Consider the following 42,151-nt stretch of genomic DNA (forward strand, 5'->3'; position numbering starts at 1 on the left):
GTCGTCGACCGGACCCTTGGCGATCCGGGCCGGCCGGATGGCGGTGGGGGAGCGGTCGCCCATATGCACTGACGTGCCCACGGGCGCGCAAAGAAATCCTGCGGCCGGTGCGCGACGTTTTGCCGTCGCCGGTGTCGAAGAGGTGGTGGCCGCGAGGCCGCGTGTCCTCGTGGCCCTCGATCACGAAGGAGCACTCGTCCCATGACCCAGACTCAGACCCCGCCGCGAACCGGCGTGACCGCCGAGACGAAGCCGGCGCCCCGCGGGGGCACAGAGGTCAAAGGCCCGATCCAGCAGAACCGGCTCGCCACCGAGGAGGGCAGGATCAGCGTCGCTGAAGGCGTGGTACAGAAGATCGCCGGCATCGCGTGCCGGGAAGTCAGCGGCGTGTACGCCATGGGTACCGGCGGCAGCCGCGCGTTCGGGGCGCTGCGGGAGCGAATCCCGGGCAGTGCCGGGCCCAACGTCGCTCAGGGCGTCGGCGTCGAGGTGGGGGAGACGCAGGCTGCGGTCGACCTGGACATCGTCGTCGAGTACGGGGTCGGCATCGCCGATCTCGGCCGTGGCGTCCAGCGTAACGTCAAGCAGTCCATCGAGCGGATGACCGGCCTGGAGGTCGTCGAGGTCAACATCAACGTCGACGACGTCCACCTGCCCGAGACCGACGAGGCGCGCGGCGAGTCGCGGGTGTCATGACGACCGCTCCCACTTCGCCGGTGGCCGTGGTGAACGGCGTCGACGTGTCGGCGGTGGCGGCTGCCGTGGAGGCCTGCCCCGCCGTGGCCGGCCTGCTCGTCGGCCCCCGCGGCGGCCCGGCGACCTATCTGCCCGGGCAGCAGGTCGGCGGGGTGCGAGTCAGGCCGCACACGGTGGAGATCGCGATCCGTGCCCGGTGGGGCGTGCCCGCCGCGGAGGTCGCCGAGCAGATTCGCCACGCGTTGCGGGCCCTCGCGCCGGGCCGGCGCGTCGACGTGGTCATCGCCGACCTGACCGACCCGCCGCCCGCCGGGCCGGCGGTCCGGAAGGCGACGCAGTGGAAGCAGTGAACGACGAATTGCAGCGCCAGGCGCGGCGACGGGCGTTCATCCGGGCCCACCATCCCGACCGTGGCGGCGACGCGGCGGTCTTCATCGCCGGCTTGGCGGCGTTCGACGGGCCCGCTGCGCCGCCAATATCCCGGCGGGTCCGGGTGATCGTCGTGCGCCACCGGCCGTTGCTGGTCCGGCTGCTGCGGATCCTGGCGCGGCGCCGCCGACCGACGCGGGTCCGCTAGCCGGCCCGCACCGTTTCCGCCCGCACTCTTTCGGCAAGGACGTGAGAGCAATGAACCGCATCGCCTTCGGTACCGCGATCGGCATGGCGCTGGGATTCGCGGTGGCCTTCGGCAGCGTCGGCCAGATGCTGATCGTCGCGCTGTTCACCGCGCTCGGCTACGGCGTCGCCAAGGTGGTCGCTGGCGACGTGGACCTGCGCAGCTACCGCATCACCCGGAGCGGCAAATGATGCCGGCCGGCGCGCAGCCCGGTGCGGTGGTGCCGTCGCCCGGGTCGATCAGCATTGCCGAGAAGGTGGTGGCGAAGCTCGCCTCGCTTGCGGCGCTGGAAATGCCCGACGCCGCAGCCACCGCCCAGCGCGCCCTCGGCCGGACGAGGCCCAGGGCATCGGCCCGCGTCGAGGGCGATGTCGCCGTCATAGACTTGGAGATCGGCGTGCGCTGGCCGGCGTCGGTGCCGCAGGTCACCGCCGCGGTTCGCCGTCATGTTCGGGAACGGCTGACATCTCTGACCGGCCTGACGATCGCCGAGGTTCGCATCGTCGTGACCGACCTGGCCACGGGGATCCCGCCGTCGCGGGTGCGCTAGCGGGCATGGGCAGGAGGCACGCTGTGAGACTGGTCAACCGGCTGCTCGCCCTGATCGTGAGCCTCGCGCTCGTCGCGGGCGCGGTGGTGGTCGTGGTCGACGTCGTCGCCGTCCTGACGGGCAATCGGCCCATCGCCGTGGATTGGCTCGCCGCGTACCGGTGGGCCGGCCACGTGACGTGGGCCAGCCGCGAGGTCCGGCTCATCTGCCTGCTGCTCGCCGTGGTCGGGCTAGTGCTCCTGGGCATGGAGCTCAAACTGCGCCGGCCCGCCAGGTTGACCATTGACAGCGACAACCCCGCCACCGACGCCGCGTACACCCGCCGCGGCGTCGGGCAGGCGGTCCGGGACGCGGTCACCGACGTTGCCGGCGTTGACGACGCTGCTGTCACCCTCCGGCGCCGACGCCTCCGCGTCCGCGCGAAGGCGGTCGCGCGCGAGCCGGCACCGGCGGCCGCGCTGCGCGACAGCGTCACGCAGGCCGCGCGGTCCCGCCTCGACGCTCTCGAGCTGCGCCGGTCCCCGAAGCTGACCGTGCGAATCTCCGCCAGGGCGCACTGATGCATGCCGACCGCGCCAACCGCGTCGCGCTGGCCATCCTCGGACTGGTCCTGCTCGGTCTGGGTGTGGCCGGACTCCTGCTCGGGGCGGGAGTCTTCGGTGGGCCTGCGGCGCACCGAACCCTGGTGGACAACGACGTCGTCCGCTTCGTCATCTCGCAACGCGACTGGCTATGGCCCGTGCTGGCGGTGCTCGCGGTCGTCGTCGCGCTCCTGGCGCTGCGCTGGCTGCTCGCCGTCCTGTTCTCCACCGGGCGGCTCGCCGGCATCCGCGTGGCCGGGGATCGCGCCGCCGGGCGTACCACCCTCGTCTCCGCCGCGCTGGTCGACGCCGTCTCCAGTGAGATCGAACAGTACCGCGGCGTGCGCTCCGCCCGCACCGGCGTGGAAGGCGACCCGGCCGATCCGCGGCTGGCCGTCACCGTCCGTGCCGACCGCGACGCAGACCTCGCGGCCCTGCACCACGACATCGAACACAACGCCCTCGCCCACGCCCGGCACGCCCTCGACGCGCCCGACCTGCCCATCCGGCTGAACCTCACCACCGCCCGACGCCGCGGCCCGCGAGTCACCTGACGGCCGCTCGACCCGATCCGCCCGACCACCCGGGCACGACGCCTGTGCGCTGTGAGTCGAGCATCAACGACGCTCCTTAGCTTGATCCTCAACCTGCAGCGAGTCCGACTCCAGTTTGGTTCGCCAAGACAATTTGGACATTTAGATCGATCCCTGGAGCCCGGCTCGATTAGCTGGACTTTCGTGTTCCAGGCAGCAGCAAGTCGCCCACAACGGGAGGCTTGTCCGGTTTGCCTTATACGAGCGGCACTCACGGATGTGTGGCTGCCGCGGGCTGCACAGCAGGAGTGGGCTCGCTGGGCCCTAGAACAACTGGGCACATCCGCCGCAGGCGTGCCTCGCCGGCGGTGAGCGTGGATAGCAGCGACATGCGCAGCGCCTGTTCATCGCGGACAGCGCGGGTGCGGGCAGGAGCCAGCAGCGCGCCTCAGCGTCCACTCCGACGGTCGGGCGACATCACGCAGCGCCACAGCTGCTCCGGTTGCCCTGCTCGCTCCGCGGCGGCGATGGGGAGCAGGTGCGCGCGACAGACCGTCGAGGTCTCTGTCCAAACCGGCCCACCGCAGCAGCGCCGCAGCGGCCCCCTGCTGCGCACGCTGATCCGGCCGGGTCGTCCTTGGTGCCTGCTGCCGGCCCTGCGGCAAGGCGGGGTGGGGGACCTCGCCATCTGGTAGTGCATGATCCGTGCCGTACGGGGCGTTTCAGGCGGCGGCCGCGGCCTGGATCATCTCAGAAGCGTTGAGGATCGAGGACCTGTCCTTGTGGCCTCGCTCGTAGTCGAGCACCGCGCGGACCTGGTCGTCGTCCGCGTCCCGCAAGCGGGAACGGATCTCCATAACGGTCATCGTGTCGTATCCCGGCCAAGGCTCTCTGCCTTGCAGGTTGCGGATGGTCTCCACGATCGGGGTGCGGTTGTGGGTCGCGCACTCATAGGCATTGACCGTGGCCAACTCCCCCTGGGAGAGTCGCGTCAGCGAGTCCCGGATCTGCTCGACGGAGAGGCTGTCGTAGTCGGGGATGATGGTCCGCGCCTCCAGCCGCGCCTCGTACGGCATGGCCCGGCTTCGAGCGAACCGCAGCACGTCGACGGCTGCGTCCCTGAGTTGGTACATGCTCTCACGCAGCTGCGGCAGCCGAAGCATCTGGACCGCGCCGATACTCTGGATCTGGTAGGCCAATTCGCCCTTGAACTCTCCGAAGATCACCGCCCCGGCTAGGCGATCCAGCGCCGTGAAGCACTCGGACAGCATGTCTTCGCTCTCTGCGCGCAGGTCGACGGCGAGTTTTGCGGTGACCTCGTCTCTGCAGGTCTGGGCAATCTGCTCCAACGCCCGATAGTTAGCGTCCAGCACGGCTGCGGCTGCGCACAGGTCGCGGGTGTTCTTCAACACTCGGTCTTCGACGTCCGGACCACGCAACAGCTGCAAGGGTACGGCCGACAAGGCGGCGACCTGCCCGCCGATCATCAGGGCTGCGTTGACGCCCAGGTGTTGCAGGCTGCGGCGAGCCCCGAGTTCACCGAGCCGATCGGACACCCGATACGCCCGCTCGCGGGAGCGTCGCCGCTGGGACTCCAGCCGCCGCCGATAGTCGCCCTCAGCGGTGACGGCGATGTTGGCGGCGAGGAGGGTGGTCACGGCGTACTCGGCCGCTCGCGTTTCCTGCAGGTACTGAATGATTTCTCTCGGGCAGTCGCCATAGCGCTTACTCCTTGGAATCGAAGAATCGCGGTGGGATCTGACGCAGATCGGTGCCGAGTTCGGCTACTCCCGCGTGTAGCGGGCCGGCAGACAACCATGTCGGCCGATTGTTCGTAGATGCTCGCGCTTTGTGCCGCGCCGCCGCGTCACCTCAGGTGGCCGGCGCTGCAGCAGCTGCGCGAGCAGCTTCTTGACGCTCCTCATTGCGGATGCAGTTCGGAACGCAGCGATGCGACACGGGCGCACATGCGCCGACACCGCCCGCCTCACACTTCGTGCCGGCAGCGCGACCGATCCACCGATGCCCCGCATCGTGGTGAAGTCCGGAGTTTGGCGTCCAACGGCAGCCGGACGCGAGGCTGCCCATACTGCGGGCCGCTCCCGCGGCTGCGGCGATGCGAACGCGCTGATCGACATGCCATCCCTCGTGAAATTCGCGACCTGCACCGTCCGAATCCGATGGCCCGCTACTGCCGTCAGAAGCCTATGCAGTCGGCTGAGCATCCTGCATCCGAATCGGGTACCACGGGGGAACGAAAGAACGGGTGACCACCGGGGCCAGTGCTCCGCGTCGACTTCACCTGGCCCGTCCTGTTCCGTGCCACCGCAATGCATACGCACCTTTCTGATGTCCGGTGTCGAGCCGGACGAGGGCGAGACGCCGGGTCACCGTCGGCGAGTTCGCAGGAGTCAAGGGCTGATCAGCGGCTGGACGTCAGTCGGTGGTCGTGTCGTAGGGCAGGCCGATCACCACGCTACGGCGAGCGACTAACTGCTCGGGCCGGGATTCCGGTTGCGGCCGTGACCGTCGTGCCCGCCTGGCGTGACCTTGCTACCGTGCAACGGACCCATCCGGCTCGACGGGAGGATCGATGCACCGGGAGCCGTCGCTGACCTTTCTCGGTGCGCTGCAGATCCTCGGCGGCCACGACCGGTCGCGGTTGGAGAAGCTCAACGCCATGCTCGGCGCGGGCACCGTACCCGCCGCCGCGCAAGGCACGCTCACCTGGTCCGGGCTCGCGGAGCCGCCGCGGGCCGCGGCCGCCGTGTGGGCGTGGGTCGACCCGAAGCGCGAGACCTTGCGGGTGCTGCGGGGGCTGGTGAACACGGCCGCCCGCAAGGTCGGCGATGCCCAGGGGTTCGAGCGGCAGCAGCTCATCGCCGCCGCGCACACCGCGCTCGTCGTGGGCACGTTCGCCGAGGCGCTGCAGGAGCGGGTGGCCGGGATTCCCTTCGCGAAGGCGGACGTTGCCGAGAAGGCGCTCAACGAGCTCACCGAGCGCCAGCCGGCGCTCACGCGGCTCTACCTCGCGGAGGTGCCGCTGCCCGGCGTGGGCCGGGGCTTCGAGCAGAACGTGCCCGACGTCCGCGGCTGGCTGTCCGAACTGGCGGCCCGCACCGACCGGTTCCTGTCCGGCCTCGACCGGTGGGATGCGTTCTCCAGGGTGACGATGGCCGGCCTGGCCGAGGCCGCGGTCGTGCGGTACCGGTCGCACTACGCACGGTTGGCCGCGAGCGTGCCCGAGTTCATGGTGTGGGCCGAGCTCGACGACGCCAGGGCCGAGGTGCGGGAGGTGCAGGCCGCGCTGGCCCGCGTCGAGGCGCTGCTGCGCCGCTCGCCCGCGGAGACGCTCCCCGATCTACGGGCGGCCGTGCATCGGGCCAACCGGGGCGCGCTGGCCGAGCCGATCGTGCGCCGCGGCACCGACGGGCTCGGCAACGACGCCGTGGTGTTCCCGGCCGTCGAGGAGATCTACGTCAACCCGCGGTACCGGATCGCCCGCCACGACTCGAGCGCGCGGCCCGGCGACGAGTCCTGGTGGGGCGAACACGCCGTGCGCGACGACCTGGACAGCCTGCTCAGCGCGCACCTGACCTCGGTCGAGGCCAGCCACGTGCCGATGCTGCTGCTCGGCCACCCCGGCGCCGGGAAGTCGCTGCTGACCCGGGTGCTCGCGGCCCGCCTGCCGGCCCGCGACTACACCGCCGTGCGGGTGCCGCTGCGGCACGTCGGGGCCAACCGGCCGGTCCACGAGCAGATCCAGCAGGCCCTGCACCAGGCCACCGACGGGCGGGTGGAATGGGGGCCGCTGCTGACCCAGAGCCAGCCGACGCTGCGGGTGATCCTGCTCGACGGGCTCGACGAGCTGCTGCAGGCCGCCGACGGGTACCTCGGCAACTACCTCGAGCTCGTCGCCGACTTCCAGCGCCGGGCGCTGGACCAGCGGGAGCCGGTCGCCGTCCTGGTCACCTCGCGCACCGTGGTGGCCGACCAGGTCGACGTCCCGCACGGCACCGTCATGGTGAAGCTGGAGGACTTCGCGCCCACCCAGATCGAGGCCTGGCTGGACGTGTGGCGGAGCACCAACGAGGCCGGGATCGCGGCCGGGACGGTCGGCGTGCTGGAGCCGCGGCGGGCCGTCGACCACCTGGAGTTCGCCAAGCAGCCGCTGCTGCTCATGCTGCTGGCCCTCTACTCGTCCGACCCGGCCGCGCCGCCGCTGCAGGCCGGGCTCGCGAGCGTCGAGCTGTACCGGCGGCTGCTGCGCCCGTTCGCCCGGCGCGAGGTCGGCAAGGCGCCGGAGCCGAAGGACGAGGCGGAGACCGTCCGCCAGATGGAGCAGCACCTGCGCCAGCTCGGTGTCGCGGCGCTGGGCATGTTCAACCGCGGCCGGCAGTACATCACGATGCAGGAGCTCGACGACGACCTGCGCCACCTGCGCGTGCACGAGGGCAACGGCGGCGAGCAGGTCGTCGGCTCGTTCTACTTCATCCACGTCGCCGAGGCTCAGCTCACCGGCGCCGGCGGCGCGGGCCGCTGCTACGAGTTCATGCACGCCACCTTCGGCGAGTACCTCGTCGCCGACATGCTCGTCGGCGCCCTGCGCGACCTCGCCCACGAGGCCTACGGCCGCCCGCGGGCGACCGGCGAGCTGCGCGACGACCGGCTGCACGCGCTGTTGTCGCACCGCCCCCTGGCCAGCAGCCGTCCAACCCTGACCTTCGCCGTGGACCTGATCGAGGAGCTCGCCGAGGAGGAGCGCCGGCACGTCGTCACGGCCCTCGACCGGCTCATCGGCGGCTTCCACCAGCGCGACCAGGAGACCCGCTACGCGGCGTACCGTCCGCTGGGCATCGACCACCTACGACAGCTGGCGGCGTACTCCGCCAACCTCGTGGCACTGCGCGTGTCGATCGCCCGCGGCCAGGCGGTGCCGCTGAGCACCCTGTGGCCGGACGGCGACCTGCTCAAGCGGTGGCGCTCGACCGTCTCCCTGTGGAGCTCGGGCCTGGACACCGAGGGATGGCACGCCATGCTCGCACTGCTCAGTCGTGGCGGCGTCGTCGGCGTCCGCCTCACAGCGGCCCATGACGCGCTGCCTGTCGACGTGCAGCACGCCCGACTGGCCTGCGAAATTGACCGCGACGCGATTCTGCGCGCCGGCATCGCCGCGCTCCACGGGGACTGGCTCGCCGCGCCGGGCGACTTGTGGGACGACGTCATGGCGTACTGGGCGATCGCCGAGCTGGTCAACGACGACGACAGATTGCCGGCCGAGCTGCCCCGTCCGTCGGACCCGTCCGACCGGCTGGGAGCGCCGACCGCGGCCATGCTGTGGCGGGTGCTGCGCCTGCGTGGCTCCCGGATGCAGGGCCGCGAGATCCGCGACCTCGTCGGCCACCTGCTGGACTCCCGGCCGGCGGTGATGATCGACCCGTACGCGCTGGCCGCGGCCGTCGCCGCGCACAGCCTGCTGCTCGAGCAGATCCCCCTGCTGCGCGACCCGGCGACCTACGACCGGGCCGCCTCGGCGCCGTTGATCCTGCGGCACGCCGAGGGGTACGAGCGCGACAAGCGGCTCCAGGCGCTGCATCACGCGATCATCCGGCATCGCCAGCCCAGCGGCGTCGTCGCGACCCAGCGGGAACAGCCGGACGAGGCGATGGCGCACGACGCCGTCGAGCAGTGGCTGCGCCGGGCCGGATCGACGGTCGGCACGGTCTGGTGAACGTCAATATCATGGGGTGATGCTTCGTCGGGGGAGTGCCGGGGGCCCGGTCATCAAGTCCCCCCTCGCGCTGCGGCGCGGTCCCGGCCACCCAGCACGGCTGGCGCAGCGCCTGGACCGTGGCCACCGGCGACCCCGGCGCACCCACCCGCCTCGGGGGCGGCCACCCAGCCGCCTCGGGGGCGGCCACCCAGCCGCGTCGGGGGCGGCCGGCCAGCCGCCGGCTGCGGCGAAGGCAGCGAGAGCGGCAGGCCGCGGCGGATCGATGTTGCGCTCGTGGCCCGGCTGGGGCTCAACGGCGGTCGCGGCCGGTCAGCTGGAGTTCGTAGCGGTCGGCCTCGCGGGCGATGGTCCGGACCAGGGCTTGGAACGCCTTCGCGGTCAGACCGGCGCGTGGGGTCCAGCCGTGTGCGACGAGCGCTCCGGACCCGTCGATGCGGTAGCCGACCAGCCGGCTGTGCCGGTTGCGGGACCAGACCATGCCATACGGTTCGTCGAGGCCCTGGACGACATTCCAGCCGACGATCGTCGCGGTCAGCAGGTAGCCGTCGTCGGTCTCGTGGACGCGGACGCGGTGTGAGCGGCCGTTGTCGAAGGCGACCCTGATGCGCGTGCCCTCGACGGAGAGGTCGTTGGCGGTGCACAGGCGGTGCCAGTCAGCGGCGGTGTCGGGCATCGTGCTCCAGCTCCGATCTGAACTCGGCGAGCCGGCGGTCGCGCTCCGGCAGGTGTTCCGCCTCCAACGCGTCGGCCTGGGCGGTGACCCGGCGGATCAGTGCACCTGCCCGCGCCGAGTCGTGGGCGGCCGCGGTCAGCAGTACGTCCTCCTCGACCGTGATGTCGTAGGTGGCCTCCGCGCGGACCGGGAACGCACCGAGGCGGACAGGCGCGGTCTCGGTCGACGCGGCCAGTTCGTCCCAGCGGCCGTTTCGGCCGATGAGCCCGACCGGGCTCACGCAGTGCACCAGCAGGTGGCCGGATTCCCAGCCGACCTGCAGGCTGAATGGCTGCTGCCGGCCCGATTCCAGCTTTGCGGTGCCGAGTAACAGGCCGCGGCGAGGCTGAACGGGCTCCCATTCGACCGCGAGCCCGCCCAGCCGGGGCCGGGCGAGCGCATCGAAGCGGTCGAGCAGCGCCTGGGCCTGCGACGCGTCGATCGGCCGGTCGGGGCCGGCGAGGTGCTCGGGGCGGACCGGAAATGCGGTGGCGAGCAGTTCGGCCGGCGGGGCCGGTATGCGGTCGTCGGCCAGCGCCTCCGCCGCGATGTCGATGTGGCTGTCGGCGTCGACCGCCCGGCCCAGGCCCTCGTGCATGAGCTGGGCGAAGTCGTTCAGGCGCCGCAGCACGCGCCGGGCCTGCAGGCGCTCCACGGTGTCGACCAGGTGTGGGTAGTACACCTGCAGCAGCTCGTCGTCGGTCGGTGGGGAGGTGAGGGCGGTGAGTCTCCGCTCGGTCGCCGAGCGGACCCGGTCGATGCGGCCGATGCGTTGTTCGATCGCCGACGGCGTCCAGGCCAGGCCGTAGTGGTACACGTCCGAGCAGAACGTGTGGAGGTCCTCGCCCTCTTGCAGCAGGTCGGTGCAGATGAGTACCAGCGGGTAGCCGGGCAGGCGGAACTGCTGCACGAGGGTGCGGTTGACCTGGCCGGCCATGCCGCCGACCGGGCGCTGGGCGCGAAAGAGCAGGGTGGCCAGGGCCGATGCCTCAACGAGCGGCCGCTGCCGGATCTCGGGCAGGTTGGTGTCCAGGATGAGATCGTGGTGGTCGGCCACGGCGGTGAGCTCGGCGAGGCTCGACCAGCTGTCGCCGCCGTCGTCCAGCCGGCGCTGGAGCTCGTCGAGGAATGCCGTGGCGATGCCGGCGCCGGGCTCGATCGCCGCGGCGCCGCGCAGCCCGGGTAGGTGGTCCGTGATCGTGCAGTACAGGTCGATGAAACTGTGGCCGAGGCGGGCCGCGGCGGAGAGCAGCTGGGCCCGGATGTACCCGTCGCGGAACGTCTGGGCGGGGTCGTTGCCGGCGGGTGGGGCCGGCCAGAGGGCCTCCCGTAGCGCCTTGCGGCGGCGCAGCTCGGTGAAGAAGGTCTCGGTCTCCAGCAGTTCCGGGTCGGCGCTGCCGGTGGCCGGCTTGCCGCGCTGGCCGCGGTACAGGTCGTTCCAGATAGCCGCGGCGAGGGGCCGGTGCGGGCCCTCGGCGTGGGCGAGAAGCTCCAGCGCGGCGGCCTGCATCGCGTCGAAGCGGGCGCCGCGGGTTGGCTGCTTGGCCGACTCGCTGAGGTAGCGGCGGGACAGCTCGCGCAGCTCGACGGCAAGGTCCTCGCCGGAGGCGCCGAGCACCTCGGTGAGAGCGGCCCGCACGCCGTTGCGCGGCGCGTCGAGAACGGCCATGACGTGGTTGTCGTCGAAGAACGTGCCGAGCGGACCGCCGCGATTGCGGAATCGTTCCTGGATGGTCGCCCCGCTGACCAGGCCGTCGGGGCCGCCGCCGCGAAAGAACCAGGCGAAGAACGTGTCGGTGCCCCCGGCGTCCTCGTCGGCGCTGGCCGGGGCGGCCCGGGTCGCGTCGGCACGCTGGTCGGCGAGGAAGCGGGCGCGGGCCTCGTCGAGTACGTCGCGGTGACGGGGCGCCAGACGGTGCTCGAGGCGGTCGAAGAGCCAGCGGTTGTACTCGTCGTTGAGTCGCTGCTGCAGCTCCCCGACAGAGGCGACCCGACGGACGAAGACGAGGCCTTTGCGCCCGTTGTGCCATGCCGTCCGGAGCCGGGCGACGAGCGCGTCCATCTTCGGGTGCGGCAGGTCGGTGCCGAAGGTGTCGCGGTGGTCGCGCGCGAGGGCGTCGAGCATCGGCACGTCGACGCCGCTGCGCTCGTCCTCGCGGTCGGTCTGGTCGGCCCCGTCGAAGTTCACCGGCTCCGCGGCCGGGTCATCCGGATCGAGGTGCACTTTGCTGGTCTGCTGGAACGACTCGAACGATGCGAGCATGCCCACCTGGAAGCGGGTGCCGAACCGCTCATGGCCGAGCAGTTCGGCGACCTTCTTCTGCACCAGGGCCACGGTGAGTCGTTCGCGGTCGTCGGTGATCCGGATCGGCTCGTCGTGCTCGCGCAGGCCGCCTTGGCGCCACTCCCGGCGGTACAGATTCTTCGTCATCGGCCGGCCGTGAACCGACAGGGCGGTCGAGCGGCGGATGAGGAACTCGCCAACGGCGGCACGGCGGCGCTGCTCGTCCGCGGCGGCGTCGAGCAGCACGCGGAACGGCTCACCGAGGCCGAAGACGTCGAGCTGATGCCATAGCTGGCTGTAGTCGTCGTCGACCGGCGTGGCCGAGATGAGCAGCACCTTGCCGGCCCGCGGTCCGTACTTCGGGCGCAGCTGCCCCTCGATGTCGTCGCGGGCCCGGCCGAGCACAGTGGCAAGCACCTGGTTGCGCGACGAGGCGTGCCGGCCGTAGCCATGCTTGAGGTTGTGTGCCTCGTCGATGATGACGAGATCGAAGCGGGGCAGCACGGTGTTGATCGCCTGTGCGAACCGGTCCTTTACCGTTTCCGCGGGCGCTCGCAGGTCGACGAGGTCGTCGGCGAGCCAGGGGATGTGTCGTCGCAGGCGGTCGCGGAACGTGCGCCGCTGTTGCGGGTCGGACTTCAGGGGGAGCCTGAAGCTCGGCAGCCGCACGAAGAAGTCGCGGTCGGCGTCCAGGGCCGTTTCGTGCAGCAGGTCGATCAGTCCGTTGCAGTGCACTGCGGGCCGGGTCGGCACGCCGGGCGGCATCCGCACCCGCAGGTCGTCGAAGACGACGTTCTTCTCGGTGAAGACCAGCCGCTCGCGCTGCCATTTGCGTTGGATGTTCTCCCGCGGGGCGACGACGAGCACCCGCAGGTCGGGGCGGAAGTGCCGCAGCAGCGCGACCACGCCCAGCGCCACGTAGGTCTTGCCCATCCCGACCTCGTCGGCCAGATAGGCGAAGCCGTGCCGCTGCATGATGTTGTGCAGGGCAACGGCGCCGTCCAGTTGGTCGTCGGCCAGCTTCCGGTTGATCAGAGCGCCGTTGAAGTTCAGCAGCCGGGCCGCGGTCGCCACGTTGATCATGCTGGCTGCTCCGCGCTCTCGTGCAGGAAGTGGGCCTCGTACCAGTTCAGGAACCCGTCCATGTCCGGACCGTTGCTGTCGACGATGCCGCGGCGCAGGGCGTCCTGGACGGTCAGAGCCGTCTCCAGCCGGGTTGTGCCGGCAGGGTCACCGGCCCAGAAGTCCGGCCAGTCCCGGCGGATCCGGTCGGCGACCTGCCGGGCGCACAGCACCATGAGGTATCGGTCCACCGGATCACCGGCCTCGTCCCGGGCCACTCGCTCGACAAGCACCGGCAGCGAGTCGTACTTCGCGCCGAACATGCGGTATCGCGCCTCTTCGTCCCGGCCTTCGCTCAGCGCCTCAGTGACGGAGCGGGCCAGGGCGGCGAAGCCGTGGAACACACCGGCGAACCGGTCGAAGATCGTGTCAGCGCCCCCCGGCTCGGCCGGAACAGGCGCATCCGTGTGGTCGATCAGGGCCCTGCCGTGTTCGGCGATGACCGCGTCCCGTTGCTCCGGGCTCAGCAGCGACCAGTACCGCAGAATCTCCGCCGCCGTCAGGTCGACCAGTACCGACGGGCGATGGGCCATGCCGGTCTCCAGCACCAGGACGATTCCGCACCGTGGTCCGTCGTGAACCGTCAGCATGCTGGACTGGCGCAGCCGGGCAGCGAGCGCGTCGGTGGCCTCCGCCGGCAGCGGCGTCCAAGTTTCCGGTGGCAGGTCGCGCACCTCGAATACCGGCAGCCCGCCCTCTTCGGCCCGCAGGATCGGGCTCGGACCGTCACCGCCCCACAGCACCTCGGCACGATGCTCGGCCCAGTCGTAGCGCACCGCGAGCGGGATCAGGTCGTAGCCGCCGTCCTCGTCCTCGCCGGCCGCCCGCGCGAACACCGGACGTTCGGTGACCTCCTCGAGCCAGAACCGCCGGCGTCGCCGACCGGCCGGCCCATCGACAAGCACGCCCGACTCGACGTTGCCGGCCGCCTGATGAGCGGGCCGGGTCAGGTTGAACGAGCCGACGAAGACGAACTCGCGGTCCGGGCCGAAGAAGCGGTAGGTCTTGGCGTGTACGGTGCGCTGTCGTGCCTTCGGGTCACCGCCGGCGGTGACGGCGCCGGGCAGCCGGCCCCAGGTACCGCCATGTTGCCGTACCCAGTCGAACAGTTGCTCCGGGCAGACGGCGGTATCACGGTCCTCCGGCAGGAGGATCCGCCAGCGGTTCGGTTGAAACCGGCTCAGCAGCTGTTCGAGCGGGGCCGGAGCGTCGAGGTATGGCGAGATGATCTCCAGGTCCAGCCCGTGCAGGTCAGCGCCGGCCGCGTCCTCGAAGAGCTGGGGCAGGCTCCGCCCGCCCACCCGGCCGTTGGCCAGGAAACGCCGCCGCGACTCGCGGGGTAGCGCGGCCAGGAAGTCGCGGATTTCGTCCAGCGGAGTGTGTGGCTTGAAGTGCTCCGCCAGCGCACTGACATGGCCGAGCAGGCCCATCAGGCCGTCGCGCAGCGCGGCCGGTTCCTCGGCCCGGAGGCACTCGACGTGCACGCATTCGACGTTGTGCCACCAGCCGGCCTGGGTCAGGTTCGCCGAGCCGGTGACCACGACCAGCTCGCGCCGCCCCTGCGCATCCTCGATCAGCACGAGCACGAGCTTCGGGTGGAAGAAGCCGGTGGAGGGAAGGACCGGGATCCGCCGGACGTCCAGCACGGCCGGTCCGCGGTCACCTTCGACGAGCGCGCGCGGGTCGTAGTAGACGGCGACCTTGCCCGACAACGGGCGGAGTGCGTCTTCGAGCTGCAATCGGCGGATGTGCGAGTTGTGGTGCAGCGTGCGGTCGAACAGGACGGGCAGCACCTCCTGTTCGAAGAAGCCCGGCTCGAACCGGAACGTGCAGAAGACCGCGGCGACGACTCGCCGCCCATCCACCGCGGCCTGCACCGCGTCCGTCAGCACCCGGTGCGGGATCGCGTCGCTCACTCGGCACCTCCGTGTACGGCGGCCAGCACCGATCGCACTGACGGGATGAAGTACGGATAGACCCAGCGCTCGGCGACCGTGTCGGCGCCGAACAGATCGGACGGCTCCTGCCGGAACCGGACCCGGACCCGCCGCTGGGCGGTGATCTCCACCCACGGCATGGCGCCACCCCGTTCTCGCATCACCTCGGTGTTGCGCGTGACCAGGGCCGCGATCAGCGCCGGGTAGTCGCCTTCCAGCAGCGTGCGCGTCACCTCGCGCCAGCTCGCCGGAAGGGCGCCGGCCGCGGCGCGCCGGACGGTGCCGAGCCGTTCGCCCCACTGCTCGCGCAGGTCGTCAACCACCGCGTCCACCGCGACTTCGTCGCGGGTCAGCAGGTAGTCGAACAACATCGTGGCCGGCGCCAGCACCGACTCGCAGGCGGCGATGTCGTGCAGGTGGGCGGTGATATCCGCCGACCCGGTCCGTTCGGCCGCCGCGGCGAGTTCGTCGACGAACGGCAGGGACAGCCCTGGCCAGTCGGCGGCGTAGGGCTCCAACAGGGCGGCGAAGCGTCGCTGCCGCCCGTGAGTGGGGTCGTTCGTGCCGCCGTGCACGAGGTGTTCCTCGTAGAACCTCGTCTCCGCCACGCTCGGCGGTGTGGCGAAGACCGCCGCCACCGCGGCCAATCGCGGGTTGGGACGCAGGTCGAACGACACTCCCCGGTCGTCGCCCAGCTTTGCGACGAGCTCGCTCGCGTCGCGGCCCCATGCCGGTGCCAGGCGCGGGATGTAGGTGGCATCCACGAATGCGGCCGTCCGCGGGGTCAGCCGAGCCGGCAGTCCCGCCTCGAGGAGGCCGGACGCGCGGGCCGGCGACGAGTAGTTGCCGTACACGCCGTTGGACTTCTGGTTGCCGAGGATCTGCTCGGAGGGCTGCGCCGACAGGTGCACGCTCGGGGCGCCGGCCCGCGACGCGACGCGCAACAGGCCGAAGAAGCCGCGGTGACCGTGCACGACGTGCCGGGCGTAGGCAGCCATCTGCTCCCACACGAGGAAGGCGTCCTCGAGCGATGCCGCCCTGCCCGACTCGACGGCGCGCCCGGCCAGTCGGAGACCCACCAGCAGGGTGACGAATCCGGCCAGCGACGAGGTGACGGTCGTCAGGTTGCCGATCAGCGGACGACCGGCTGCCGACCACACCGCCTGGGCGCCAAGGGCGTCCCGGGACCCCTTTACTCGTGCGCGCGGATCGAGGTCGGTCAGGAAATAGGACAACGATCCTCCACGGCGGTACGAGGCTCACAGTCTCGTTGATCCGTGACCGGTATTGGGTGACCGAACGCACTATGTCGACTCAGTCGTCCGGCTGGCAGATAGTCCTACTGCGATCCGGCGTGGTCGGCTGCGGAGGCGAGGCCCACGCGGGCGGCGATCGCCGCCACCGGCAGGTCCGTTGGTTCGAGCAGGGGGCGGTCGGCGGTCGGCGCCGGGCCGGCCCCAAGACGTTCCGCCACCCGCAGGTCGGCGACCTGGTGCTCGCCCACCAGGCGTGGCACCTGGACGACTCGGCGACCCGGCTCAGCCTCTTCCAGCCCGAGCCTGACTCGGTCGACAAGGTGGCGCTGCTGGCCCACAGTCTGGCGAGGTGGATGAGGTCACGTTCCGCTGAACGACCAGCCGGCCTCCGTGCCCTGCCGGTCGTGGCCCTTCATGGGCAGCGTCACGTTGAGGGACGTGCCGCGGCCGGCCGGGCTGGTCAGCGTCAGCGTGCCACCGAGTGCCTCGACGCGGTCGCGCACGCCGGCCAGGCCGGAGCTCGGATACAGGTCCGCGCCGCCGGCGCCGTCGTCGTGGACGGTCACGCTGAGGACCTCGCACTGCACCGATTCGTCGGCCGCCGATCGGCCGGCGACGATGTCGAGCTCCACGTCGATCGCGGAGGTGTCGGGGTGTGCGGCGGAGCTGGCGAGCCCCTCGGAGACCACGTGGTAGGCGGCGACCTCGACGCAACCCGGCAGCTGACGATCCGGCCGGCCGCGGACCGCCACCGGGACCGGGCAGCGGCGGGCGAGTGCCTTGATCGCCGACACCAGCCCGCCCTGGGAGAGGATCGCGGGATGGATGCCGCGGACGATCCGCTGGAGTTCTTCGAAGGCGCCGGACAGCCCCGCGGCGGTGTCCATCAGCCGGGACCGCAGCTCGCCGGCCTCCTGGGGGACCAGCGCCTCGGCGGCGCGCAACTCGAGCCCGAGCGAGACGAGCCGCTGCTGCACGCGGTCATGGAGCTCGCGTTCGATGCCGCGGCGGGCCTCATCCTCGGCGAAGACGAGCCGGGCCCGGGACGCGGTGAGCTGCGTGCGGCTCTCCGTGTTGGCGATCGCGGTGGCGACGAGCTTGGTGAACTGGGCGAGCTCGTGCTCGATGCCGGGTGGCAGTGGTCCGGCGCTCCACAGGGCGACGAGGACGCCCCAGACCAGGCCGTCGACGATGATCGGCGCGGCGGCGGAGGCATGGATGCCCTCGGCGCGGGCGAGGTCGGTGAGCGGTCCGCTTCTGCCCTCGTACGAATCCATGCGGGCCGGGCGGGAGTCGCGCAGCACGAGCCCCACGACGCCGCCGGAGGAGCCGAACCGCCTGCCGAGCATCGGCTCGGCTCCCGTCCTGCTGTACTCGGCGACGACGGACACCGTGCTCGGACCCTCCCGGCGCATCACCCGGGCGGCGTCCGATGCGAACAGCTCGGCCGTCTCGGCGGCGACCGCGGCGGCGAGCTCGGCGGGGGCGACGCCGTGGGCCACGAGCTCCGTCACCCGCCGCAGCGCCGCCTGTTGCGCGAGGAGCGCATGCAGCTCGGCCCGGCTCGCCTGCAGCGTGCCGGCGGCCCGCAACACCGTCGCCAGGCCGGGCACCACCCCGTCCCGCAGGCGCTGCATGACCCGGTCCGGCAGGTCGGCGGGCACGACGAGCGCGCCGGGACGCAGCGGCAGCTGGATCCGGCCGTCGCGGGGCGGTACCGCGTCGAGCACGATCTCCGCGTGCGGCAGCTGCATGGCGTGCGCGATCCGGTCCGAGGCCGCCGGAAGTACCGCTCGCACGTCATCGGCGTCGAGGATCAGCCGGGTCAGCTGGGCGACCGCGTCGCTCTCCCGGCGCCGTTCGACGGTCTCGAGCGCCCGCCTGCGGGCCAGTTGCGCCACCGAGCTGGCGACCCCGGCGGTTATGAGGAACACCGAGAGCCCGAGCCAGTCCCGCCAGTCCTCCGCGTCGAAGCTCCAGACCGGTGGGGTGTGGAAGAAGTCGAACGCGAACGCGCTGACGATCGACGTCCCCACGCCCAGCCACAGGCCCCACACAATGGAGACGACGAGGACGCCGGGCAGGTAGACGACGGCCAGGGCACCCATGGGAGCGGCCCGCCCGAGTGGGTACACGAGCAGGGTCTCCACGACGATGAACCCGGCGGCGACCGCGATCCCCATGGCGGGTGACGGCGGACTGAGTCGTACCAGCCGCGATGCAAGGCGTCCGTGCATCAATCGGTCCCCTTGTCGAACACGTCTTCCGCCCGTGGCGGGGCAGGCAGAGCCCGCGGCCGGGCAGAACCCGCGGCCGGGCAGAGCCCGCGGCTGTGCAGGCAGAGCCGGTCGGGCAGAGGCAACGAGTCTGATGCTAGGGCGGCGGGCACCGGACGCCGGACTCGTGGCGCTCCGGGCGCCGCGGACCACCCCGGGATTCACCCGGGACCGAAGAGGCCATCAGCGAACCGCGCCCGTGACGAGATCGATGTTCCAGTACCGCTGCAACGACAGGAACAGCGCGATGACCGGCAGCACGGAGAGCAGCGTGCCGGTGATGACCAGCGAGTAGAGGGAGGCCTCGGCCGCGCCGTGCCGCAGCAGGCTGTAGAGGCCGACTGTGAGCGGGAACTTCGTGTCGTCGGCGACCATGACGAACGGCAACAGGAAATTGTTCCAGATCGCGATGAACTGCAGCAGGAACACGGTGATCAGGCCGGGCGCCATGAGCCGCAGGCCGACGGACCAGAAGAGCCGTGACTCGCCGGCCCCGTCGATCCGCCCGGCCTCCAGCAATGCGTCGTCGACCGCGGCGGCGGCGTAGATGCGGCACAGGTAGATGCCGTACGGGTTGAACAGCTGCGGCAGGATCACGCCGGCGTAGCTGTCGGTCAGCCCCACGTGGGACAGCAACAGGTACTGCGGGATCGCCAGCACGATCTGCGGCAGCAGGACGCCGGCCAGGATGACGTTGAACAGCGCGCGCCGGCCCGCGAACTCGTACTTGGCCAGCGCGTACCCGGTCGCGGCGGAGATCGCCGAGGCCAGGACCCCGCCGACGCAGGCATACAGGAAGCTGTTGCCCATCCAGCGCCAGAAGATCCCGCCGTGGTACGCCGAGAGCTCGCGGACGTTGCGCACCAGCCCGCCGTCGAGGCTCGGCAGGTACGTCGCCGTGGCGAACAGCTGCGCCGGGGACTTGGTGGCGGCGATGAGGATCCACAGCGCCGGCACGATGCAGTACACGGCGCCGAGGACCAGGGCGGCGGTCGGCAGCAGGGCCACGCTGCGCCGCCCGGGGCGCTGCGGCGGGAGGCCGGGGCGGGTGCGCGGCGGGGCGGGCGCCACGGTCGTGGCGCTCACCGGTCGCCCCCGGCGATGCGGGCCTGCACCACGCGCGCGGCGGCGAACGACACGAGCAGCGCCACCACGGCGAGGACCACGGAGGTGGCCGCGGCCGAGTAGATGTCGGAGTTGACGAACGCGTCGGTGTACACCTTCATGAGCGGCACCCAGGTGGAGGAGATGGCGTTGGACAGCGGCTTGAGGGTGTTGGGCTCGTTGAACAGCTGCGCCGAGGCGAGCACGGTGAACAGGGTGCACATGGTGATCGCCGGCAGCACGAGCGGCACCTTGATGCGCAGCGCGATCTGCAGCTCGGAGCTGCCGTCGACGCGGGCCGCCTCGTAGATCTCCGGCGGCAGGGCGCGCAGCGCGGTGTAGATGACCACCATGTTGAAGCCGGCCGCGCCCCACACCGCAATGTTCGCCACCGACGCGTAGACGGCGGCGGGGCCGAAGTAGTCGACGTGGTCGCCGCCGATGGGGCTGGTCGCGGGCAGGTACATGAAGCCCCACAGCAGGGTCGCGATCACGCCGGGCACCGCGTACGGCAGGAAGATCAGCAGCCGGGCGACCCGGGTGAAGCGGGCCCGGGCGGTGTCCAGCAGCAGGGCGAACAGCAGCGCCAGCCCGATGGTGACCGGGATGGTGACCGCGCCGACCGCGAGCATCCGTAGGACGCTCGACCACAGCTCGCGGTCGGCGAGCACCTGGCGGTAGTTGTCCAGGCCGACCCAGACCACCTCGGAGCCGGCGCCGAGCAGTCCCCCGGACACCTTGCGCCGCTGCAGGCTCAGCAGCACGGCGTAGGCGCCCGGGGCCACGATGAACAGCGCGAACAGCAGCGTGGCCGGCAGCACCAGGAAGTACGGCAGGGCGCTGCGCCGCCGCCGGCGCGTCGGTGGTGTGGTCATCATCCGACCTTGAAGCCGAGCTTCTTCATGTCGGCCGTGGTGCTGTCCTGGATGGTGTCGAGCGCGGCGCCGAAGGAGGTGCCGTTCTGCAGCGCCGCGCCGAACGCGTCGGTGTAGCCGCGGAAGGTGACGGTGACGTTCGGGCCCCAGATCGAGAAGCTGCGCGCCGACGGGGCGACGGACTTGACGACCGTGTAGAAGTCCGGCTGGTTGGGCAGGAACGCCGGCGGCTTCTGCAGGATCGGCAGCGACCGCCCCGACGTCGAGGCGGGGTACACGTTGATGTTCTCCACCTGGGCGGCCACGGCCGTGTCGTCGGCGTTGAGCCAGGACACGAACTGGGCGGCCTGGGCCGGGTGGGCGGAGTCGGCCGTGACCGTCACCGCCGAGCCGCCCCAGATGCCGGTGGTCTTGTCGCCGGCGGTCCAGGCCGGCAGCGGCGCCGCCGCCCACTTGCCCTTGGTCCCGGGCGCGATACCGCCGAGCTGGGCGGGGGCCCAGGCGCCGGAGATCCAGGTGGCGATGCTGCCGTCGTTCATCTGCTTGTTCCACTGCGGCGAGAACGACGGGTTCTTCAGCACGGTGCCGTTGCCGACCAGGCCCTCCCAGTAGCCGGCGACCTTCTTCGACGCCTGGCCGTTGATGTCGACCTTCCACGTCGTGCCGTCGGCCGTCCACCAGTCGGCGCCGGCCTGCTGGACCAGGCCGGTGAACCAGCCGGGGTCGGCGGCGTCGAAGTTGGTCATCGACACGTTCGGGGCCTTCTGGTGCAGCGTCGAGGCCTCCTGGGCGTACTGCTCCCAGGTCGCCGGCACCGCCAGCCCGTACTGCTGGAAGATGTCGGCGCGGTAGAAGAGCATCAGCGGCGCGACGTCCTGCGGGATGCCGTACACCTTGCCCTCGAACGTCGTCGCGCGCAGGGTCGCCGCGTCGAAGTTGGTCACCGCCTGTTTGGTGTACCCGGTGATGTCCCGCACCACGCCGTTGGAGACGAGCGCGGGCAGCGACTGGTACTCGACCTTGGCGATGTCCGGGCCGTTCCTGGCCTGGTGCGCGGTGATCATCTTGGCGACGAGCTGGTCGCCGCCGGCCGGGTTGGAGACGGTGACGTGGATGTCGGGGTGGGCGTCGTTCCACAGCGCGACGACCTTGTCCATGTTGGGGTCCCAGTCCCAGAAGGTCAGCTCGACCTTCCCGCCGGCGCTGCCGGAGGGGCCGGGGGTGTCCTTGTCGCCGGAGCAGCCGGCCGCCAGGGCGAGCGCGGCGGCGAGCACGCCGGCCAGCACCGGCTTTCGGAAGGGAGTGTTCATGGCGGTTCCTCACTCGGGGGGTGTGTGCGAGCGGAGATCCCAGACTTTTCCTTCGACTTAAGGTAAGTCGTGAGACGGGTGCGGTCAATCGGGTGGTGGCGGATCAGGCCGGCAGTGGCCGGTCCGCGCCGACCAGGCCGAGCCCGCGCAGCTCGGCCCAGAACGCGGCCGGGATCGGGTGCGCGGCCGCGGCGAGGTTCTGTTCGAGCTCCCCGGCCGACTTGGGGCCGAGGAGCACGGAGGCGGCCGCGGGGTGTGCCGCGGCGAACTGGAGGGCGGCGGCGATCAACGGCACCCCGTGGCGGTGGCCCACCGCCTCGATGCGGGCCACCCGGTCGATGACCTCCGGCGGCGGTGGCCGGTACAGGAAGTGCGCCCCCGGCACCGCGCCGGTGGCCAGGATGCCGCCGTTGAGCACGGCGCCGAGCACGACCCGCACGCCCCGCTCGGCGCACGCGGCGAACAGTTCGTCGGCCTCGTACTGCTGCAGCAGCGTGTAGCGGTTGGCCAGCAGGATGACGTCCATGTCGGTCTCGCGCACGAACCGGTGCAGCATCGGCGCCTGGTTCATGCCCGCGCCGACGGCGCCGACCGCCCCGCTCGCCCGCAGCTCGGCCAGCACCGGCCAGGCCTCGTCGATCGCGGCGGCCCAGTGGTCGTCGGGGTCGTGCAGGTACACCATGTCGATCCGGTCCCTGCCCAGCCGCCGCAGGCTCTCGTCGAACTGGCGCAGGATCGCGTCCCGGCCGAAGTCGAAGACCGTGGTGCTCCCGTCGACCACGGTGCGCCCGACCTTCGTGGACACGGTCAGGTCGTCGCGGCCGGCGAGGAAGGCGCCCAGGCGCTCCTCGGCCAGGCCGGCGCCGTAGAAGGGCGCGGTGTCGAAGTACCGGATGCCCAGCTCCTCGGCCCGCTCCAGGCAGCGCTGCGCCTGCCGGGCGTCCACCTGGTCGGGGTAGATGCCGAGCGGGGCGGTGCCGAGGCCGAAGCGGCCGGTCATCGGCTCGCCCAGACCAGCCCGCGGGCGGTCAGGGTGTGCACCTCGGGCTGGCGCAGGTCCTCGATGCGGTGGCCGATGGCGGAGAAGAAGATCCGGCCGCGGCCCCACTGCCGGGTCCAGACCACGGGCATGCCGACCGCACCTTCGCCCTGGCCGCCGTCGGCCGGGTCGACGACGGTGGTGGCCAGGACCTCGTTGCGGGCGTCGGAGAGCATCCAGTACTGCTCGGTGTGCACCGCGAAGTCCTCGATGCCGGCCACGATCGGATGGTCGGCCTCGATGCGGACCCGGTGCTCGACGAACTCGGCCGGGTGGAACAGGAACAGCCCGCCGACCATGCGCAGGTACTCGTGGTCGTCGGCGAACGTGGCGACCAGCCCGCCGTGCCAGCCGGCCAGCCCGGTGCCGGCGTGGACCGCCCGGCGCAGGCCCTCGCTCTGCTCCCTGGTGAGCGTGCCGCCGGTCCAGCACTGCACGACGAGGTCGGTGCGGGACATCAGGGCTTCGTCGCGGTACACGTCGAGATCCTCGGCGACGGTCACCTCGAAGCCGGCATCGACGAGCGCGGGCCGGAACAGCTCGGTGGTCTCGACGGGGGCGTGGCCTTCCCAGCCGCCCCGCACGACGAGCGCCTGGCGCGCGGGAGCGGTCATCGCCGGCCCGTCCAGGCCGGCAGGGTCAGCGGCGCGCGCTGGACCCCGATCCACTGCCGCCTCGTGAAGCCCGGCATCTGGTTCTCCGCGCCGTGGCGGGCGTGGGCGTCGTTGACGTGGACCTCGCCGGCCTGCAGCCGCTCGGCGACGCCCAGGCCGCGGATCAGGTCGGCCGAGAACACCGAGTCCATCAGCATCGGGTAGCCGTTGACCAGCTCGATCGCCTCCTCGTCGGAGTCCACCACGGTGATCGGGAGGACCGGGCCGAAGATCTCCTCCCGGAAGGCCGGCATGTCCGGGGTGACCCCGGTCAGCACGGTCGGGCGGTAGAAGAGGCCATCGTACGTGCCGCCCGTGACCAGCTTCGCACCCATGGCGATCGACGGCTCGACGATCTCGTGGTGCAGCCGGTCGCGCTGGGCCGCGCTGATGAGCGGCCCGAGGTCGGTGCCGGGGGCCAGTGGGTCGCCGACGGTGAGCGCCTCGGCCCGCCGGGTCACGGCGTCGGTGTAGCGCCCGGCCACCGCGCGCTGCACGATGTGGCGGCTGGCGCTGATGCAGGTCTGACCCTGGAACTCCAGGGAGGCCACCATCGCGGCGGAGGCGGCGAGCTCGACGTCGGCGTCGTCGAGCACCACGAAGGCGTTGGAGCCGCCGAGCTCCAGGCGCACGTTGCGCAGGTCGGTGGCGGCCGACGCGGCGATGGCCAGGCCCACCGCGCGGGAGCCGGTGAAGTCGAGCAGGTCGACGCCGCGGTGCTCGGCGAGCGCGTGCCCGGCCTCGGGCCCGTCGCCGGTGACGACGTTGAGCACGCCCGGCGGCAGGCCGGCCTCCTGCGCGGCCCGGGCGAGGACCTGGCCGCCGATGATCGGGGTCAGCTCGGCCGGCTTGAGCACGACCGTGTTGCCGAACGCCAGGCCGGGCGCCACCGCCCGCATGGCGAGGTTCATGGGGTAGTTCCACGGGGTGATCACGCCGAGCACCCCGAGCGGGACGGCGCGGGACATCGACAGCTTCCCGGCCTTGTACGGCTGGAGCAGCTCCCCGGCGCTGTCCGTGGCCTGCACGGCGGAGATCTGCAGCTGGCGGATGCTCGCGCCCACCTCGTCCTCGGCCTTGGCCCGCACGCCGCCGGTCTCGCGCATGCTCTGCCGGACGAGGTCCTCGTGGTGGGTCTCCAGGTAGGCGCCGAGGCGGCGCAGGTATCCGGCCCGCTCGGGGGCGCCGAGCGCGGCCCACCCCGGCTGGGCGGCCCTCGCGGCCCGCACGGCCAGGTCCACGTCGGCCGCGTCGCCCCGCGCGTAGGCGCCGATCGGGGCGCCGGTGGCCTTCTCCAGCACCGGGCCGGTGCGACCGCCGAGCGGGTCGCGGAACGTTCCGTCGATGTAGAGCTGGCCGTCGCCGGCAGGAGGGGTCATGCGCGGACTCCCGTGGAGGCACTTATGTTACGACTTAAGGTAAGTGGCCGGAGGGAGTCCGTCAATGGCGCCACGGTGCGTCAGCGGGCGTTCGGCGGCTCGCCCGTCGCCAGCACCTGGACGACCGGGAGCGTGGCGGCGCCGAGCGCAACCGCGTCGGTGCCCAGCTCGCCGAGCCGGATCTGCAGCTGCCCGTAGAGGTACGGCAGGGCGTGCCGCCGGGCCGCCGCCCGCACGGCCGGGAGGATCTGCGGCCCGATGACCTCGGCCACCCAGCCGGCGAGCACCACCCGGTCCGGGTTGAGCAGGTTCACCAGGTTGGCGATGCCGATGCCGAGGTACTCGGCGGTGGTGTCCAGGACGTTCGCCGCCGGGCCGGGACCCTCGGCCCGGGCCGCCAGCTCGGCCAGCCGGGCCTCCGTGCCGATGGACTCGATGGGCCGGGCGCCGGGCAGCTCCGCGTAGCGCGACAGGACGGCCTCGGCCCCGACGTACGCCTCCAGGCAGCCCCGCGACCCGCAGCGGCAGGGCGCGCCGCCGACCGTGATGACCGTGTGGCCCCACTCGATGGTGCTGCTCGTCGCCTCGCGCGAGCCGGGCCCGGTGGCCAGCGCGGCGCCGATCCCGACCCCCAGCAGCGCGACCACGCTGCGGCTCGCGCCCCGCCCGGCGCCCCGCCACATCTCGGCCTGGCCCAGGGTCCGGGCGACGTTGTCGATGTGCAGCGGCGCGGTGACGCTCGCGGCCAGCATCTCGTCCAGGCGCACCCCGGACCAGCGCAGCGTCGGCGCGTGCACGGCGGTGCCGTCCCCGGTCGGCTGCACCGCACCGGGCACGCCCACCCCGACGCCGAGCAGGCCGGCCGGGTCGACGCCGGCCTCGGCGGTGACCTTCGCGATGCCGGCGCTGACCATCCAGGCCACCGACTCCGGCTCCAGGCTGGTCTCGGCGATGGCGAAGGTGGTGCTGGTGACGCGCTGCAGCGTCCAGTCGAAGAGCCCGACCTGCACGTGGGTCTCGCCGATGTCGACCCCGACGACGTTGCCGAACTCGGGCCGCACCCGCAACAGCGTGCGCGGGCGCCCGCCGTCGGAGTCCTCGGAGCCGGTCTCGGCGATCATCCCGTCGGCGACCAGGTCGCCCACCACGTTGCTCACCGAGCCCGAGCTCAGCCCGGACGCCTGCATCAGCTCGACGCGGCTCGCGGTGCCCTGGTGGTAGATGAGCGACAGCAGCGCGGCCCGGTTGCGCCGGCGCAGGTCGCGCGTGGTGTGGCGCATGGCGGGGAGCACGCCGCCAATTGTGCCAGACCCGCCGATCACCGCCCGTGTCAGCGCAGCGGCGTGGGAACGCGGGCCACGCCGCGGGGCCGTCCGGTGCGCAGCAGCGCGGTCAGGTGATCGGCCGGCGCGGGCAGGCCCAGGTGGTAGCCCTGGGCGAAGGGGACCTGGAGCCGGCGCAGCCGGTCGAGCTGCTCGTCGCCCTCGACGCCCTCGGCCGTCACGTCGATGGCGAGGCTGCGGCCCAGGTCGGCGAGCAGGCGGATCACCGCGTGGTCGTTGCGGTTGTCGAGCATGCCGGCGACGAACGAGCGGTCGATCTTCAGGCCGGTCACGGGCAGTACCGACAGATGGCGAAGCGTCGCCGAACCGGCGCCCATGTCGTCCAGGACGATGCCGGTGCCCTGTCGCCGCAGCTCGTGCAGCTGGCCGATGGCGTCGCGAAAGTCGGCCAGGTCGGCCGACTCCGGCAGCTCGACGCGCAGGCGGGCGGGCGAGAGGGACGCGGCGCGCAGCGGGGCGAGAATCCGGGCGGCCGCATCGGCGGCGCGCAACGTCTCGACGGTGAGGTTGACGTTGACGTACCGCGGCGCCTGCCCGCCCAGCTCGGCGTCCCACGCGGCCAGGTCGGCGGCCATGCGCTCCAGCACCCAGCGGTCCAGCTCCGGCAGGAGCCGGGCGCGCTGCACGTCGGGCAGGAAGCGGTCCGGGGCGAGCAGGCCGTGGCGCGGGTGCTGCCAGCGGACCAGAGCCTCGACCGAGCGGACCCGGCCGTCGTCGACGCCGATGATCGGCTGGTAGAACAGCCGCAGCTCGCCGCGCTCGATGGCGGCCACGATCGCGTCGCCCGCACCCGGGTGGGCGTCGAGCTGGTCGCCGACGTCCAGCGCGATGCGCACCGCGTCGCCGCCGGCCTGCTTGGCCCGGTACATGGCCATGTCGGCCTCGCTCAGCAGCGTCTGGGCGTCGGCGCGGGCCGCGCCGACCGCGACCCCGACGCTGGCGAGGCTGTGCGCGCCGGGCGGCAGGCCCGGGTCGGGGGTGGCGACCGCCAGCCGGAAGCGCTCGCCCAGCGCCACCGCGGACAGGTCGGCCCGGCGCCCGCCGGTGACCAGGCGGCTGAGCACCGCGAACTCGTCGCCGCCGAGGCGGGCCACCAGGTCGCCGTCGCGGGCGGCGGCGCTCAGGCGGTGGGCGGTGGAGACGATGAGCCGGTCGCCGACGTTGTGCCCCAGGCCGTCGTTGACCTGCTTCATCCGGTCGAGGTCGACGAAGACCACGGCAACGCCGGGATGGGACTCCCCGCGGCAGGCGGCATCCAGCCGGTCGAGGAAGTGGGCGCGGTTGGCCAGGCCGGTCAGCGGGTCGCGGATCGCCTGATGGGCCATGAGGTCGGCCAGCGCCTCGTACAGCCGGGCCGCCGACACCCGGCCGAGGCGCCCGTCGGGGCGGCGCACCAACACCTCGTCGTAGCGGCGGATCCGGTCGCGCCGGCCGACCAGCTCGCAGACGTCGACCACGCCGGCGTCCTCGGGGACGATCATCGGGGCCGGGTCGGCGGTGCGCCCGGCCGGGGTCTTCTCCCACAGGGCCCGGCCGTAGCCGAACGGGCCGGACATCAGGTGCCCGAACCGGTCGCGGGTGATGAGGCCGATGCCGCCGTCGAGGTACACGACGGCGACGCAGGCGAGCGCCGGGTCGGCGCGGAACTGCAGGTCGAGGTCGCCGCAGCGCATCGAGGCGTCGATGACGGCGACCGGGCGCGCGAGCGCGCCGACGAGGTCGGGCGGCCGGACGGCTGCGACGTCTGCCACGGCGTCCATCATCGAGCATCCGGTGTCGTCGCGGAACCCCGCGGGATCGGTATCGTTCTGTCCGTGCCCGTGCCGCCATGCTCGCCGTGCCGGTCGCGTCCGCACGGTGAGGACGTCGGCGGCTACCGCTGCGCTTCGAAGTACTCCTTCTGCGCCGGGTAGTAGTCGTTGAAGTCCGGCATCGGCCGGTCCTCGCGGGCGGCGACCAGGGCGTCCAGGTAGTACTCCCAGCCCGGGCCGACCTCGCCGACGCCGTCCGTGCCGGTCAGGTGATGGGTGAACCGCAGCTCGGTCACGCCCGCGCTCTCGGCCAGCTCCATCTCCATGTGCCAGCCGCCGTGCTCGTCCGCGGAGGAGAGCGCCAGCCGGCGCGGCGGCTCGCACGCGTCGATGGTCATGTCCATCCAGGGCGTGCCCTCCTCGTGCACCATCTGGACCTTGATCGCGCCGCCCGGCGCGCCGTCGCCCTCCCACGGGCCGAACCAGCGGGCCGTGCGCGCCGGGTCGGTGATGCTCGCCCAGACGTCCTCGACGGGGGCGCGGAACGTGCGGATCACCACGAGGTCGTTGCCGAACAGCCGGCCGGTGGGGGTCGGGCTCATGCGGTCTCCTTCTGGTCCTGGTCCTGGGTTGCGGGCCGCCGGGCGGCGCTCTGCCGTTCGCGGCGGGTGCGGTACACCTCGGTCTCCAAGGCATCGAAGCGGTGCTGCCAGCCGGACGGGCGCGTCAGCCGGGCCAGCCACCCGGCCAGCTCGTCGAGCGGCGCGGCGACCAGCGCGTAGACCCGCCGCCGCCCGTCCGCCGCGTCGCGCACCAGGCCGGCCTCGCGCAGCACGCGCAGGTGCCGGCTGATCGCGGGCCGGCTGATCGCGAACCGGTCGGCGATCTGCCCGGCCGAGAGCGGCTCGTCGCGCAGCATGAGCAGGATCTCCCGCCGCACCGGGTCGGCGATCGCCCCCGCCACTTCGTCCACGCCGGAAAGCGTAACCAACAGGTTACACGTCCCGCAATGCCGCCCCCGGGATGCACCGGAGCCGGTGTCGTACGGCGGTAATGTTCCCGGCATGGAGGGGCGCGACCGGCAGCTCGCCCGCCCGGTGCGGCGGGTCGAGCGCGAGCCGGGTGCCGAGTGGGAGACGGGCGCGTGGTGGGCCGGCATTCCCGCCGTCCGTGCGGTGCTGGACGCCGGGCTCGACCTGCCGGCCGGCGTGACGTTCCTCGTCGGCGAGAACGGCTCGGGCAAGTCCACGCTGATCGAGGCGCTGGCGCAGGCGTACGGGCTGAATCCGGAGGGCGGCTCGCGCAGCGCGATGCACCGCACCCGCCGCACCGAGTCGCCGCTGGGCGCGGCGCTGCGGCTGGTGCGCAGCCCGGGCGGGCGGGCCGACGCGTACTTCCTGCGCGCGGAGACCACGCACGGCCTCTACACGTACCTGGAGGAACTGCCCGACTCGCGCGACACGGACCTGCACGAGCGCAGCCACGGCGAGGGATTCCTGGCGCTGCTGGAACGCAAGTTCACCCGGCCCGGCTTCTACCTGCTCGACGAGCCCGAGGCCGCGCTCTCCTTCACCTCCACCCTCAGCCTCATGTCCCGCGTCGCCGCCCTGGCCGAGGACGGCGCCCAGCTCGTGGTGGCCACCCACTCCCCGGTGCTGACCGCCCTGCCCGGCGCGACCGTGCTGGAGCTCGGCGAGCACGGCATCCGCCCGGCCGCCTGGTCCGACCTCGCCGTCGTCGAGCACTTCCGGGCGTTCCTCGACCGGCCCGACCGGTACCTGCGCCACCTGCTGGCACCGTGAAACCGCCACTTCGGTGGTTCTCGCCGGTTTCGACGCGTCTCTACAGCCAACGGAGGCGATCATGCTCGACAAGGTCCACCGATACCGCCGGCACAGTCGCAGTTCGCTACTCGGCCAAATGTCGGCTACGAAGCTCGGACCGAACGGTCGCGGCCGACGCACCCAATCCCGCAAGTGGCAACGAGAAGCGCAGCCGCTTGCCCTTCTGCCTGCGCAGCGGTCGACGGCCCCCGCGGTCAAACAGCTCCACCTGCGACTCGTCGCCGAGGCCAACGAAGACGTTCAGCACCGACAACGGCCACATCCACCGCACCTGCACGCTCAACACAGCCCTGTAAGGAACCCAGACTGCATTACGCCGCGCAGCGGCCAGCTCGACCCCTTCACCGCCGAACCTCAACGACGGCGGCCTGCTCCGCGTGAAGAGCACCGAGAAGGCGGCGAAGAAGAGCGTATAAACGCCGACGAAAAGAACCCAATCAGAAACCGGTGGGAATCTCAGGTCGGCAGCCAGAGCCGAAAACAGCAACGAGACGGCAGCTGCCGCCGCGAAACCTACGACCGCCATTGCAATCGCGAAACGCCACGGCGACCACCTATACGCCACATCGCCCGGCGCAGCTTCCCCAAGGTCAGTCATATGCCGATCATGACAGCCAACCGCCATGCATCTCCCGATCAACACACCCTTGACCACACACGGCCCCGCCTACCTGAACGGCGTTGGGAATAGCTCACCGGCGCCGCGTGCGCCAGGGGCTATCGTGACCGGGTGCCCGAGCGACGTCGATGGCTGAGCGCGCTGGCGCTGCTGCTGTGGCTGCTGCTGTTCACGCGGGTGCACTCCGCCCTCGGCAAGGACGTCGCCGCCACCGCCACCGCCAACGCGCTGGCGCTGCAGTCCGCCGAACGTGCCGTACACCTGGACATCGAGCCAGGCGTGAACCATTGGCTGGCCGGGCACCTGGCCCTGAGCCATGCCGCGGTGTACCTGTACCGGTCGTACTACGCGGTCGTCCTCGGCGTGCTGGTGTGGGTGTTCCTACGGCATCCCGAGGTGTACCGCAGGGCCCTCCGGACGATGGTGGCGATGACGGCCCTGATCCTGCCGGTGTACTGGGCGGTGCCGATGTCGCCGCCGCGGTTGGCCCTGCCGGGCATCACCGACATCGTCGCCGCGTACGACATCTGGGACGCCGGCAGCGGCGGGAACCACTACTCGGCCATGCCCAGCCTGCACGTGGGCTGGGCGCTGTGGTGCGCGTACACCGCATGGTCCGCGCTCCGCGTCGCCCACCCGCTCCCGTCCCTGCTGCCGTGGCTGTTCCCGCTGCTCATGACGGCGGACGTGCTCGCCACCGGGAACCACTACGTGCTGGACGTCGCGGGCAGTGTCGCGCTCTTCGCCGCCGCCGTCCTCGCCGCGTCGGCGTGGGGCCGGCTCGTCCAGCGGCGCAGGGTTGAAGCGGCACCGGCTCAGGGTTGAACCGGCTCGGCATCATCAACGTATGCGGATGCGGAGATTCTGGGGCGTGCGGCTCTGGCCGGCGGTCCTGCTCGTCTGGGTGGTCCGCGCCGCCGTCGTGGCGGTCCCGTTCGTGGGCGTGTGGTGCGTCTGGATGGGCACCCGCAGCTGGGTCGACACGGCCGAGGCGGCGGTGCCCGCCGCCGGCATGGTGTGGGGGGCGATCGTCGTGGCGGCCGACTCGTCGGACTGGCTGCCCGCGGCGGTGGCGCTGCGGCACGAAATCGCCGCCGACGACGGCCGCGAGTTCCACCACGCCGCGCTGGCCAACCACATCGCCGCCCGCGATCCGGGCCGGGCCGAGCGGTTGCTGCGCCTCGGCGTCGCGGGCGGCGGCCTGCCGCACTGCCTCGACCTCATCCGGCACCTGCGCCGGCCGGATCGCGCCGCCGACCTCGAGGTGCTCCTGGCCGAGCTCGCGACGACGGCCACGCGGGGACAGCTGGCGTGGGCCGTGCAGGAGTACCACCGCGAGCCGGCCATCGTCGCGCCGCTGCAGGGCGGGGTGGCCGCCCGATCCGGCGACGAGCTGGATCACGAGCTGCACGCCGCGCTGCTGGCCGAGATCGGGTCGTTCGACGAGGCGCTGGCCGCGCACGACCGGGCGGTACTGGCGCGCGGGGAGCGCGAACCGAGCGAGCCGTCCGTCGAGGCGATCCTGCGCACCGCCCGGTCACTGCTGTGCGCGCAGCGGCGCGAGGACGCCGGACGCGTGCTACGCGCCGGGGGCCAGCACCGCGAGGCACAGCAGTTGCGGGACCACATGGCGCGGACGGCCGTGGAACAATAGACCCTCATGAAACGGGGCCTGGTTTCCGCGACCCTCGTGGCGGCGCTGGTGGTCACCCTCGGATGCTCCATCGGCGAGGCACTGCAGGATCCCGGCGACCCCGTCGACATGACCACGGCGAACATCGCCGGCACGTGGCACGCCGGCACCGAGCGCTTCATCACCTTCGCCGAGGACGGCACCTTCACCGCGCTGAACCTGCCGCGCGAGCTGTTCGAGGACTACCCCACCAGCCCCGACCCGGGAGCGGCGCCGATCGACGCCGCCGGGCGGTACACGCTGGACCGCGGCTCGACCGCCTCGGAGGGCCCGCACTCGGACGTGAAGCTGACCATCGACGAGCACACGAAGGCGGACGACCACCTCGGCTCGGTCACCATGAATGCGCTGCGCCCCGGCGACGGCCAGGCCTACCTGGTCTTCTTCTACACGGGCAGCGGCGGCAACAGCTGGACCGGCTACCTGAAGTGCGCTGAGGACTGCTTCCCGCCCCGGCCCTACGTCCCCACCTCGAAGTAGATATGGCCAAGCTCCACGACATCGTCGTCGACTGCCGGCACCCTGCCTCGCTGGCCCGCTTCTGGGCGGCCGCGCTGGACGGCTACCGCGTGGCCCCGTACGACGACGCCGAACTGGCGCGCCTGCGGGCCGGCGGGATCGACGACCCCGAGGACGACCCGACCGTGCTGGTCGAGGCGGACGGGGGCCCTCGCCTGTGGTTCCAACTGGTTGCGGAGCCGAAGGCCGCGAAGAACCGCCTGCACCTGGACCTGCGGTCCGACGACCGCGCCGCCGAGGTCGCCCGCCTGCTCGTCCTCGGCGCGTCGCGACTCGCCGAGCTCGACGAATGGACCGTGCTGACCGATCCGGAAGGCAACGAGTTCTGCGTGCGCGACTGACGAGCCGGAGTCGTACGCTGACGCGGTGAAGGCCTGGTGGGCTGTTGCGGCTACGGCGGTGCTGCTGGTTTCCGGCTGTGACGGGGGAGCGGCCCGCCCCGTCGAGAGTGCGAGTGCCGCCGCGAGCGCCAGCCCGTCTGGGAGCGCGAGTCCGTCGCCGTCGGTGCCCGTCGAGCTGACGCTGGCGTTCGCCGGGGACGTGCACTTCACCGGGCGGACCGAGGGGTTGCTCAAGGAGCCGGCCGCCGCGATCGGGCCGATGGCGGGGGAGCTGTCGGGGGCGGACCTTGCCGTGGTCAACCTCGAGTCGGCGGTGACCAGCCGCGGGACGCCCGAGCCCAAGGAGTTTCATTTCAGGGCGCCTGTCTCGGCGTACCAGGCGATCAAAGATGCCGGCATCGACGCTGTCTCGATTGCGAACAACCATGCGCTCGACTACGGGCGGGTGGGGTTCGCCGACACGCTGGACGGGGCGGCCGCCTCGGGGGTTGCGGTGTTCGGGGGCGGGCGCAGCCTCGACGAGGCCTACGCGCCGCTGATCCTGTCCGCGCGCGGGGTGCGGGTCGCGATCGTCGGGTTCAGCCAGATTCACACGCTCGCCGAGAGCTGGAAGGCCGGGCCGTCCACGTCCGGGATCGCGATGGCCTGGGATGTGCCCCGGGCCGTCGCGGCGGTGCGGGCGGCGCGGGAGCGGGCGGACGTCGTGGTCGTGTTCAACCACTGGGGGACCGAGACGGTGTCGTGTCCCAATGCCGATCAGAAGTCGTTCGCCAAGGCGTTGGCCGATGCCGGGGCGGACATGATCATCGGGGCGCATGCGCACGTGCTGCAGGGCGACGGGTGGCTCGGGCGGACATATGTGGCCTACGGGCTGGGGAATTTCGTGTGGTACGTCGGGTCGGCCGACACCGGCGTGCTGAAGGTGCGCGTGCGCGGGCATTCGGTGGTCGGGGCGGAGCTGGTCCCGGCGGTGGTTTCCGGCAGCGGGCAGCCCAGGCCGCTCACGGGGGCGGCCGCGGCGGCCGCGCGGCAGCGGTTCGCCGACCTGCGCAAGTGCACCGGGCTCGCCCCCTCGCCGTAGTCACACCAGGGTTTGGCGCTGGCGGCCCAGTCCTTCGATCTCCAGCTCCACGACGTCGCCCGGGCGGAGGTACGGCTGGCCGGGCATGCCCATCGCGACGCCCGCCGGGGTGCCGGTGTTGATGACGTCGCCGGGGTACAGGGTCATGAACTGGCTGAGGTACCACACCAGGTGCGGCACGTCGAAGATCATGTCCGCCGCGCGCTCGTCCTGCCTCGGCTCGCCGTTGACCCAGGAGCGCAGCCGCAGCGCGGGCACGTCCAGCCCGGCGGCCGGCACCAGCCAGGGGCCGAGCGGGTTGAACGTCTCGCAGTTCTTGCCCTTGTCCCACTGCCCGCCGCGCTCGAGCTGGAACTCCCGCTCGGAGACGTCGTTGGCCACGGCGTACCCGGCGATGTGCCGCTCGGCGTCGGCGGGGCTGTCGAGGTACCGCGCCAGGCTCCCGATGACGACGGCCAGCTCGACCTCGTAGTCCGTCTTGGTGCTGGCCCGCGGGATGCGCACCGCGTCGTCGGGCCCGACCACGGTGTCCGCCGCCTTCATGAACACGACCGGCTCGGCGGGTGGCTCGGCCCCGGACTCGGCGGCGTGCCGGGCGTAGTTCAGCCCGATGCAGACGATCTTGCCGATGCCGGCGACCGGCGGGCCGTAGCGCAGGCCCGGCGCGTCCCCGAGTCGCGGCAGCCCGCCGGCGGCGAGGGCCTCCCGGACCCGCTCGATGCCGCCGCCCGCGAGGAACGGCCCGTCGATGTCGGTGGTGAGGCCTGTGAGGTCGAAGGCGGCGCCCTCGTCGTCGATGACGGCGGGGCGCTCGCCTCCTTCGGGTCCGAGTCGGCAAAGCTTCATGCCATGGACCCTAATCCGGGAGAGGTCAAGTGGACAAGCCAATTGCCCGGGTTAGCAGGTGAGGTTCCCACCCGCCGGGACGCCGAGGATGCCGACGAACTGGTTGTAGAGGTTCACCCGGCTCTGCATCTGCGCGGGGTTGCCGCCGTTGCACTCGATGCTGTTGATGGCCCGGATCGTGGTGCCGAAGCCCTGGCCGTTCACCATCGCGTTGTGCGACGTCGTGCCCGCGCCGCCGGTACCGGTCATCCAGTACCACAGGCCGGTCTGCCACGAGATCGACGAGTTCGTCGCCACCAGGTCCGGGTTGTTGAGCAGGTCGACGCCGAGCGCGTCCCCGGCCGCCTTGTAGTTGAAGTTCCAGCTCAGCTGGATCGGGCCGCGGCCGTGGTACGCCGACTGGCCGGCGGGGCAGCCGTAGGGCTGGCTCCAGTCGCAGTACGTCGGCCAGTTCGCGGTGTTGATCTCGTTGATGTACACCAGCCCGCCGGTCTCGTGGCTCACGTTGGCCAGGAACGCGGCGGCCTCCTGCCGCTTGACGGTGTCGCTGCCGGTGGTGGCGAACGCGGGGTACTTCTTCATGGCGTCGGTCAGCCCGGCGTACGTGTAGAACGAGTTCCGGCTCGGGAACATCTGGTTGAACTGGGCCTCGCTGACCACGAAGCCGCCGGTGCTCCCGCCCCCGCCGCCGCCGGTGCCGCCGCCACAGGTGTACGGCGACCAGTACCAGGTGCTGATGGTCGGGTCGTAGCCCGGGTTGTCGTGCGTCGCCTGGTAGTACCCGCCGTTGGTGTACCGCACGATCGCGCCGGTGGCGTACCACTGGCCGGCGACCCAGTTCGGGTAGCTGCACGTGCCCGTGCCGCCACCACCACCGCCGGTGCCGCCGCCGCAGCTGCCGTTGTCGGTCCAGACGCCGGAGCCGCCGGTGCTCGGGACCTCGTGCTGGGTCCACCACTTGGCGGTCCAGTTGTGGCCGTTGTACGAGGCCTGCATGCCGCCGGTGTACACCGTGGCGTCGGCGTACGCGGCCGCGCAGGCGGCGTCCGCGTGTGCGGCGGCGGTGGGCAGGACGACGGCCGTGGCGGCGGCGATCGTCAGGCCCGCTGTTGCCAGGAGTGCGAGGAGTCGTTTCTTGGGCATGGGGTGGCTACCCTCCCGTGAACACGCTGATCGAGGGATGGACATCTGTCCATCTCAATTAGTAAACAAGACTTAGTTTGTTGTAAAGAGTCTTATTTGATTACGCTCCGCAGTCCCGGCCCGCGCTCCCCTAGGGAGCGGCGCTCTCCCGGGCCACGGCGGCGATCCGTTCCAGGTGTGCGGTCATCGCCGCCCGGGCGCCGTCGGCGTCGCCGCGCTCGATGGCGTCCACGATCGCCGCGTGCTCCTCGGCGGTCCTCGGCAGGACCCCGGGCGCGGCCGCGGTCAGCCGGCGGCTCTGCGCGCCGAGGGTGGCGAGGGTCCGCAGCATCGTGGTGAGCAGCGCGTTGCCGGCGGCCTCGGCGATGAGCCGGTGCAGCTCGGTGTCGGCCGCCACCGGATCCGGCCCGTCGAGCGCGGCCCGCATCGCCGCCACGTCCGCGCCCCCGGCCCGCCGCGCCGCCAGTGCGGCGAGCGCCGGCTCCAGCAGTAGCCGCGCCTCGAACAGCTCGTCGATCGTGCGCTCGTTCAGAGCCATCACGAACTGCAGCGGCTCCAGCAGCGCCGCCGTGTCCAGCGACGACACGAACGTCCCGGCGCCGTGGCGGCTCTCCAGGATGTTGAGGCTGACCAGCGACCGGATCGTCTCGCGCAGCGTGGGCCGGCTGATCCCGAGCATCTCGCTGAGCTCGCGCTCCGCGGGCAGCCGCTGCCCCGGCCGCAGCCGGCCGTCCACGATCATCCGCTGGATGCTGCGCACCGCGTCGGACGCCGCCGAGCTGCGCCGCAGCCGCTCGAACCCCGGCGCGTCCACCTCAGTCACTGTACCGGGCGCCCGCCGGGGGACTGCGCCGACGAGATGCCGGCGAGGAGCCATTCGAGGCCCTGGGCGAAGTACCGGTCGCGGTCGTCGGCCGTCGTCGGCTCGGCCGGGCCCGCGCCGGCCAGCAGCGGGAAGTCGCCGGTGGCCAGGAGCTGCCGGTGGTACTGCCGGATCGCCGCCTCCGGGTGGCGTCCACCGGCCGCGGCCGCGCCCTGCTCGTCGAGGGCGAAGGCGATCTGGCCGACGACGAACGTCTGCACGGTGACGATCGCCGCCTGGCGGGCCGGCTCGTCGGCGTCGAGGGTGCGCACCGCGGCGAGGGACTGCTCCCGGTAGCGGGTGCCGTGCGGGCCGAGCAGCACGTTGCGACCGATCAGCTCGATCCACCACGGGTGGGCCAGCAGCGCCGCGCGGGTGCGCTCGGCGATGGCCCGCAGCGCCGGGCGCCAGTCCTCGGGCAGGTCCTCGACGAGCATGTCGCCGCAGACCTCGTCGATCATGAGGTCGAGCAGCTCGTCCTTGGACTCGACCCGGGCGTACGAGTAGATGCTCATCGGCCGCGCGTCGAGCTCCTCGGCGAGGCGGCGGACCGTGACCGCGGCCAGGCCCTCGGCGTCGGCCAGGCGGACGGCGGCGGCGACGATCGACTCGCGGGTCTGCGGCAGGCGGCGGGCCGGGGCCGGCCGCGTCCAGACCAGGCTCTCCTCATCCGGCGTCATCAGGTCGGAATCGTACCGGCCGCGGCGGGGTTCCCCTCGCAACCATCAGTCGATACATTGTCTCGCATGCGATACAAAGTATCGGTCAGCCTGGCGGCCGTGTGCCTCAACGTGCTCGCCGTGAGCCTCGACGGCACCGTCCTCGCGGTGGCGCTGCCCACGCTGGGCAACGCGCTGCACGCCTCCGCGTCCGACCTGGAGTGGTTCCAGGCCGGGTACCTGCTGCTGCTGGCCGCCGGCGTGATCCCCGCCGGCCTCATCGGCGACCGGTTCGGCCGCAAGAGGCTGCTGCTGGGCTCCCTCGCGGTCTTCGGCGCCGGCTCGGTGCTGTGCGCGTTGGCGAGCACGCCCTGGGTCTTCCTGGCCGCCCGGCTCATGATGGGCCTGGCCGGCGCCGGGGTCACGGTCATGGCGATGTCGGCCCTGACCGTGATGTTCGACGACGCGGAGCGGCCCCGGGCGGTGGGCCTCTACGAGGCGGCCAACTTCCTCGCCCTCCCGCTCGGGCCGATCCTCGGCGGCTGGATGCTGGAGCGGTTCTGGTGGGGCTGGGTGTTCCTGCTCAACGTCCCGGTCGTCGCGCTCGGCCTGCTCGTCGGCGCGGCCCTGGTCCCCGAGTCCCGCGCCGAGCAGCGCCCGGACCTCGACACGGTCGGCGCCGCCGCCTCGGTCGCCGGCCTGGTCGCGCTCACCTACGGCCTGATCGAGGCCGGCCGCGAGGGCTGGACCGACCCGGCCGCCGTGGCGCTGATGGCCGCGGGCGTGCTGCTGCTCGCCGCCTTCGGGCTCTGGGAGCGCCGCCTCGCCGCCCGCGGGGGCCACCCGATGATCGACCCGGCGCTGATCCGCTCGGCGTCGTTCACGGTCCCCGCGGCGCTGGGCGGGCTGGCCGGGCTGGGGATGATCGGGCTGCTGTTCAGCATGCCGCAGTACTTCGAGGCGGTCCGCGGCGTCGGCGCCCTCGGCTCGGGCGTGCGCCTGCTGCCCGTGGTCGGCGGCCTCGTCCTCGGCGCCCTACCGGCCGGCGCCCTGGCCCGCCGGGCGGGTCCCCGGGCCGCCATCGCGCTGGGCTTCCTGCTGCTCGGCGCGGGCGGGGCGCTGGGCCTGGCGACCCGGGTGAGCTCGAGCATGGCGTTCGTCGCCGCCTGGATGGTCCTGCTCTGCGCCGGCGCCGGCCTGACCCTCACCGCGGCCACCGCCGCGGCCCTGTCCCGGCTTTCGCCCGACCGCAGCGGCATCGGCTCCGCCGTCGTGCAGGCCTTCCAGAAGACCGCGGGCCCGCTCGGCACCGCCGTCGCCGGGAGCATGCTCGCGGCCGCCTATCGCGCCAACCTCGACCTCGGCGGCCTCGCCCCGGACGCCGCCGAGCAGGTGCGGCAGAGCGTCTACCAGGGCGTGGCCCTGGCGGAGCGGACCGGGTCGGCGGCCCTCGCCGACACCGTGCGCACCGCCTTCGTGGCCGGCGTCGACGCGTCGCTGCTCTTCTCCATCGGCACCGCCGTCGCCGGCATCGCCATCATCTTTGCGTTCCGGCTGACGCCCGCACCCGACCGGCGCTGAATGTACTGCTCGTCGGTGACGTGTTCGGGCCATTCGCGGCCCTGCCCGTCCGGGACGGCGGCGTGCCAGTGCTTGACGCCCGGCGGGCACCGGACCACGTCCCCGGCACGGAACTCCTCGACCTGGCGATGATTTTCCTGCTCCCTCACGGCTGCAACAGCACCTTGATCGCGCGGCGGTCGTCCATGGCCCGGTACCCCTCGGCGGCCTGGTCGGGGAAGTTTTCCTTTCGGTTCATGGCGGTCGTCTCCGGACGGATCGGCGTGGACGTCGCTTGGGCATCGGCCGCCGGCCCGGGCTTCAGCGGGCGGTGTAGCCGCCGTCGACGGGCAGGGCGACGCCGACGACGAAGCTGGCGTCGGGGCTGCACAGCCAGAGCACGGCGGCGGCGATCTCCTGGGCCTCGCCGAGGCGGTTGATGGGCTGGTTGGCCACGGCCTCGGCGAGGTCGAGCTCACCCTTGTCGATCATGTCGGTGACCATCGGCGTGGCGATCGTCCCGGGGCAGACCGCGTTGATCCGGATGCCGCGCGGCGCGTACTCGAGCGCGGCGCTGCTCGTCAGGCCGAGCACGCCGTGCTTGGACGCGTGGTAGGCCGCACGGCCGGGCAGGCCGACGAGACCGCCGAGCGAGGAGCAGTTGACTACGGCGCCGCTGCCCTGACCACGCATCTGGGCGAGCTCGTGCTTCATGCAGGCCCACACGCCGCGCAGGTTGATGGCGTTGACCCGGTCGAAGACCTCGGCGGGCTCGTCGGCGGCGTCGCTGGGCGGCACCTGGATACCGGCGTTGTTGAACGCCATGTCGAGCCGGCCGAACTGTTCGACCGTCGCCCGGATCACGGCGGCCACACTCGCCTCGTCGGCGACGTCACACCGCACACCCAGCACCTGATGGCCGGCGTCGCGGAGCGTCTCGGTGGCGGCCTGCAGGGCGGCTTCGTCGATGTCGGCGAGCGTGACCGCGGCACCGGCCTCGGCGAACGCCCGGGCGGTCGCCAAACCCATGCCGGAGCCGGCGCCAGTGACGAAAGCGACCTGGCCGGTGAAATCGTACGTGGGGTTCATCGTCGAGCAGACCTCTCGGGTAGCCGCGGCCTGTCCCGACGCCCGCTGCTGCGGTATGCCGTCGACGGCCACAACACCAGCCAACCCGATCCGGCGGCCGGCGGGGAGTCACTGGCGAAACGTGTACTACCAGGGCACCCCACCGCCCCGCTGCCGGGTCGTACCGTCGAAGCCATGGACAATCGCGCCGAGGTTCGCGACTTCCTCGTCTCCCGCCGGGCCAACATCACCCCGCAGCGGGCCGGGCTGCCCGACGCCGGCAACCGCCGCGTGCCCGGGCTGCGCCGCAGCGAGGTCGCCACGCTCGCCGGGGTGAGCATCGAATACTACGCCAAACTCGAACGCGGCGCGATCGCCGGCGTGTCCGCCTCGGTCCTGGACGCCCTCGCCCGGGCGCTGCAACTCGACGACGCCGAGCGGGCCCACCTGTTCCACCTCGCCCACGCCGCCGACGGCACCAGCGCCGGCATGCGCCCCCGCCGCCGCCCCACGAAGCGCTGGACGCCCCGCCCGAGCCTGCAATGGGTCCTCGACCGGTTCACCGCGCCGGCCATCATCCGCAACGGTCGCATGGACCTGCTCGCCGCCAACCATCTCGGCCGGGCCATGCACGCCGCCCTCTACGACACGACCCCCGAGGGCTGCCCGAACTTCGCCCGCTTCACGTTCCTGCACCTCGACGCCGCCCACGACTTCTACCCCGACTGGGACACCGCCGCCGACACCTGCGTCGCCATCCTGCACACCGAAGCCGGACGCGATCCCCACGACAAGGACCTCCACGACCTCGTCGGCGAACTGTCCACCCGCAGCGACGCCTTCCGCCGCCGCTGGAGCGCCCACAACGTCCGCGCCCACGGCGCCGGCACCAAACGCTTCCACCACCACGACGTCGGCGACCTCGAACTCGCCTACGAAAGCGTCGACCTGGTCTCCGAACCCGGCCTCAGCTTGACCCTCTACGCCGCCGAGCCCGCCTCACCGACCGCCCACGCACTCGACCTGCTCGCCTCCTGGACCGCCACCCAGCCCGACGCCGGCCAGCCCGGCGCAACAACGACCGCGGCGACCAGCCGACAAGACCGGCTATGAACTGCCGGATACGGCCACGAGCGGCGAAGTCCCCAGCTGCTCAATCGACTCGTTCCTGCTCGGCGGCGGCGTAGGCGGCGTTGAGTCGCTCGAACGGGCCCGGGCCGTCGTGCGGCTTCGGCGGGGCGCCGAGGGGATGGGCGGCAAACTCGCCGCCGAGGCCATCGCTCTGGCGCTGCGGTACGCAGCCCGGCTCATCAGGTGGATCGGCGGCAAGGTCTTCGGCAAGGGCGCGGGGGCGATAGCCGAGGACGTGGCGGAGGCGGCGAATGCCCGGGATCCGTACGGGTCCGATCCGGAGAGCGGCGGCAAGACCGGGGACGAGTCCTAGAAGAACAAGCACACGGGCGACGGCTCGAACGCCAGACCCGCCGAACCGGCCACCACCACGGAGGGCGGCGGGTCCGCCGAAGGGGGCGGCGGCTCCGGGAACGAACCGAAGTGCCACAGCTTCGACCCCGACACCCTGGTGCTGCTGGCCGACGGCAGGACCAAGAGCCGGCATGGGAGCTTGCTACGGTTGGAAGGCTGTTCGCCTCGGGGACCGCGACTGGTCATCGATTGATTGGCACTGGCGGGGACAGAAGTACAACCTGGCCAATCCCTTTGGGTGATCATGGAAGATGGAGCCATTTTCATCTTGCGTAGCGACTGGTCTCGACTCGGTGCAGGACGAGGATCGCCTGCACGATCGCGGTGGCTCGGCGTGGGCAGCAGCGGAGCTTGGCCAGGAGCTTCCAGGTCTTGAGGGTGGCGATCGCGCGTTCGCCGCAGGCCCGGATCTTCGCGTGTGCCTTGTTCACGGCCTTCTGCCGGCGTGACAGCCTCGGCCGGTGACGGTGGCGTTTGAACGGGGTTCGCACTGTTCCGACGGCGCCTTGGTAGCCCTTGTCCGCGAAGGCCGTCACGCTGGCGTGTGTTATTGCGTCGATGACGCCGTGGGCGCGGGCGGCGGTCAGGTCGTGGACCGCGCCGGGCAGTGCTGGCGACGCCCACACGAGACGCCCGGCGGCGTCCGCGACGACTTGTACGTTGACGCCGTGTCGGCGGTG

42 protein-coding genes (1 of these 42 only partly in view) are annotated in these 42,151 nt (G+C 72.2%); 17 read left to right on the plus strand and 25 right to left on the minus strand.

From position 1 onward, the window contains the following. Positions 1–63 carry the beginning of an RNA polymerase sigma factor gene (locus tag ABD352_RS05370; RefSeq protein ID WP_344611078.1) on the minus strand. The gene continues 522 nt to the left of window position 1, outside the view, so only the first 63 of its 585 coding nucleotides appear in the window; it begins with the start codon at positions 61–63; its stop codon lies off the left edge, out of view. A gap of 138 nt (positions 64–201) precedes the next feature. Between ABD352_RS05370 and ABD352_RS05375 the strand changes: the two genes are divergently transcribed. Genes ABD352_RS05375 through amaP form a run of 7 tightly spaced genes read left to right on the plus strand, consistent with a single transcriptional unit; the run spans position 202 to position 2,997 of the window. After that, positions 202–696 (plus strand): Asp23/Gls24 family envelope stress response protein, encoded by a 495-nt coding sequence (locus tag ABD352_RS05375; protein WP_344611079.1) that lies wholly within the window; start codon positions 202–204, stop codon positions 694–696. Then, positions 693–1,046: a hypothetical protein gene (locus ABD352_RS05380; RefSeq protein WP_344611080.1), complete on the plus strand. Its 354-nt coding sequence runs from the start codon at positions 693–695 to the stop codon at positions 1,044–1,046. The genes ABD352_RS05375 and ABD352_RS05380 overlap by 4 nt, the downstream gene beginning before the upstream one ends. Next, positions 1,043–1,273, plus strand: coding sequence for a hypothetical protein (locus tag ABD352_RS05385; RefSeq protein ID WP_344611081.1), 231 nt, complete (start codon positions 1,043–1,045; stop codon positions 1,271–1,273). Before ABD352_RS05380 ends, ABD352_RS05385 begins: the two co-directional genes overlap by 4 nt. 50 nt (positions 1,274–1,323) lie before the next feature. After that, positions 1,324–1,503: a hypothetical protein gene (locus tag ABD352_RS05390; RefSeq protein WP_344611082.1), complete on the plus strand. Its 180-nt coding sequence runs from the start codon at positions 1,324–1,326 to the stop codon at positions 1,501–1,503. Next, a complete protein-coding gene (locus tag ABD352_RS05395) occupies positions 1,500–1,862 on the plus strand; it encodes an Asp23/Gls24 family envelope stress response protein (RefSeq protein ID WP_344611083.1) in 363 nt (120 codons plus the stop codon). Before ABD352_RS05390 ends, ABD352_RS05395 begins: the two co-directional genes overlap by 4 nt. A 23-nt stretch (positions 1,863–1,885) precedes the next feature. Beyond that, positions 1,886–2,422: a DUF6286 domain-containing protein gene (locus ABD352_RS05400; protein WP_344611084.1), complete on the plus strand. Its 537-nt coding sequence runs from the start codon at positions 1,886–1,888 to the stop codon at positions 2,420–2,422. Then, entirely contained in the window at positions 2,422–2,997 is a 576-nt protein-coding gene (gene amaP, locus ABD352_RS05405; RefSeq protein ID WP_344611085.1) for an alkaline shock response membrane anchor protein AmaP, read from the plus strand. The genes ABD352_RS05400 and amaP overlap by 1 nt, the downstream gene beginning before the upstream one ends. Positions 2,998–3,698: 701 nt before the next feature. Here the strand turns inward: amaP and ABD352_RS05410 are convergent. Next, positions 3,699–4,634, minus strand: coding sequence for a hypothetical protein (locus ABD352_RS05410; RefSeq protein ID WP_344611086.1), 936 nt, complete (start codon positions 4,632–4,634; stop codon positions 3,699–3,701). Positions 4,635–5,569: 935 nt separating this feature from the next. Here ABD352_RS05410 and ABD352_RS05415 point away from each other — a divergent pair. Next, positions 5,570–8,707: an NACHT domain-containing protein gene (locus ABD352_RS05415; RefSeq protein WP_344611087.1), complete on the plus strand. Its 3,138-nt coding sequence runs from the start codon at positions 5,570–5,572 to the stop codon at positions 8,705–8,707. 292 nt (positions 8,708–8,999) lie between these two features. Here the strand turns inward: ABD352_RS05415 and ABD352_RS05420 are convergent, their stop codons facing one another. The 16 genes from ABD352_RS05420 to ABD352_RS05495 all read right to left on the minus strand — a co-directional run bounded on the left by ABD352_RS05420 (position 9,000) and on the right by ABD352_RS05495 (position 28,724). Beyond that, a complete protein-coding gene (locus ABD352_RS05420) occupies positions 9,000–9,383 on the minus strand; it encodes a hypothetical protein (RefSeq protein WP_344611088.1) in 384 nt (127 codons plus the stop codon). Beyond that, positions 9,364–12,789 carry a DEAD/DEAH box helicase family protein gene (locus tag ABD352_RS05425; RefSeq protein WP_344611089.1) on the minus strand — a complete coding sequence of 1,142 codons (3,426 nt, stop codon included), beginning with the start codon at positions 12,787–12,789 and terminating at the stop codon, positions 9,364–9,366. The genes ABD352_RS05420 and ABD352_RS05425 overlap by 20 nt, the downstream gene beginning before the upstream one ends. Then, the gene (locus tag ABD352_RS05430) at positions 12,786–14,744 is read right to left on the minus strand and encodes a hypothetical protein (RefSeq protein WP_344611090.1); all 1,959 of its coding nucleotides are present in this window, start codon (positions 14,742–14,744) and stop codon (positions 12,786–12,788) included. Before ABD352_RS05430 ends, ABD352_RS05425 begins: the two co-directional genes overlap by 4 nt. Continuing rightward, positions 14,741–16,000 carry a hypothetical protein gene (locus ABD352_RS05435; protein ID WP_344611091.1) on the minus strand — a complete coding sequence of 420 codons (1,260 nt, stop codon included), beginning with the start codon at positions 15,998–16,000 and terminating at the stop codon, positions 14,741–14,743. Before ABD352_RS05435 ends, ABD352_RS05430 begins: the two co-directional genes overlap by 4 nt. 104 nt (positions 16,001–16,104) lie before the next feature. Then, a complete protein-coding gene (locus tag ABD352_RS05440) occupies positions 16,105–16,269 on the minus strand; it encodes a hypothetical protein (RefSeq protein ID WP_344611092.1) in 165 nt (54 codons plus the stop codon). Positions 16,270–16,380: 111 nt separating this feature from the next. Beyond that, entirely contained in the window at positions 16,381–18,204 is a 1,824-nt protein-coding gene (locus ABD352_RS05445; RefSeq protein WP_344611093.1) for a sensor histidine kinase, read from the minus strand. A gap of 276 nt (positions 18,205–18,480) precedes the next feature. After that, the gene (locus tag ABD352_RS05450; RefSeq protein ID WP_344611094.1) at positions 18,481–19,383 is read right to left on the minus strand and encodes a carbohydrate ABC transporter permease; all 903 of its coding nucleotides are present in this window, start codon (positions 19,381–19,383) and stop codon (positions 18,481–18,483) included. Further along, complete coding sequence (locus ABD352_RS05455; RefSeq protein ID WP_344611095.1) at positions 19,380–20,276, minus strand: carbohydrate ABC transporter permease; 897 nt, start codon at positions 20,274–20,276, stop codon at positions 19,380–19,382. Before ABD352_RS05455 ends, ABD352_RS05450 begins: the two co-directional genes overlap by 4 nt. Next, positions 20,276–21,586, minus strand: coding sequence for an ABC transporter substrate-binding protein (locus ABD352_RS05460; protein ID WP_344611096.1), 1,311 nt, complete (start codon positions 21,584–21,586; stop codon positions 20,276–20,278). Before ABD352_RS05460 ends, ABD352_RS05455 begins: the two co-directional genes overlap by 1 nt. A gap of 103 nt (positions 21,587–21,689) precedes the next feature. After that, complete coding sequence (locus ABD352_RS05465) at positions 21,690–22,586, minus strand: aldo/keto reductase (RefSeq protein ID WP_344611097.1); 897 nt, start codon at positions 22,584–22,586, stop codon at positions 21,690–21,692. Further along, a complete protein-coding gene (locus ABD352_RS05470) occupies positions 22,583–23,239 on the minus strand; it encodes a ThuA domain-containing protein (protein WP_344611098.1) in 657 nt (218 codons plus the stop codon). Before ABD352_RS05470 ends, ABD352_RS05465 begins: the two co-directional genes overlap by 4 nt. Next, the gene (locus tag ABD352_RS05475) at positions 23,236–24,657 is read right to left on the minus strand and encodes an aldehyde dehydrogenase family protein (protein WP_344611099.1); all 1,422 of its coding nucleotides are present in this window, start codon (positions 24,655–24,657) and stop codon (positions 23,236–23,238) included. Before ABD352_RS05475 ends, ABD352_RS05470 begins: the two co-directional genes overlap by 4 nt. A gap of 80 nt (positions 24,658–24,737) precedes the next feature. Beyond that, entirely contained in the window at positions 24,738–25,949 is a 1,212-nt protein-coding gene (locus ABD352_RS05480) for an ROK family transcriptional regulator (RefSeq protein WP_344611100.1), read from the minus strand. A gap of 38 nt (positions 25,950–25,987) precedes the next feature. Next, positions 25,988–27,751, minus strand: coding sequence for a putative bifunctional diguanylate cyclase/phosphodiesterase (locus tag ABD352_RS05485; protein ID WP_344611101.1), 1,764 nt, complete (start codon positions 27,749–27,751; stop codon positions 25,988–25,990). A gap of 122 nt (positions 27,752–27,873) precedes the next feature. Beyond that, positions 27,874–28,353 (minus strand): SRPBCC family protein, encoded by a 480-nt coding sequence (locus ABD352_RS05490; RefSeq protein WP_344611102.1) that lies wholly within the window; start codon positions 28,351–28,353, stop codon positions 27,874–27,876. Next, positions 28,350–28,724 (minus strand): metalloregulator ArsR/SmtB family transcription factor, encoded by a 375-nt coding sequence (locus tag ABD352_RS05495; protein WP_344611103.1) that lies wholly within the window; start codon positions 28,722–28,724, stop codon positions 28,350–28,352. The genes ABD352_RS05490 and ABD352_RS05495 overlap by 4 nt, the downstream gene beginning before the upstream one ends. Before the next feature lie 91 nt (positions 28,725–28,815). Between ABD352_RS05495 and ABD352_RS05500 the strand changes: the two genes are divergently transcribed. Further along, a complete protein-coding gene (locus ABD352_RS05500) occupies positions 28,816–29,553 on the plus strand; it encodes an AAA family ATPase (protein WP_344611104.1) in 738 nt (245 codons plus the stop codon). A 106-nt stretch (positions 29,554–29,659) separates the two neighbouring features. Here the strand turns inward: ABD352_RS05500 and ABD352_RS05505 are convergent, their stop codons facing one another. Further along, positions 29,660–30,193, minus strand: a complete 534-nt coding sequence (locus ABD352_RS05505) for a hypothetical protein (RefSeq protein ID WP_344611105.1) — start codon at positions 30,191–30,193, stop codon at positions 29,660–29,662. A gap of 132 nt (positions 30,194–30,325) precedes the next feature. Here ABD352_RS05505 and ABD352_RS05510 point away from each other — a divergent pair, with 132 nt between their 5' ends. From ABD352_RS05510 to ABD352_RS05530, 5 genes are all read left to right on the plus strand, one after another. Next, the gene (locus ABD352_RS05510; RefSeq protein WP_344611106.1) at positions 30,326–31,039 is read left to right on the plus strand and encodes a phosphatase PAP2 family protein; all 714 of its coding nucleotides are present in this window, start codon (positions 30,326–30,328) and stop codon (positions 31,037–31,039) included. 22 nt (positions 31,040–31,061) lie between these two features. Then, entirely contained in the window at positions 31,062–31,868 is an 807-nt protein-coding gene (locus ABD352_RS05515) for a hypothetical protein (RefSeq protein WP_344611107.1), read from the plus strand. A gap of 6 nt (positions 31,869–31,874) precedes the next feature. Continuing rightward, positions 31,875–32,387: a hypothetical protein gene (locus tag ABD352_RS05520; protein ID WP_344611108.1), complete on the plus strand. Its 513-nt coding sequence runs from the start codon at positions 31,875–31,877 to the stop codon at positions 32,385–32,387. 2 nt (positions 32,388–32,389) lie between these two features. Beyond that, positions 32,390–32,767 (plus strand): VOC family protein, encoded by a 378-nt coding sequence (locus ABD352_RS05525; protein ID WP_344611109.1) that lies wholly within the window; start codon positions 32,390–32,392, stop codon positions 32,765–32,767. Positions 32,768–32,930: 163 nt separating this feature from the next. Beyond that, positions 32,931–33,848, plus strand: coding sequence for a CapA family protein (locus ABD352_RS05530; RefSeq protein ID WP_344611110.1), 918 nt, complete (start codon positions 32,931–32,933; stop codon positions 33,846–33,848). On the opposite strand, the gene ABD352_RS05535 is transcribed toward ABD352_RS05530, so the two are convergent. The 4 genes from ABD352_RS05535 to ABD352_RS05550 form a co-directional block, all read right to left on the minus strand. Beyond that, positions 33,849–34,694, minus strand: coding sequence for a fumarylacetoacetate hydrolase family protein (locus tag ABD352_RS05535; protein ID WP_344611111.1), 846 nt, complete (start codon positions 34,692–34,694; stop codon positions 33,849–33,851). It lies immediately after the preceding gene. Between the two features lie 51 nt (positions 34,695–34,745). Beyond that, positions 34,746–35,837: a glycoside hydrolase family 19 protein gene (locus ABD352_RS05540; protein WP_344611112.1), complete on the minus strand. Its 1,092-nt coding sequence runs from the start codon at positions 35,835–35,837 to the stop codon at positions 34,746–34,748. Between the two features lie 130 nt (positions 35,838–35,967). Further along, positions 35,968–36,651 carry a FadR/GntR family transcriptional regulator gene (locus tag ABD352_RS05545; RefSeq protein ID WP_344611113.1) on the minus strand — a complete coding sequence of 228 codons (684 nt, stop codon included), beginning with the start codon at positions 36,649–36,651 and terminating at the stop codon, positions 35,968–35,970. Between the two features lie 5 nt (positions 36,652–36,656). After that, complete coding sequence (locus ABD352_RS05550; RefSeq protein WP_344611114.1) at positions 36,657–37,379, minus strand: TetR/AcrR family transcriptional regulator; 723 nt, start codon at positions 37,377–37,379, stop codon at positions 36,657–36,659. Positions 37,380–37,445: 66 nt separating this feature from the next. Between ABD352_RS05550 and ABD352_RS05555 the strand changes: the two genes are divergently transcribed. Next, positions 37,446–38,939 (plus strand): MFS transporter, encoded by a 1,494-nt coding sequence (locus ABD352_RS05555; protein ID WP_344611115.1) that lies wholly within the window; start codon positions 37,446–37,448, stop codon positions 38,937–38,939. A gap of 300 nt (positions 38,940–39,239) precedes the next feature. On the opposite strand, the gene ABD352_RS05560 is transcribed toward ABD352_RS05555, so the two are convergent. Further along, a complete protein-coding gene (locus ABD352_RS05560; RefSeq protein ID WP_344611116.1) occupies positions 39,240–40,007 on the minus strand; it encodes a glucose 1-dehydrogenase in 768 nt (255 codons plus the stop codon). Between the two features lie 174 nt (positions 40,008–40,181). On the opposite strand from ABD352_RS05560, the gene ABD352_RS05565 reads away from it, so the two are divergent. Both ABD352_RS05565 and ABD352_RS05570 read left to right on the plus strand, forming a co-directional pair. Then, complete coding sequence (locus ABD352_RS05565; RefSeq protein ID WP_344611117.1) at positions 40,182–41,099, plus strand: helix-turn-helix transcriptional regulator; 918 nt, start codon at positions 40,182–40,184, stop codon at positions 41,097–41,099. 109 nt (positions 41,100–41,208) lie between these two features. Beyond that, entirely contained in the window at positions 41,209–41,430 is a 222-nt protein-coding gene (locus ABD352_RS05570; protein ID WP_344611118.1) for a hypothetical protein, read from the plus strand. Between the two features lie 304 nt (positions 41,431–41,734). Here ABD352_RS05570 and ABD352_RS05575 read toward each other — a convergent pair. Then, the coding region (locus tag ABD352_RS05575) for a transposase family protein (RefSeq protein WP_344611119.1) at positions 41,735–42,151 on the minus strand (417 nt) is incomplete at its 5' end.

Source organism: Dactylosporangium salmoneum, from assembly GCF_039532525.1.
Lineage (GTDB): Bacteria > Actinomycetota > Actinomycetes > Mycobacteriales > Micromonosporaceae > Dactylosporangium > Dactylosporangium salmoneum.

Bases quoted from the DNA above. Each gene is read 5' to 3' on its own strand.
- ABD352_RS05420 (WP_344611088.1), bottom strand. From the start codon at position 9,383: ATGCCCGACACCGCCGCTGACTGGCACCGCCTGTGCACCGCCAACGAC.
- ABD352_RS05540 (WP_344611112.1), bottom strand. From the start codon at position 35,837: ATGCCCAAGAAACGACTCCTCGCACTCCTGGCAACAGCGGGCCTGACG.
- ABD352_RS05395 (WP_344611083.1), top strand. From the start codon at position 1,500: ATGATGCCGGCCGGCGCGCAGCCCGGTGCGGTGGTGCCGTCGCCCGGG.
- ABD352_RS05520 (WP_344611108.1), top strand. From the start codon at position 31,875: ATGAAACGGGGCCTGGTTTCCGCGACCCTCGTGGCGGCGCTGGTGGTC.
- ABD352_RS05425 (WP_344611089.1), bottom strand. From the start codon at position 12,789: ATGATCAACGTGGCGACCGCGGCCCGGCTGCTGAACTTCAACGGCGCT.
- ABD352_RS05470 (WP_344611098.1), bottom strand. From the start codon at position 23,239: ATGACCGCTCCCGCGCGCCAGGCGCTCGTCGTGCGGGGCGGCTGGGAA.
- ABD352_RS05490 (WP_344611102.1), bottom strand. From the start codon at position 28,353: ATGAGCCCGACCCCCACCGGCCGGCTGTTCGGCAACGACCTCGTGGTG.
- ABD352_RS05535 (WP_344611111.1), bottom strand. From the start codon at position 34,694: ATGAAGCTTTGCCGACTCGGACCCGAAGGAGGCGAGCGCCCCGCCGTC.
- ABD352_RS05445 (WP_344611093.1), bottom strand. From the start codon at position 18,204: ATGGGGATCGCGGTCGCCGCCGGGTTCATCGTCGTGGAGACCCTGCTC.
- ABD352_RS05560 (WP_344611116.1), bottom strand. From the start codon at position 40,007: ATGAACCCCACGTACGATTTCACCGGCCAGGTCGCTTTCGTCACTGGC.
- ABD352_RS05555 (WP_344611115.1), top strand. From the start codon at position 37,446: ATGCGATACAAAGTATCGGTCAGCCTGGCGGCCGTGTGCCTCAACGTG.
- ABD352_RS05475 (WP_344611099.1), bottom strand. From the start codon at position 24,657: ATGACCCCTCCTGCCGGCGACGGCCAGCTCTACATCGACGGAACGTTC.
- ABD352_RS05390 (WP_344611082.1), top strand. From the start codon at position 1,324: ATGAACCGCATCGCCTTCGGTACCGCGATCGGCATGGCGCTGGGATTC.
- ABD352_RS05460 (WP_344611096.1), bottom strand. From the start codon at position 21,586: ATGAACACTCCCTTCCGAAAGCCGGTGCTGGCCGGCGTGCTCGCCGCC.
- ABD352_RS05515 (WP_344611107.1), top strand. From the start codon at position 31,062: ATGCGGATGCGGAGATTCTGGGGCGTGCGGCTCTGGCCGGCGGTCCTG.
- ABD352_RS05525 (WP_344611109.1), top strand. From the start codon at position 32,390: ATGGCCAAGCTCCACGACATCGTCGTCGACTGCCGGCACCCTGCCTCG.
- ABD352_RS05455 (WP_344611095.1), bottom strand. From the start codon at position 20,276: ATGACCACACCACCGACGCGCCGGCGGCGGCGCAGCGCCCTGCCGTAC.
- ABD352_RS05565 (WP_344611117.1), top strand. From the start codon at position 40,182: ATGGACAATCGCGCCGAGGTTCGCGACTTCCTCGTCTCCCGCCGGGCC.
- amaP (WP_344611085.1), top strand. From the start codon at position 2,422: ATGCATGCCGACCGCGCCAACCGCGTCGCGCTGGCCATCCTCGGACTG.
- ABD352_RS05500 (WP_344611104.1), top strand. From the start codon at position 28,816: ATGGAGGGGCGCGACCGGCAGCTCGCCCGCCCGGTGCGGCGGGTCGAG.
- ABD352_RS05465 (WP_344611097.1), bottom strand. From the start codon at position 22,586: ATGACCGGCCGCTTCGGCCTCGGCACCGCCCCGCTCGGCATCTACCCC.
- ABD352_RS05550 (WP_344611114.1), bottom strand. From the start codon at position 37,379: ATGACGCCGGATGAGGAGAGCCTGGTCTGGACGCGGCCGGCCCCGGCC.
- ABD352_RS05505 (WP_344611105.1), bottom strand. From the start codon at position 30,193: ATGACTGACCTTGGGGAAGCTGCGCCGGGCGATGTGGCGTATAGGTGG.
- ABD352_RS05375 (WP_344611079.1), top strand. From the start codon at position 202: ATGACCCAGACTCAGACCCCGCCGCGAACCGGCGTGACCGCCGAGACG.
- ABD352_RS05415 (WP_344611087.1), top strand. From the start codon at position 5,570: ATGCACCGGGAGCCGTCGCTGACCTTTCTCGGTGCGCTGCAGATCCTC.
- ABD352_RS05380 (WP_344611080.1), top strand. From the start codon at position 693: ATGACGACCGCTCCCACTTCGCCGGTGGCCGTGGTGAACGGCGTCGAC.